This window comes from Parvibaculum sp. (genome assembly GCF_045863935.1).
Classification (GTDB): domain Bacteria; phylum Pseudomonadota; class Alphaproteobacteria; order Parvibaculales; family Parvibaculaceae; genus Parvibaculum.
The window spans coordinates 1-40903 of sequence record NZ_BTVP01000030.1 but is presented as its reverse complement, the minus strand read 5'-3'; the positions used below and the strand labels follow the sequence as shown (position 1 = coordinate 40903).

Annotated in this window: 27 protein-coding genes; 13 read left to right on the top strand and 14 right to left on the bottom strand. The window is 63.7% G+C overall.

The window, feature by feature from the left end:
- The first annotated feature begins 389 nt into the window (after positions 1-389).
- The 8 genes from ACKUUH_RS12855 (at position 390) to ACKUUH_RS12820 (ending at position 8375) form a co-directional block, all read left to right on the top strand.
- Positions 390-680 carry a helix-turn-helix domain-containing protein gene (locus ACKUUH_RS12855; RefSeq protein ID WP_407950320.1) on the top strand — a complete coding sequence of 97 codons (291 nt, stop codon included), beginning with the start codon at positions 390-392 and terminating at the stop codon, positions 678-680.
- Between the two features lie 152 nt (positions 681-832).
- Positions 833-2011, top strand: coding sequence for an alanine racemase (gene alr / locus ACKUUH_RS12850; RefSeq protein WP_407950319.1), 1179 nt, complete (start codon positions 833-835; stop codon positions 2009-2011).
- Positions 2008-2781 (top strand): MlaE family ABC transporter permease, encoded by a 774-nt coding sequence (locus tag ACKUUH_RS12845; protein ID WP_407950318.1) that lies wholly within the window; start codon positions 2008-2010, stop codon positions 2779-2781. Before alr ends, ACKUUH_RS12845 begins: the two co-directional genes overlap by 4 nt.
- Positions 2782-2789: 8 nt before the next feature.
- Positions 2790-3563 (top strand): ABC transporter ATP-binding protein, encoded by a 774-nt coding sequence (locus tag ACKUUH_RS12840; protein WP_407950317.1) that lies wholly within the window; start codon positions 2790-2792, stop codon positions 3561-3563.
- A 160-nt stretch (positions 3564-3723) separates the two neighbouring features.
- Positions 3724-5142, top strand: a complete 1419-nt coding sequence (gene radA / locus ACKUUH_RS12835) for a DNA repair protein RadA (protein ID WP_407950316.1) — start codon at positions 3724-3726, stop codon at positions 5140-5142.
- 132 nt (positions 5143-5274) lie between these two features.
- A complete protein-coding gene (locus ACKUUH_RS12830; RefSeq protein ID WP_407950315.1) occupies positions 5275-5952 on the top strand; it encodes a CvpA family protein in 678 nt (225 codons plus the stop codon).
- A gap of 145 nt (positions 5953-6097) precedes the next feature.
- Complete coding sequence (gene purF, locus ACKUUH_RS12825; RefSeq protein ID WP_407950314.1) at positions 6098-7642, top strand: amidophosphoribosyltransferase; 1545 nt, start codon at positions 6098-6100, stop codon at positions 7640-7642.
- A gap of 13 nt (positions 7643-7655) precedes the next feature.
- Complete coding sequence (locus ACKUUH_RS12820) at positions 7656-8375, top strand: SDR family NAD(P)-dependent oxidoreductase (RefSeq protein WP_407950313.1); 720 nt, start codon at positions 7656-7658, stop codon at positions 8373-8375.
- A gap of 6 nt (positions 8376-8381) precedes the next feature.
- On the opposite strand, the gene der is transcribed toward ACKUUH_RS12820, so the two are convergent.
- The 7 genes from der to ACKUUH_RS12785 all read right to left on the bottom strand — a co-directional run bounded on the left by der (position 8382) and on the right by ACKUUH_RS12785 (position 15416).
- The gene (gene der, locus ACKUUH_RS12815; protein WP_407950312.1) at positions 8382-9800 is read right to left on the bottom strand and encodes a ribosome biogenesis GTPase Der; all 1419 of its coding nucleotides are present in this window, start codon (positions 9798-9800) and stop codon (positions 8382-8384) included.
- Positions 9801-9848: 48 nt separating this feature from the next.
- Complete coding sequence (locus ACKUUH_RS12810; protein WP_407950311.1) at positions 9849-11219, bottom strand: PQQ-binding-like beta-propeller repeat protein; 1371 nt, start codon at positions 11217-11219, stop codon at positions 9849-9851.
- Between the two features lie 5 nt (positions 11220-11224).
- Positions 11225-11986: a tetratricopeptide repeat protein gene (locus ACKUUH_RS12805; RefSeq protein WP_407950310.1), complete on the bottom strand. Its 762-nt coding sequence runs from the start codon at positions 11984-11986 to the stop codon at positions 11225-11227.
- A 139-nt stretch (positions 11987-12125) separates the two neighbouring features.
- The gene (gene panB, locus ACKUUH_RS12800; RefSeq protein WP_407950309.1) at positions 12126-12950 is read right to left on the bottom strand and encodes a 3-methyl-2-oxobutanoate hydroxymethyltransferase; all 825 of its coding nucleotides are present in this window, start codon (positions 12948-12950) and stop codon (positions 12126-12128) included.
- A gap of 184 nt (positions 12951-13134) precedes the next feature.
- Complete coding sequence (locus ACKUUH_RS12795; RefSeq protein ID WP_407950308.1) at positions 13135-14043, bottom strand: hypothetical protein; 909 nt, start codon at positions 14041-14043, stop codon at positions 13135-13137.
- A 93-nt stretch (positions 14044-14136) separates the two neighbouring features.
- On the bottom strand, positions 14137-14889 hold the full coding sequence (locus tag ACKUUH_RS12790; RefSeq protein ID WP_407950307.1) for a hypothetical protein: 753 nt from the start codon (positions 14887-14889) through the stop codon (positions 14137-14139).
- Positions 14886-15416 carry a tetratricopeptide repeat protein gene (locus ACKUUH_RS12785; RefSeq protein WP_407950306.1) on the bottom strand — a complete coding sequence of 177 codons (531 nt, stop codon included), beginning with the start codon at positions 15414-15416 and terminating at the stop codon, positions 14886-14888. Before ACKUUH_RS12785 ends, ACKUUH_RS12790 begins: the two co-directional genes overlap by 4 nt.
- Before the next feature lie 176 nt (positions 15417-15592).
- Between ACKUUH_RS12785 and ACKUUH_RS12780 the strand changes: the two genes are divergently transcribed.
- Positions 15593-16606, top strand: a complete 1014-nt coding sequence (locus tag ACKUUH_RS12780) for an aspartate-semialdehyde dehydrogenase (RefSeq protein WP_407950305.1) — start codon at positions 15593-15595, stop codon at positions 16604-16606.
- A gap of 395 nt (positions 16607-17001) precedes the next feature.
- On the opposite strand, the gene ACKUUH_RS12775 is transcribed toward ACKUUH_RS12780, so the two are convergent.
- The 7 genes from ACKUUH_RS12775 to ACKUUH_RS12745 form a co-directional block, all read right to left on the bottom strand.
- Positions 17002-17757 carry an HNH endonuclease gene (locus ACKUUH_RS12775; RefSeq protein WP_407950304.1) on the bottom strand — a complete coding sequence of 252 codons (756 nt, stop codon included), beginning with the start codon at positions 17755-17757 and terminating at the stop codon, positions 17002-17004.
- A 7-nt stretch (positions 17758-17764) separates the two neighbouring features.
- Complete coding sequence (locus ACKUUH_RS12770) at positions 17765-19747, bottom strand: chromosome segregation protein SMC (RefSeq protein ID WP_407950303.1); 1983 nt, start codon at positions 19745-19747, stop codon at positions 17765-17767.
- Positions 19731-24560 carry an Eco57I restriction-modification methylase domain-containing protein gene (locus tag ACKUUH_RS12765; RefSeq protein WP_407950302.1) on the bottom strand — a complete coding sequence of 1610 codons (4830 nt, stop codon included), beginning with the start codon at positions 24558-24560 and terminating at the stop codon, positions 19731-19733. Before ACKUUH_RS12765 ends, ACKUUH_RS12770 begins: the two co-directional genes overlap by 17 nt.
- Before the next feature lie 3 nt (positions 24561-24563).
- Complete coding sequence (locus tag ACKUUH_RS12760) at positions 24564-27107, bottom strand: helicase-related protein (protein WP_407950301.1); 2544 nt, start codon at positions 27105-27107, stop codon at positions 24564-24566.
- 226 nt (positions 27108-27333) lie between these two features.
- The gene (locus ACKUUH_RS12755) at positions 27334-32502 is read right to left on the bottom strand and encodes a DEAD/DEAH box helicase (RefSeq protein ID WP_407950300.1); all 5169 of its coding nucleotides are present in this window, start codon (positions 32500-32502) and stop codon (positions 27334-27336) included.
- A gap of 125 nt (positions 32503-32627) precedes the next feature.
- Positions 32628-33644 carry a nucleotidyl transferase AbiEii/AbiGii toxin family protein gene (locus ACKUUH_RS12750; RefSeq protein ID WP_407950299.1) on the bottom strand — a complete coding sequence of 339 codons (1017 nt, stop codon included), beginning with the start codon at positions 33642-33644 and terminating at the stop codon, positions 32628-32630.
- A complete protein-coding gene (locus ACKUUH_RS12745) occupies positions 33637-34230 on the bottom strand; it encodes a DUF6088 family protein (protein ID WP_407950298.1) in 594 nt (197 codons plus the stop codon). The genes ACKUUH_RS12750 and ACKUUH_RS12745 overlap by 8 nt, the downstream gene beginning before the upstream one ends.
- 236 nt (positions 34231-34466) lie before the next feature.
- Here ACKUUH_RS12745 and ACKUUH_RS12740 point away from each other — a divergent pair, with 236 nt between their 5' ends.
- The 4 genes from ACKUUH_RS12740 to ACKUUH_RS12725 all read left to right on the top strand — a co-directional run.
- Positions 34467-35420 (top strand): ArdC family protein, encoded by a 954-nt coding sequence (locus ACKUUH_RS12740; RefSeq protein WP_407950297.1) that lies wholly within the window; start codon positions 34467-34469, stop codon positions 35418-35420.
- A gap of 121 nt (positions 35421-35541) precedes the next feature.
- On the top strand, positions 35542-37713 hold the full coding sequence (locus ACKUUH_RS12735; protein WP_407950296.1) for a ParB/RepB/Spo0J family partition protein: 2172 nt from the start codon (positions 35542-35544) through the stop codon (positions 37711-37713).
- A gap of 215 nt (positions 37714-37928) precedes the next feature.
- The gene (locus ACKUUH_RS12730) at positions 37929-38732 is read left to right on the top strand and encodes a hypothetical protein (RefSeq protein WP_407950295.1); all 804 of its coding nucleotides are present in this window, start codon (positions 37929-37931) and stop codon (positions 38730-38732) included.
- Positions 38733-38939: 207 nt separating this feature from the next.
- Positions 38940-40903: strawberry notch-like NTP hydrolase domain-containing protein (locus ACKUUH_RS12725; RefSeq protein WP_407950294.1), on the top strand; the 1964-nt coding region annotated here is incomplete at its 3' end.

The window sequence follows — 40903 nt, the reverse complement described above, 5'->3', positions numbered from 1 at the left end:
GCCATTGTGGTTTGGGGGGGCGCCGTCTTGGGGTGGCGGGCTTTCGCGTGACCCACCAATGACGGGGTTGGGGTGGTGACAGGGTGCGGCCACTGACGCTGTCCCCCTCACCCTTCCCACCTACGCGGCTTGCGCCGCTTCGGCGGGCCCCTTCCCTCTCCCCCTGCGGGGAGAGGGTTGCCAAAGCGAGCCGTTGTGAAGCGAGACGGCGCGCGATCCCCCTACGCTGCTTCGCAGCTTCGGAGGACAGGTGCGCGCCTTCTGGATTGACGGATCAGGTCCGGCAATGACGTGTTGGGGGTGGGGACGCACCGCCCCGTTGACTACGGCAATGCCGTAGTCTAGATTTTGTCCGTGAAGCAGGCGGTTTCGAGTTACAGGAGGCCGATGTGAGCAAGGTTGGACGCGACATCAAGCAGGGCTTGAAGGAAGCCATCGCCTTTTCGCGCGGCAAGGGGGCGGCGGCGCGGGTGCATATTCCGGCCGAGATCGACGTGAAGGCGATGCGGGCGCGGCTCGGCATGACGCAGAAGGAATTTTCGGACACGTTCAAGATTCCCGTCGGCACGCTGCGCGACTGGGAGCAAGGGCGGCGCGCGCCGGACCAGCCGAGCCGGATGCTGCTGCGCGTGATCGAGCGCGAACCGCAGGCGGCGCGGCGCGCGCTCAAGGGCGCTTGAGGCGTGGGCGCGTGGGCGCGCACGCAATTTTGCCCCATTAACCCTTTAATCCGGCAACAACTTTCCCTTCAGCCGCGATCCGCTATGATCCGCGGGAACCGCAATACAATCGGCCCGGAGGGCCTGGCGCCCTGCCCGATACGTCACATCCCATGAACAGCAGCGATAGATCCGGCGAGGCGGCGGCGGGCGCGGTGCTTACCGTCGATCTCGACGCGGTGGCGGCGAATTACGCGATGCTCGGCCGCGAGGCGGCGGGGGCGGAGGTGGCGGCCGTGGTGAAGGCGGACGCCTATGGGCTGGGGCTCGGGCCGGTGGCGCGGCGGCTGGCCGAAGAAGGCTGCCGCAGCTTCTTCGTGGCGGATGCCAATGAGGGCGCGGAACTGAGGACGGTGCTGCCGGGGGCCGCGATTTATGTGCTGAACGGGCTCTTTCCCGGCACGGCGGCGCTTTACGGGCGGCATGGGCTCAGGCCCGTCATCGCCTCGCTCGCCGAACTTGCCGAATGGCGCGCGGCGGGCGTCGGGCTTCCCGTGGCGCTGCATTTCGACACCGGCATGAACCGGCTCGGCATGAGCGCCGCCGATGCGGCCCTGCTGGCGCAAGACGAGGCGCTCACGGCGGGCGTCGAGGTTTCGCTCGTGATGAGCCATCTCGCCTGTTCGGACGACCGGGAGCACCCGCAGAATGCGCGCCAGCTCGCCCGCTTCCGCGAGATATGGGCGCGGCTCGCCCCGCGCTTTCGCGGCGCCACGGCGAGCCTCGCCAATTCGGGCGGCATCTATCTCGGCCCGGACTACCGCTTCGGCATGGTGCGGCCGGGGGTGAGCCTTTATGGCGGCAGCCCCTTCACGGGCCGCGCCAACCCCTTCCGGCCCACGATCCGCGCGGAGGCCCGCGTGATCGCGCTGCGGGACCTCGCGCCCGGCGAGACGGTCGGCTATGGCGCGACATGGGAGGCGGCGGCGCCGGCGCGCATCGCGGTGCTGGCGGCGGGCTATGCGGATGGCTATTTCCGGGCACTGTCCTCGCGCGGGAGCCCCGAATCGGGCGGCATGGTGCATATTGGAGGCCATGCCTGCCCCATCGCGGGGCGGGTCTCGATGGACATGGCGATGGCGGATGTGAGCCACCTGCCCGCGGGCGCTGTGAAGCGCGGCGACATGGCGGAACTCATCGGTCCGCATATCGGCGTGGACGAGGTGGGGCTTCGGGCCGGCACGCTCGGCTACGAGATACTGACGGCACTGGGCAGGCGGTACATGCGGCGATACATTCCCGTGCCCGAAACGGGCAGCGGCACGAACAAGGAAGGCAGGGGGCAGGCGTGAAGGTCTTCGCGATCATCGGGCGGGTGGTGCTGGCCACGCTCGCCGAAATCGGCGCGCTGGCGCGCTTCATCTGGCTCTCTGTGAGCCATATTTTCCGGCCGCCCTTCTTCTGGCGGCTGGTGGCGCAACAGATGCTCCGCATCGGCTATTTCTCGCTGCCGGTGGTGGCGCTGACGGCCTTCTTCACGGGCGGCGCGCTGGCGCTGCAAATTTATTACGGCGGCAACTCCCTCAACTCGGAATCGATCGTCGCGACCATCGTCGCGCTCGGCATCACGCGCGAACTCGGGCCGGTGCTCGGCGGGCTGATGGTGGCGGGGCGCGTGTCGGCGGCGATCGCGGCGGAGCTCGGCACGATGCGCGTCACCGAACAGATCGACGCGCTGACGACGCTGTCGACCAATCCGCATAAATATCTCGTGGTGCCGCGCGTCGTCGCCGCCGTCATCACGCTGCCGCTGCTCGTGTTCATTGCCGACATCATCGGCATCATGGGCGGCTTCGTGGTGTCGACCGGATCGCTCGACTTCAATGCCGGCGTCTACATCAAGAACACGGCGGACTTCCTGAAGCTCGACGACGTGACTTCCGGCCTCATCAAGGCGGCGGTGTTCGGCTTCATCATCGCCACCATGGGCTGCTTCCACGGCTTCAACTCGAAGGGCGGCGCGCAGGGCGTGGGCCGGGCGACGACGAACGCGGTGGTGACGGCCTCCATCCTGATCCTCGCGGCGAACTACGTGATGACGTCGCTGCTGTTTGCGAATTGAGGCGGGCCATGAGCGAAGCAAAGATCGAACTCAGGAACGTCTGCAAGCGCTTCGGCAAGAAGGTGGTGCTGGACGGCATCAACCTGACCGTGCCGAAGGGAGAGTCGCTCGTCGTGATCGGCGGCTCGGGCACCGGCAAGTCGGTGATGATCAAATGCGTGCTCGGCATCATCCGGCCGGACAGCGGCGAGATCTTCGTCGACGGCAAGAACGTGCTGAAGATGGATACAAGCGACCGCGAGAAGGTCTTGCGCAAGTTCGGCATGCTGTTCCAGGGCGCGGCGCTGTTCGACAGCCTGCCCGTCTGGGAGAATGTCGCCTTCGGCCTCATCCAGGGCCGCAAGATGAAGCGCCGCCAGGCCAAGGACATCGCCATCGAGAAGCTCGCGAAGGTGGGGCTCGCGGCGGAAGTGGGCGAGCTTTATCCCGCCGAGCTTTCGGGCGGCATGCAGAAGCGCGTCGGCCTTGCGCGCGCGATCGCGACGGAGCCGGAGATCATCTTCTTCGACGAGCCGACGACGGGCCTCGACCCGATCATGGCGGATGTCATCAACGACCTGATCGTCGACAGCGTGAAGGATCTCGGCGCGACGACGCTGTCGATCACGCATGACATGGCGAGCGTGCGCAAGATCGCCGACAAGGTGGCGATGATCCACAAGGGCAAGATCATCTGGGCGGGCTCGCGCGCGGAAGTGGACGACAGCGGCAACGAATATGTCGACCAGTTCATTCATGGCCGCGCGGAAGGGCCGATCCAGATGGAAGTGCTGAAGCCGTAAGGGGCACGATGCCCGCATAAAATTAAGGTGTCATCCCGGCACTCGTTGCCGGGACCCAATCCACGCTTCCACAAGGTGCGAGGCCAATGGGTCCCGGGAATAAATCCCGGGATGACATCGTTTGTTTGGCAAGTTCAGAGAACAACCGCAAAGAAGCAAGATGGCCCGCCCTTCCCGCACCTTCGTCTGCCAGTCCTGCGGCGCGGTGACACCGCGCTGGGCGGGGCGCTGCGAGAGTTGCGGCGAGTGGAACACCATTGTCGAGGAAGCAGGCGCGGCGGGCGGCGTGGGCGCGGGGCCGGCGGCGAAGGCGCTGCAGGGCAAGGGCCGCCGGATCGAACTCGTGGAGATGAGCGGCGAGAGCGCGGAGCCGCCGCGCTATGTGACGGGCGTGGGCGAGTTCGACCGGGTGACGGGCGGCGGACTGGTGCCCGGCTCGGCCGTTCTCGTGGGCGGCGATCCGGGCATCGGCAAGTCGACGCTGCTGCTGCAGGCGATGGCGGCGCTGGCGCAGAAAGGCCATTCGGTCGTCTATATTTCCGGCGAAGAGGCGATCGCGCAGGTCAGGATGCGGGCGCGCAGGCTCGGCCTCGCGGAGGCGCCGGTGCAGCTCGGCGCGGAGACGAACCTGAAGGACATCATCGGGACGCTGGAAGGGCAAAAGGCGCCGGACGCGGTGGTGATCGACTCGATCCAGACCATGTGGGCGGACAATCTCGACAGCGCGCCCGGCACCGTTTCCCAGGTGCGGGCCTCCGCGCAGGAACTGGTGCGCTTCGCCAAGAAGAACAACACGGCGATCATTCTCGTCGGCCATGTGACAAAGGAAGGCCAGATCGCGGGGCCGCGCGTGGTCGAGCACATGGTGGATGCGGTCATCTATTTCGAGGGCGAACGCGGGCACCAGTTCCGGATCCTGCGCGCGGTGAAAAACCGCTTCGGCCCGGCGAACGAGATCGGCGTCTTCGAGATGGGCGAGCTGGGGCTTGCGGAAGTGCCGAACCCCTCGGCGCTCTTTCTGGGCGAGCGCGACGGAGGCACGAGCGGCTCGGCGGTCTTTGCAGGCATCGAGGGAACGCGGCCCGTGCTCGTCGAAATCCAGGCGCTGACCGCGCAGAGCCCGCTCGGCACGCCGCGACGCGCGGTGGTCGGCTGGGACAGCGGGCGGCTCTCCATGGTGCTGGCGGTGCTGGAAGCGCGCTGCGGGCTCTCGCTCGCGGGACAGGACGTTTACCTGAATGTGGCGGGGGGCCTGCGAATCAACGAGCCGGCTGCCGACCTCGCGGTGGCCGCCGCGCTCATTTCCTCGATCACCGGGGCGCCGCTGCCGAGCGACTGCGTGATCTTCGGCGAAATCAGCCTTTCAGGCGCGGTGCGGCCGGTCAGCCAGATGGATGCGCGGCTGAAAGAAGCCGAAAAACTGGGATTTACACGCGCGATCCTGCCTGCGGGGGGGGCCAAGGGCCGCAGCGGCGCGGGCCTCGCGTTCACGGAAATTTCGGACCTTGCGGGTCTCATTGCCTATCTGGCGACCGAGGGGCAGAAGGCACCCGGCGGACGCCGCGCCCGCGATATGTGATAGAATCCGGCTGGACCGTTTTCTTCGGAAAACGGTCCAGACTATAAGCGACGAGCAGATTTTCACGATGAAACAGGATCGCAATGCAATTCCGTTTCATCGTGATCTGCTCTCGGCTTTCGGGAGAGTGATTTGACGCTTTTCGACCTCATCGTCATTGGCGTATTGCTGGTATCCAGCGTGCTGGCGCTGCTGCGCGGCTTCACCAACGAAATATTGTCGATCGTCGCCTGGGTCGTGGGGGCCGTTGCGGCGCTATGGCTCTTTCCCTATCTGACGCCCGTGCTGCGAGGCGCGATTTCGCCGCCCTGGCTTGCCGCCGTCATCGCGGCTGTCGGCATTTTCATCGTCGCCTATGCGGTCTGCGCGGCGTTTACCTCGCGCTGGTCGGGCGGGCTGATGGACCTGCATGAGCGCGCGGAACTCCTGGACCGGACGCTCGGCTTCATTTTCGGGCTGGCGCGCGGACTGCTGATCGTGACCGTCGCCTATCTCTTCTTCGCCTGGCTGGTGCCGAACCCGGACGACCAGCCGGACTGGATACGCACCGCCAGGACGAAACCGACGATTGAAAGCACGGCGGCCCTGCTCTTCTCGCTGGCACCGCAGCCCGGCAGCGGAACCTCGACGCAGGAGACGGCGGCGCCCCGAGCCAGCGCGCCCGCGCCGCGTCAAGAGGCCGCGCCCGCCCCCGCGCAACAGCGCCAGACGGCCCCGGATTCGGGCGCTGACAGGGAGAATGGGCCGGGGTATAACCCGTCCGAACGGAGGGGGCTCGATCGTCTGTTCGAGAACACGACCGGGGAGTAGATGCCTGATTTCTTAGAACAGTCTCGCTTGTTTTCGGAAAGCTCCACTGTTCTAAGTCGTTGTTTTGTCGCGTTTCCGGACGGCGAACCGCCACCTTCCGTTCAAAGGAGGCACTTCGCCTGGAAACGCTCCAGGAGTCCCAGCGATGTCCGACCAGATGCAGCTCGACCTCTCCCCGTCCCTCCCGGACCGAAAACCGGCGGGCGATCTGTCCTTGAGCGACAATGAGTTGCTGGGGGAATTTCACGACGACAAGCTGCGCGAGGAATGCGGCGTGTTCGGCCTGCTCGGCCATTCGGACGCCGCGGCGCTGACGGCGCTCGGCCTGCACGCCCTCCAGCATCGCGGACAGGAAGCGGCGGGCATCGTCGCCTATGATGGCGAGCACTTCCATTCGGAGCGCAGGCTGGGGCTGGTTGGCGACCACTTCTCGTCGGCCAAGGTGATCGACCGGCTGAAAGGCGAAATGGCGATCGGCCATGTGCGCTATTCGACGACGGGCGAAACGATCCTCCGGAACGTGCAGCCGCTTTTCGCCGATCTCTGGGGCGGCGGCTTCGCCGTTGCCCATAATGGCAATCTCACCAACGCCATCACGCTGCGCAACGAACTCGTGCGCGACGGCGCGATCTTCCAGTCGACCTCGGATACGGAAACGATCCTGCAGCTTGTCGCGCGGAGCCGGAAGCCGCGCGTGATGGAGCGCTTCGTGGATGCGCTGGGGCAGATCCAGGGCGCCTATGCGCTGGTGGCGCTGACCAACAAGAAACTCATCGGCGCGCGCGACCCGCTCGGCATCCGCCCGCTGGTGCTGGGCCAGTTTCAGGGAGCGCCGGTCCTCGCCTCGGAGACGGTCGCCTTCGACATCATCGGCGCGGAGTTCGTGCGCGAGGTCGATCCCGGCGAAGTCGTCATCTGCACGCGCGAGGACGGGAAGATCAAGGTGGAGTCGATGCACCCCTTCCCGCCGCAGAATGTGCGGCCTTGCGTGTTCGAATACATCTACTTCGCGCGGCCGGACAGCGTGGTCGGCGGCAAGAGCGTCTACAATGTCCGCAAGCGGCTGGGCCAGGAACTCGCGCGCGAGTCCGCCGTGGAGGCCGACGTGGTGATCCCGGTGCCGGATTCGGGCGTGCCCGCCGCGATCGGCTATGCCGCGGAGAGCGGCATTCCCTTCGAACTCGGCATCATCCGCAACCATTATGTCGGCCGGACCTTCATCGAGCCGACGCAGCACATCCGCCAACTCGGCGTGAAGCTCAAACACAATGCGAACCGCGCCATCGTGAACGGCAAGCGCATCGTTCTCGTGGACGACAGCGTGGTGCGGGGGACGACCTCCATCAAGATCGTGAAGATGATGTATGAAGCGGGCGCGAAGGAAGTGCATATGCGCGTCGCAAGCCCGCCGATCACGCATCCCGATTTTTACGGCATCGACACGCCGGAGCGCGACCAGCTTCTCGCCTCCAACTACGACCTTGAGGGCATGCGCGCCTATATCGGCGTCGACAGCCTTGCGTTCATTTCCGTGGACGGGCTCTATCGTGCGATGGGCTTCACCCATCGCGACCAGGAGCATCCGCAACTCACGGATCATTGTTTCACCGGCGACTATCCGACGCCGCTTATCGATCTCGATGGCGAGCAGCGGACAAGGCAGCTATCGCTTCTCGCCGAAATCGCCTGACGGGATTTCCTGAATGACCGGACGTTTGCAGGACCGCATTGCGGTCATTACCGGCGCATCGCGCGGCATCGGGCGCGCCGTGGCGCTTGGCATGGCGGCGGAGGGGGCGCATGTGATCCTCGTTGCGCGCACCGTCGGCGGACTTGAAGAAGTCGACGACGAAATCCGGAAGGTGGGCGGCAAGGCGACGCTGGTGCCGTTCGATCTGACCGATCTGCCCGCCATCGACCGGCTGGGCGCGACGATTTTCGAGCGCTGGGGGAAGCTCGATATTCTCGTCGGCAATGCGGGGTCGCTCGGCACGCTGACGCCGCTTTCCCATCTGGAGCCGAAGGACTGGGACAAGACGCTCGCCATCAATGTGACCGCCAATTACCGGATGATCCGCTCCTTCGAGCCGCTGCTGAAGCGCTCCGATGCGGGGCGCGCGATCTTCGTGACCTCCGGCGCGGCGCAGAAGTGCAAGCCCTATTGGGGCTCCTATTCGATCACCAAGGCGGCGCTCGACGCGATGGTCAAGACCTGGGCGGCGGAAGTCGAAAAGTCGCCGATCCGCGTCAATTCCGTGAGCCCCGGCCCGACGCGCACCGCGATGCGCAAGAAGGCCATGCCGGGCGAAGACCCGACGACACTGACGAAGCCGGCCGACCTCGTTCCGCTGTTCATCGAACTCGCGATGCCGGACTGCACGCGACATGGCGAGATCGTCGAATACGCGAAAATGAAGGCCTGAGGTCCGTCAGCGCCTCTTCCTGCCTTCGTAGGGGTTCTTGCCCTTGCGCATGAAAAGGCGGATGGGCACGCCCGGCAGGTTGAACGTTTCGCGCAGCGCGTTCACGAGGTAGCGGCGGTAGGAGGTCGGCACTTCGTCGGCGCGGCTCGAGAAGACCGCGAAGGTCGGCGGGCGCGATTTCACCTGCGACATGTATTTGAGGTTTACCGGGCGGCCCTTGGCGGCGGGCGGCTGGTGGCGCGAGACGGCCTCGCTGAGCCAGCGGTTGAGCCGCGCGGTCGGCACGCGCGCGTTCCAGAGCACATGCACACGCTCGATGGCCGGCATGAGCTTTTCGGTGCCCTTGCCCGTCAAGGCGGAGAAGGTGACGATCGGCACGCCGCGCACCTGCGGCAGGAGCCGCTCCAGCTCCTCCTTCAGCATACGGAGCACTTCCTGCGGCTCATCGACCTTGTCCCATTTGTTGACCGCGATGATGAGGCCGCGCCCTTCTTGCTCCACGAGATCGGCGATGTGCAGGTCCTGGCGTTCGAAGGGTTGCGTGGCGTCGAGCAGGACGACGGCGACCTCGGCGAAGCGGACGGCGCGGAGCGTGTCGGCGACGGAGAGCTTTTCGAGCTTTTCGGTCACGCGGGCGCGGCGGCGCATGCCGGCCGTGTCCCAGAGCTTCACGCGGCGGCCGCGCCAGGCCCATTCGATGCCGATGCTGTCGCGCGTGATGCCGGCCTCGGGGCCGGTGAGCATGCGGTCCTCGCCGAGGAGCTGGTTCACGAGGGTCGACTTGCCGACATTCGGACGGCCGACAATGGCGATGCGGAGCGGCGCTTCGAGGTCCGGCTCGTAGGGCGCATCGGGATCGAAGCCTTCGGCGACTTCCTGCTCTTCGGCGAGCGCGTCGTCGAGCGCCTGCTCGGCTTCGCTCTCCTCGAGACCCTTCACGAATTCGGCGAGCGCGTCGTAGAGATCGGCGAGACCTTCGCCATGTTCGGCGGAAAGCGGAAGCGGCGCGCCGAGGCCGAGTTCGAAGGCTTCCATGCGGCCCGCCTGCCCCGCGCCCCCCTCGCATTTGTTGGCGGCGAGAATGACGGGTGTCGGCGACTTGCGGAGTATCTGGGAAAAGCGCTTGTCGAGCGGCGTCACGCCGGCGCGCGCGTCGATGAGAAAGAGGCAGACATCGGCCTCCTCCACGGCGAGTTCCGTCTGCCGGCGCATGCGCGCTTCGAGACTGTCACCGGTTCCCTCTTCGAGGCCGGCCGTGTCTATGACGGTGAAGGAGAGGTCGCCGAGATGCGCATCGCCCTCGCGCCGGTCGCGCGTGACGCCCGGCGTGTCGTCCACCAATGCGAGCTTTCGTCCCACCAGCCTGTTGAACAGGGTGGACTTGCCGACATTGGGCCGTCCGACAATGGCGACCTTGAATGACACTTTATGCGGCCCTTCTTATGCCGTTCGCGGGGGCGCGGTGGCCGCCCGTCACTTCAGCGCGAGCAGCGCGGCGTCGTCCGTCAGGACATAGAGCGTTTCGTCGGCGACCACAGGAGCGATGAGTGCACCATCCGGCAGATCGATGCGGCCGAGGACCTCGCCCGTGTAAGGCGAGACGGAGGCGGCATCGCCGGTCGACGAGACGAGAACAAGCCGGTCGCTGACGAGCACGGGACCCGACCAGACGATCGGACCATCCTTGTCTTCGGGGTCTTCCCAGCGCGGCATCTGCGTGATCCAGCGGATGCGTCCGTCGCGGCGCGAGAGCGCGAGCAGTTCCTGCGAGTTCGTGATGAGGAAGAGATAGTCGCCCGCGACCCAGGGCGTCTGCACGCCGCCGATGTCGCGCGTCCAGGCACGCTCGCCCGTGCGCAGGTCGATGGAAACCATGCGGCCGGAATGGCTGATGGCGAAGACGCGGTCGCGGTCGATGACCGGGCGGCCCGCGATGTCGTTCAATTCGCTCAGCGAGGTGAGATTGCCGGTGCGGGTGAGCGAGTCCGACCATACCGGCGTGCCGTTGGCCACGCGCAGCGCGACGAGCTCGCCCGAAGAATAGGGAACGACGACGACCGAGCCAGCGACGGCCGGGCTCGTCGAGCTGAGGACACCGGCGCTTTCGACGATGCCGCGATGGCGCCAGAGCACTTCACCCGTTTCCTGTGCGAAGGCGATCGTCTGATTGTCGGAGGTGATGGCGAAGACGCGGCCGCCATTCGCAGTCGGCGAGGCGCGGAAGGGCTCGCCGATGGTCTGGGTCCATGTCACGGCACCGCTGCCCGCGTCGAGCGCATGCGCCGTGCCGAAACCTGTCACCACGAAGACCCGGCCGTTGTCGAAAGCGACGCCGCCGCCGCGGCCTTCATCGTCATCCTCGTCTTCGGGCACGAGCTTCGTACTCCAGAGAGCCTTGCCGCTCTTTTGATCGAAGGCACGCGCCGTCGATTCGGCATCGAGGACGAAAATCTTGCCGCCGGCGATGATGGGCGAAGCGGTGAGCTGCGCGACACGCGCGGAGCCGGCGCCGGCGTTCACGGACCAGAGGCGATCGAGCGCACCAGGGGCGGCGAGATGGTAGTTCGCGTTGTCGGGCGTGCCGCCGGGCTGCGGCCAGCTATCGTTAGCATAAGGTTTCGGCAGGATGACGAGTTCTTCCGCAATGCCGGGATCGGCCTCCAGCGCGGTGCCGAGCTCCATGACGGAGAGGCGCTTGCCGGGCAGCACCGTCTTGTCGTCGGAGGAGAACATGTTGCTCACGGTATCGCAGCCCGCGACCGAGCCAAGGGCAAGAGCGACCGCCGCCACACGAAGAAGAGTTCCGCTTTTCCGCATCGCAGCCGACATGAAATCCGTCGTCATCGCCATTACTCCGTCGCCGCCGGGGATGCCGGAGCGTCCTGTGTTTCCGATTGGGTTTCTTCCGCGGACGCGGGCTCTCCGGACGCGGGAGCCGCCTCGCCCTCCGCCGCCGCGCGCGGCAGATGCGGCGCGATGAGCGCCTGCATGACATGGGCGCGGTCGCGAAGACCGGCGGGCGTCGCCGGATCGGCGATGACTTCCTTGACGCGGATATCGGCTTCCTGCCATTCGCCCGCCCGCATGGCGGTGAGCGCGACAAGCTCCAGCGCATTCTGACGCCAGGGCGATTGGCCGGAGGTGAGCTGTGCCATTCGCGCCTTCATGTCTTCGTAGCTTGCGGTATCGACCACGAGAAGCCCGGCCTTGATCGCGGCGAGGCCGCGCATGATGCCCGGCACGCCGTCATCGTTTGCAACCTTCTCGTAGATCGCGCGGGCCGCATCCGCCTCGCCCGCGGCAAGACGGCGGTCGGCCTCCTGCAGCAAGGCGAGCGTCTCGTAGCCGCCGCCCATTTCCGCCGCGAGGGCGGCAAAGGCCTCGGCGGCTTCCGCCGGCGCGGCATCGGCCGTTTCCTTCACCGCAGCGTCGTAGGCCACCGAATCCGCGACCTGCGCCGAGTGGACCCAGGCGCGCCAACCGACGACCGCCGCCGTGACAAGCACGATGGCGACGGCGAGGCCTATGACCCAGGTGCCGTATTTTTCCCAAAGTTTGGAGAATTGTTCGCGGCGAAGGTCTTCTTCGACTTCGCGAAAGAGATCGGTCACAAGGCTACTCCGCGGAGAAAAGCTGAAGGGCGCAGAGGAAGCGCCCGGCGCCCGCCCCCTGCAGGCCGCGTAAAATAGCCCGGCGAAGGGCCATTGGCAAACAGCGTTACGGGGCCCGAGGGCCCCGCAAGAGATTGAGCTATTTCGCCTTTTTCATGGCATAGGTGTGTTCCACCGCCGGGAAGCTGCGCTCGCGCACGGCACAGGCATAGGCCTCGGCAGCCCCCGCGATCTGGGCGCCAAGCGTGGCGAACTCGCGGACGAATTTCGCCGGCCTGGGCGAGAGGCCCAGCATGTCTTCCAGGACGAGAATCTGACCGTCGCACTCCGCCGAAGCGCCGATGCCGATGGTCGGAATTTCGATCTGGCGGGTGATGCGCGCGGCAAGCGGCTCGGCCACGCCCTCGACGACGACGGCGAAGGCACCGGACTCGGCGACGGCGCGGGCATCGGCCTCGATGGCGGCCCATTCGCTCTCGTCGCGGCCCTGCGCCTTGAAGCCGCCCATGACCTGCACGCTTTGCGGCGTGAGGCCGATATGGGCCATGACGGGGATGCCGCGGTCGACGAGATAGCGGATCGTCGGCGCGAGGCGCGCGCCGCCTTCCATCTTCACCGCCGTGCAGCCCGTTTCCTTGATGACGCGGACGGCATTGCGGAAGGCGACTTCGGGGCTCTCTTCATAGGAGCCGAAGGGCATGTCGACCACGACAAGGGCGCGCTCGGTGCCGCGCACCACGGCGGCGCCATGGGCAATCATCATGTCGAGGGTGACGCCGAGCGTCGTCTCCATGCCGTACATGACCATGCCGAGGCTGTCGCCCACGAGCAGGAAGTCGACATAAGGATCGACATAGCGCGCGGTGTGGGCGTGGTAGGCGGTCAGCGAGACGATGGGCTCGGCCCCCTTGCGGGCGCGGAGCTCGGGCACGGTGATGCGCTTGATCTTGGCGTGTACGGACATTCGGATCATCCCTGTCAGGAACCGCACGAAACTGCCCCATATAGATGGGCATCCGCGCGGGACTTTGCGATGGCGGCCGGATGCCGCGGCGAAAAGGGCAACCAAAACAAGCCCTTAAGGCACGTCCCCGCGCCTTTCCCGATCCTTGTGAGCGGACCCTATCTAAATCGGTCCAAAAGCGCAATCAGAGGCCGGGAGAGGGTTCTGCGACGGTCGCCTCACCCTCGTGTCCGCCCGGAAGACCGACGATCTCGCGGTAGGCGACGGAGAGCATGGTGATCTGGAGCATGAGGAAATAGAAGTAGGCGGCAAGGCCGACGGCACCGAGCAGAAGCACGGCAATGGCGCCCCCGCCGAGTACTGCGCCGAGAAGGCCCATGATCAGCACCAGTCCGAACAGGATCACCGTGTAGATGAGGCCGATCAGAATGCCGTAGCCGGCCATGCGCCAGGTATTGCCCTGCGAGGCCGAGAAAATCCCGATGACCTTGCCGGGCTGGCCGATGGCGGCGTCCGGCAGAGCAAGCATGAGCCGCAGCAGAAAGCCGAGAACCAGCAGATAGCCGACCAGAATGCCAATGCCGAAGATCAGCATGAGGATGCTCGCCACGCCGGTGTTGCCTGCATCGGACGATGAGCCAGCGATGCCTGCAATTCCGACGAAAACGAGTACGAGCGCAACCACTGCGACGAAGTAGAGCAACATGACCTTGATGAAGGTCCAGATGTAGCGTCCGTCCTCGGCGCGGATCAGGCCACCATTGCCCTCGCCCATCAGAACGAAGCGGTGCCAGCGCACGGCGGCGACGGCGCTTGCGAGGAACATGATAAGGAAGCCCGCAAAATAGGCGGGCCCGAGGGCGCCCCGATCGGCGGCCTCCATTGCGGCCGCGATCTCCTCCATGGATTGCCCCTTCTGGATCATCGCGAAGACTTCGAAGGCGCCGGACTCGTAATAGGCCCAACCGTAGAGCCCAAGCCCGATGGCGACGAAGACGAGCGCCGGCCAGGCGGCGCCGACAAGCTGGAAATAATGTCGCGTGACGCCCGAGAATACTTCGCTCACGGAGCGAATGACCGGCAGCTTCCTCATGTGTGATCCCCCCAAAGAACCGGCCGCGCCCCATTCCCGGAACGGTGCTTTTACTTTAACGGGCGAGAGCCCGGGGGCAACCTTGAATAAAGATCAGTAATCGCCGGTATCGGGGGCCTGGGTGCCGGGCGGGCCGATCAATTCGCGGTAGGCCACCGAAAGAACCGCAATATTCACGACGGCAAAGAAGATGAGCACGAGGCTCAGAATGCCGACCGCGACGATGCTCATGACCGGGCCGCCCTCGAGAAGCGTGCCGACGACAACCGCCACCAGCACCATGGGCAGAACCACGGAGGCAAAGACGAACACGAGACGCCAGAAGTTTCCTCTCGTGCGCTCAAGGATGAGGCGCGGGTTCACCGGATCGCCGACCGACACGGCGGGAAGGAGAAGCGACAGCCGCACCATGAAATAGATGGCGACCATGACGAGCAGCGCGCCGAAGAAGCTGAGCAGAGAGGCCGTCATGTTGGCCGGCATGAAGGCGGGCGTCGCGCCGAGAACGAAACCCGGCACGAAAAGCAGCGTGAGGAAGACGGAAACAACGAGATAACGCGCCTCGCGGCGGCCGAAGGCGAAGTGAAACCGGCCGGGCGGCGCGTCGCCCATCAGGATGAAGCGATGCCAGGCGACAGCGATGATCGGCCAGAGAAAGAGCGATGCCAAATTGAGCGCCACCGCGAGCGCGCGCTGCTCCTCGACATCGACGAAGACACCGGCGATGGACAGTGCAAGGTAAAGCGAGCCCGGAAGCCAGATGAGACGCACCATCTCGTTCAAATGGTTCCAGGCGCCGCTATAGGCTTCGCGGATCGTTGCCGCGACATCGAGTTGCGTTGTCATCGGCTGCCGTTCCCCAAAATCTTTTCGCGATAGACCTTGTTCTGCGGATCGAGGCTGAGCGCGGTCATATAGTATTTGCGGGCATTGCCGGCGTTGCTGCGGGCCTCGGCGATGGCGCCGCGCACATACCAGGCGCCGGCGCTTTTCGGATCGAGGTCGATCGATTTCTGGATGTCTTCAAGGGCAGCGTCGTCGTCGCCCATCTCGTGGAGCGCATTGGCGCGGTTCTGGTAGAGAAGCGCGTCGTTCGGCGCGATGCGCAGCGCGCGCGTATAATCCGCGATGGCGCTTTCATAATCGCCGATCGATTTGTGGGCGACCCCGCGATTGATCAGCGCGGCGATGAGGTCCGGGTCCTGCAGCTCGCCGGAATCGATGGCGCTTGTGCAGTAGCGGATCGCGCCCTTGTAGTCGGCGGTGGCGAACTTCTCGTAGCAGATGTTGCCGTCGCCTATCGCGTCGGGGCGTGCCGGCAACGCCACCAGCAGGCTCACGAGAACGACGGCCAATCCCGCTTTCTTCCGCATCTTTCCATCCCGATCATTACGCCGACGGGCAGCGTACCCCGTCCGGCGCATCCGAGAAAGCGGCCAAAAGGGACACAAGGCAGCCCCTTGCCGGAGCCCCGCGCCGCTGTTATAGGCACGGCGCAATAAGCGGGCTCTCCGTTGATGGATCATGAGCCCGGTCCGGAGTACCGAAAATGAATGCCAATCCCGTCGTCGCCATTGCGGGCGCGACCGGCGCCGTGGGCGTCGAGATGATCCGCTGCCTCGAGGAACGCAACTTCCCGGTGAAGGCGCTGAAGCTGCTGGCCAGCGCGCGCTCGGCCGGCAAGACCATGAAATTCCGGGGTAAGGACATTCTTGTCGAAGAACTGACCGGGGACAGCTTCAAGGGCGTCGATATCGCCTTCTTTTCGGCGGGCGGCGGCATTTCGCGGAAATTCGCGGCAGCCGTGAAAGCGGCGGGCGCGGTGATGATCGACAATTCGTCGGCCTTCCGCATGGACCCCGACGTGCCGCTGGTGATCCCCGAAATCAATCCCGAGGCCGCGTTCGGCCACAAGGGCATCATTGCCAATCCGAACTGCTCGACGATCATCGCGATCACGCCGCTATGGCCGATCCACAAGGTGAACCCCGTGAAGCGGCTGGTGGCGGCGACTTATCAGGCGGCGTCGGGCGCGGGCGCGGCGGCGATGGAGGAACTGGAACAGGCGACGCGTGCCTTCCTTTCCGGCGAGCCCTTCGAGCAGAAGATCATTCCGCATCCCTACCCCTTCAACGTGTTCAGCCACAATTCGAATGTGGACCCGGAAACGGGCTACAACGAAGAAGAGCTGAAGATGGTGAACGAGACGAAGAAGATCTTTGCCGATCCGGATATTCGCGTGACGGCGACCTGCGTGCGCGTGCCCGTGTTGCGCGCGCATTCCGAAGCGCTCGACTTCGAATGCGAGCGGCCGATCACGCCGCGCGAAGTGCGCGAGATCTTGTCCGGCGCGCCGGGCATCAAGATCGTCGACGATCGCGCGGAAAACTACTTTCCGATGCCGAAGGACGCGTCGGGGCAGGACGACATTCTCGTCGGCCGCATCCGCCAGGACATTTCCGATCCTTCCGGACGGTCGATCGCGATGTTCGTCGCGGGCGACCAGCTTCTGAAAGGTGCCGCGCTCAACGCCGTTCAGATCGGCGAAGTGCTGGTGAAGTGAGGGAGATTATTCCCACTCAATCATCGGCCGCATGCTCTATCTGATTGAAAAACAAAGCGAAAAAATATTTTTGATAAGCAAGATACCGTCGCGCCTACCGTCAAAAACCTACTGCTTATTAAAACATTGGGTTTTTTCGGCCAATGAGCCGGACGAAGATTTCGCCATCTATCGTCGGTGACGGCGATCGCGCCGTTTGAAGGCTCGGGCAGCGAAAGTGCTCGCAACGTCCATATCATACCGATGCACTGCCTGATTTGCCATCCTTATCGAACGATTCCCTCTGCGATACCGTTATGCTCCCGTAGCAGCTCGGCAGACCGGCACGCCGCGCCGTCGTGGGTGAAGGAGCGCGATCTGGTCGCTTGGAGCGCGGCGTCAAGTTTGGGGCCGCGCTACCATAGAGATCGTGCTCTCTCGCGATGGCGGGCAAGCCGTCCGCGATGCTTGTCCGTCAGCGGAACGCAGGCGCTCCAGCGTAATTCGGCGCGCGCGTGCTCGCTGAGTGATGGGGAGAATTCAGGCTTGCCTTCGCCGTCGAAGGTCACAAGCGCGCGATCGAAGGCGGCATCCCACAACGCTGACAGCAGCAAGCCATTATGCACGTCGAGCCGTTCGGCGTCGCTTTCGCAGTCAGCCCAAGGGATGATGTGCGATGCGCGTAGCAGGGCCGGATCGGAGATCCCAGTCAGAGGGCAACGCCCCTGCCAGTAGTCCATCAGACGATCGCGAAAGATGTCTTGTCCGATCCGCTGCACCACCAAGCGCTCGACCTCGGTGGTTCGAGGCAGGCCCGCTACGCGCCGCTCGAACTCCCGGAGGGGCGCGTCGGGAAGGCTGATCGCCAAGGCATAGACGCGATTCAGCGCCGCGTAGAGTTCGCCCAGTGCATTGAAGGCGTAGCGTCGCGTGCCGGGGCCGGGCATAGCGGCGGCTGGCCAATCCAGCTCCGCGACGACACCGGCATGGTCGGTGGCGAGAAACCACGGCCCATGACTGCTTTCAGCAGCCAGATAGATTGCGCCGTGCGCCGTCGTGGACGCAAAGGCCCGCCATCCGACTTCTTCGCCCAGAACACGGCGAAAGCCGTTTTGCGCGGCGGCTTTCTCACATTCTTCCCGGACGATGAAGGATTGGGGAGCTTCAGGCATTGGCGGCCTACAAATCGCGCGCCACCAGGCGTTCCGAACCTGGCGCCCCTTTCAGGGTCAGCCTTAGCCAAGGATCGCAACGGAGATCATCGGGAGGGCGTGTCGTGGTCGTCACGATATACTGAAAGGCCGCTGCCTCGGTCATTGTCTCCACCTCACGCATCAGGCGGAACAACTCGTCGTAGATGCTGAGGCCAAGATCAGCCTCGCGGGGGCTGTCGTGAACCAGGAACGCCGGGAGGCGTGTTGCGCCTTCGATGCTCAGGCACAGACAGGCAAGATCAAACGCCAACACTTTCAGGGACTCGATAGCGGCTGTGCGGCGATCTCCATCGACATCTACGACGATTTCAAGTCCGTTGCCGCTCAGAGTAACTGCCCCCTTCGCACTGTCGTTGACCAGACGACGAATGATGGCAGAGAATTTCTGCGTTATCTTGCCGAAGGTCAGCCCCTGCTTATCACGGAAGGCGGCGAGCCTTTCGCGCTCTTTGACCAGCTTGTCCTCAAAGCCTCGCAGCCGCTTTCGTAGATCGTCTCGCTCGGCCGATAGTTCGCCAAATCGCTCGACGCCTTCCTTGAGACGGGTCGCCGCCTGCCATGCGGATGTGCGCGCATCACGGACGTCCTCAATGGCTTGGGCGCGTTTCTCTGCCTGCTCAACTTTCTGTTTGGCCAAGGCGATGACGGGTTGGAGAGCTTTCGATCGCGTTTCCAGATCGCCGATTTTCTTCTGCTGCTCGCCGATTTCCTGGCGCTTCGTCTCAAGCCGGGCTCGGCATTCCGCCTCGTTGTGCAGCCTGTGGGAAAGGCCGCACCCCTCCGCCAAGACTCTATCGATCGGCACTTCGCAGATCGGGCATACCTGACTTGCCGCGTTTGCCGCCGCCGCTGAAAGGCCAGGGATTTCGCTGGAAAGCAGAGTGAGAACCTGCTTCTCGGCCGGTAACTGCGCATCTAAGCGAACAAGTTCTTCGTTTGCGTGGTTCAGCTCCGCGTTTGCCTCCTGCAATGCCTTCCGAGCGGCCGCTAACTCAGCGGTGTTGCCGCTCGGAAGCTGAGCTGCGGCGGCAAGTCGGTCGTCGGTCGCCTTCCGAAACACTTCCAGGAGCAGAGGCATTTCCGGCAGCGTCTGTTCACCGAGGCCGAGTTGGTCGATCAACCGGGTGTGGCGGCGACCGAGATCCCAAGCAATGTGAGATATTTCTCGCTCCGCATTGGCGACATCACCGCGCAGCGTTTCCTCGTTGCGCCGGGCCTCCTGCTCCTCTTCCGTGATCGCCATGAGGAACGCGCGAAGCGCCTCGCGCCGAGGCCCGGTTTCGCGCCCACTCGCCGGTATCGGCGCATCGGAACCGGAGGCGGGAGAGCGCCAATCCAGAACATCGTCGAAACGGCACTCCTGATCGCGCGTCAGCCAGGCGAGCGCGATCGGCCACGCCTTCTGCCCAGGCTGAAGACGAGCCAAACTCGCGGTAGAGGGTGTGACGATGGCCTGCTCGATGGCTTCGATCAGCGGGTCGATGCTTGTCGTTGCGCCATCGCCTCCGGCAATCTCGTCGAGGTTGCCATCCGCGATGGCGACATGGCGACGCCGGATGCCCAATGGCCGGACAACAGCCCAGCATACACCGTCGAGCATCACCTCGGCGCCGACAATGCCGTTGGGGAAAGCGATCGCGATCCGTTCCCGCTGGGTCTCGTCGGCGAAGCGCTGTTCTCCGAGACAGTAGCGCAACAGACGGCAGAATAGCGATTTGCCGGCTCCATGACCGATGGTGCGCCCACCACTGGTATTGTCTTCATCGGAGCCGTCGGGCGACCAGATAATGTTGAGTCCAGGCCGAAGTAGGATGTCCTCACGGATTTTCGGACCACCGGGTGCTTCCCAGAGCGCTATGCGACGCACCCAAAGGCGCGGCTCCTTCAGACCCTCCGGAGCGGTCAGGCTGAGTTTTGGAGGGGCGAACATCTCATGCTGCTGCGACATAGGCGATCCAGTCCCGGACCTCATCCGGCAGCGAGGAAACTGTCGAATCGAGATCGAGCGTGCGCAGTGCCTCCAGCGCGAAGCTCGCCCGCCCGTCCGGCCAACCGGCGGTGTCGAACACGTTGAGGCCCGGCCCCCGCGCCCATGTTCCGGCTGCCGAGTCTTCGATCAAGCGACCGTTGCCACGGTGATTGGACACGGAAGTGCCCCAGCCTTGATTGGTGCGAGCCGCGAAGCCGACCACGTTGCCCGTCCGCGGTTCCGCTTCCTGCCCGACCAGCCGCCGCCATTCTTGTGCTTGGGCCGCTGGGAGCAGCGCCGTCAGAAGGTGCGGCTCCAGGACCAGCGCCGCAGCAAAACGAATGGTTTGCCTTGGTGTTGGCCCGTTGATGGCCTTCAGGATCGCGGTCAGGGCAGCGCCTGCGTCATGCGGCTGCTGTGTAGCCCGAGCCCACGCGCCATCTGGAAGATCGGCGGGAGACGGTGGCGTGGTAGAGGCGGGAAGCGAGACAGGCGCCGCGGCGGCTTCCGTCTGTTTCCAGGCGTCGAGTACCAGGCGCTCGGTGCGGTATTCGCCACAGAGGCGGATTTCCTTTTCCTTCAGAACACGGAAGGTCTCGGAAGGATATTCGGTGCCCTTAGCCTTGGTCGGGTCGAGCACGTACCGCAGTTCATCATTGGTGAGGCCGTACTTTCTAGCGAAGAACACATCCAGCTCGGCGCGCAAACGAGCGCGGCGGTCTTCATTCCAACCGAACGGATTACCGGAATAGCCGAGATCCTCCGCCCAAGGCTTCATTGCGCGGCTCGTATAGGTCAACTCGAGCACGTGCGACGCGATGAACGCGAGATCATCGACTGTGAAGGCAGAAGGAGGAAGAACGGGAAGCTGCTGGGCAATAAAGAAATTGAGGTGAGTTCCTCCCACTTTATGGCGTGCTGCAAAGTCAAACGTGAGACTTGAAAGCATGCCGACGAAAGCCGCAGCATATCTTCTCTCCACATTCTGCCCGACATACCAGATCGGTAGGTTGTTACCGACACCAACCTTCGGAAACGCACCGCCAACCACGGTCCGCTCTGCGGAGTTGTTCGTTATATCCCGCCATCCCATGAGATAGCGTGGTTGCTTGGCGGCAATCAGGACTTCTGCGACCGCGAGCGCATCTTTTGGCCCTTCGCCGATGCGCGCAAGGTCGTCTGTTGTTAGCGGTGTTTCGCTCTGCATCTCGGCTCCCGAGGCGAGCGTTTTAGGATCGAGGAGGAAGCGTTCGGGCGACGTCTTCAGGGTGCCACGCCAATCCTGTGCGCGGCCCAGAAGGCGGAAGATGTCGCCTTCTCGGGCAGGGCGCCCTTCCAGCGCGCCGATGGCCCCGGCGATCCAAGTGACAAGCGTTTTGAGTACCGCGGTGCGCGCGCTTTCCTGCGCATCGGCATCTGTCTTGCGCCGCCCTTTGCTGCTCCCGTTCGACGCAAGACGCAGAGCGCTTTTCAATGCAGTTGGTACACGTGCCGCACGTAGGACAACCTCATCCTCGGGTACCCAGTACCAAGGATCAGGCTCGAAGTTTGCATCCAGCTTCTTAAATGGCGGCACCTCTGGTAGCGCCCCATCTGCAGGTCTTTCAGACAAACCGAAGAAAGAGCCAAAGCGATGATCGAAGTGGTGAATCATCTTTGCTTCGTAGAGCGGTACACGGCGCTCGATCCCCGCCGCCGTTTCCCGCGCCCAATCTGCTCCGTCACGCCGCCAACCATCAGGTTCCATTTGAGCCGGCGTACGGAAGAAGCTGGAGTCGTTGGACATATGGAACATCGTCTGGAAGGTGATGCCCCACGGATTGATATTGCCGCCTTCCACCTCCGGCCGCACCTGAATCAGAACAGGCGCACGCGTGTAGAGCTTCGCTGCTAACGTCGCGTCAGCGCGCGATCGAAAGACAGGAGCGGTTTTCGTATTTGGATTAATACGAGCAATTTCTTCCTCGTTTAGCTCGAACCGCCGTTCTTGATGATCAATCTCAGCAATGTCTTTTATGTCAAAACAGAATTGTGCCGCTTTTGAAGCACCTCCCAAGCCAAGGATACAGAACGATTTTCTGTCGTCGGTTCCTTTGAACCATCCTCTGATTTCATAAAAACTAAACAATGATTGAAGCTTGTTTGTTGTGATAAGATATCCAAAGAACTCGGATGTTGATGCGTCGGTCGATATACCGGTCGGTACGATCACGCCTGCCCGGCCGATGGGTTTGGCAAGACGAGCGAACAACTCGGCAAAGAGGGCGTAGGTGTTGACGTCGCCCCGTCCGGTGAGCGGATAGCGGCCCGAAGACCGAACAAATTCGCTCGCTGCCTCCGCGCTACGCTTGGCGAAGACGAAGTCTTGCCAAAGACGTCCGTCCGCGCTTTCCGAGTCGGCCCTCTCCAGATCATCGATCAGCTTCTGGCGCTCCGCCTTGTTCGGTGCGGCAGCGATCACCGGTGAACGCGCAGCGAAAAACTCCTGTTCCGAGAGCTTGATGCGCTCCCATGGTGGGTTGCCAACGACGACATCGAAGCCACCATCGCGTTCCATGATCTCGGGAAATTCGATGAACCAGTGAAAAGCGCTCACCTTTGCGGAGGTGAGTGTCGCCCCCTGACGTAAATGCTCCGCAGGTGCCCAGCCACCTGCCGCCTGCCACACATGTTCCGTGAGCGGCATCGCATCCGTGCCTGCCGCGCCGCCTGCTTTTGCGGTGAAGAACGCCGCCATGTAGAAATTGGCGGAGACGTAAAGGTCGCTGGCTGTCTTCAGGTTTTGCCAAGCGTCAGAAGCGCGTATCGCCCGGAAATCGCTCGCTTTGGCCTCGACGCTTACCAGATCATCCTGGGTCATCGCCTTAAGCTTGTGATCCTGCTCTGCCAGGATTTCGGGTGGCGACCAGTTCTTAAACAATTGCGGGTGCCCCTTGGCCCGCTCGCGCTGTTCCTTGTTGAGACGAGCGTAGCGGCGGGACAGTTCCTTGTCGTCGCCGGTAAGCGGCTTGTAGGCTTCATCTGGCAATCCTTCGCGCAACATGGCGCGGTCGAACACGCCGATCAGGCTGTCGCCGCAACGGATTTGCGCGTCGAAGAACGCGAGCGGGCGCCCCGGTTCCAAGGCTTCAATCCACAGCGCGACCTTGGTCAGTTCGACCGCCATTGGATTGCGGTCCACTCCATAGAGGCAGCGGCAGGCGACGTCGCGCAGCGCATGACGGCGATCCTCCTCCGACGGAAGACCGTCACACCGTGCTCGAGCGACTCGCTCGGCGATTCTGTGCGCGGCTGCGAGGAGAAAGTGTCCCGATCCGCAGGCCGGGTCGATGACAGTAAGTTCAAGAAGCCCTTCGGCCGGATCGGCGGCCTGTGCCTCCCGTTCGTCGAGCACCGGGTTTAGCGTGGTGTCGAGCAGGAGTTTAACCAGGCTATCGGGGGTATAGTAAGAGCCGGTGGTCTTGCGTTGATTACCCTTTTGCTCGGCAGCCTCCGACGCGAAGATCAAGGTCTTGCCGTCATCACCGAGCTGCGGCTGCAATCCGAGCAGCGATTCATAAACTGAACCCAGTTCCTCGGTCTTCATAAGACGCCAGTTTACTGGCGTCATGCCGGCTTTGTCGGAAAGCCACGACAATCGATAAAGCGCTTCCATCAAGGCGCGATTGCGCAGGCGCGCCGTTTCGAGATGTGGCAGCTTGTCGTCGCTGAAAAGGCCACCGAGTGCCGGCAGGCCAAGCGCGTCCTGTCCATGCGCCAGCGCGCGGAAGACGATCTTGATGCCCTCGTAGCGGTCGTGGTGTTTGTCCCATGTGGCCGCGCGGGCGCATGAGGCGCGCAGCGCCGCGAGGCTGTAGCCTTCGCGATAGAGCCTGCGGGCATCCTGTGTCGCCATCTCGGGATGGAGCAGGTTTCGGTCCTCGGCCACCATCAGGAAGATCAGCCGATAGACGAGGCGCAAAAGCTCGTTGAACCACTCGGTTAGGTCGATTTCGCCCGATTTCAGGCGCGTGGCGAGATCGGGATTGGCTTCGAGGAAGCCCGAGCCAAGCACCCGGAGCGCGATTTCCACCTGCGCCGCCAGCCGGTCACGCGCGGCCTCGCCCTCGCGGGAGCCAGCATCACGCCAACGCTCCAACGCGCAATCCGTGGCCAGTGCTCCTACGGCACCAAACCGGGTGCGATGTATCAGAGACCAAAGAACTGCGAACGAGGCGGCATCCTCGTTGGTGAAAATCTGGGCGAGATCGGCTTCGATGTATGCCGGCCGCGTCAGCGAAGCGTTGTCTCGCATGAGGCGTAGGACGGTCCCGTTCGTCACTAGCCCCCAAAGCGCATCGTCATGATCGTTGAGATAATCCTGAAGCGCGAAGGCCGGAGAGCGCGAGCGGTCGGTCGAGAGCGTCGGGCTGCGGCGATCGAGCTTTTCCTCGGATGGCGGCACAACAATAATCGGGACACGGCCGCCGGCGAAGAATGAGAGCGTACCAGCGGCCGGGACGAGATCGTAGAAACCGAAGGTCTCTGCGAGGAAGGCCCGGACGAAGCGGCGGGTCGCCTCAACCGAAGGATTTTGAAGTTTTGCGAAGGCATCGAAATGGGACTGGCCGACGCGGAAGGACGTTGAAATCTCCTCGCGGATCGTCAGCCCCTTGCGGATGTGATAATCCTCTTCCGCCTGATCGGATGCTTGCCGGCGGTCGATGCTGGCGACCATGGCCGGGGCGATGAGGTTGCCTTCCAGCGTGAGGGAAGGCCATGCCGACATATCGGTGATAGGTTTGCGCGCCATGGTTTATGCCTCCCCCGGCATCAGCGTGAACAGGCCGATGACGTCCGGCGGCAATACGGCCTCCACCGTGACGCGGGAAGCAGACCCGGATGCGGCGCGAAGGCGGGCGTGGTCCTGCATCAGCTCCTGCGCGCGCGACCGGACGAAGTCGGCGATCGGCCCTTCGAGCAGGCCTGGCAGTTCCTCCCTGGTCTTGGCGATGAATCTGTCCCGTGCGACGGGCGCAAGATCGGCCGTCGCGGGCGCGTTCAGCAGTTCGCGCGCTTCTTCGCCGATAGCCACGATCCGCGCGCCCTGCACCGCGACGAGCGCCGCTTCCTCTGCCAGCAACAGCCGTTCCTTGCGGGCATGGACAGTCAGCTTGAAGCGGATGCGCAGGAGCGCAAGGCGGGTGACTTGCTGGACGGTGGTGGTCGGCCATGCGCCGACACGACCGATGCCCAGTCCGGACAAGGATTCCGGATCGAGCGAGGCTTCGACCAGCGCCTCGGCGAGTGTCGCCGTCAGCGGATGTGTTCTGGTGAGTAGCGCCGTGCCCGATGGCGCAGGCTCCATTGTCGCCAGGCGCACCGATCCTTTCAGATCGTGCTCGGCCAGACGCTCGCGCAGGCTGGCGTCAAGGGCATCGACATGGGCCAGAAGCACGGCTTTGCGGGTTTCCAACCGCGCGCCAAAGCGCGACATGGCGCGCTCGACGAACAGGCGCGCATCGGCTGGGGAGCCGAGCAGCGCGCGGACCTTTTCCCATTCCGGCGCGACTTCCTGCGGTTTCATGGCGTTCTGCGCGAAGCGCGCCCGCGATTTCCGCTCGCTCTCTAAAGCGTCCCGCCAGCGCGCTTCCACGGCCTTCACGCTGTCCTCAAAGCGAAGGTCGAGCGTGAGCTGAGGACTTCCTCGGCGGCGCAGCATCATCGAGGCCATCAGGGCATCCGTCACCGGCCCGCGTTCCTCGGGGAGCGGCACCGTCACGCCTGTCGCTTTGCGGATTTCCTCGGCCTTCCGAAGGATGACCTCAAGCACGGCGCCGTCGATGGCGCTATCCGGCGAGAACATCATGATCGACCGGACCCGGTCTGCTGGCTGGCCGAAACGATCGACGCGCCCTTCGCGCTGCTGATGCCGGGTCGGATTCCATGACAGGTCGTAGTGGACGACCGTATCGAAGAGTTGCTGGAGGTTGATCCCTTCGGAGAGGCAATCGGTGGCGACAAGGATACGCTGGACCGGCTTTTCCTCGTCCGCCGGTGCCATGTCGGCGACACGATCACGGCGCTCGTCCGGCGTGAGAACGCCCGTTACGGATTCTATGGTGAGCTTCGGAAAGGCTTTGCGCAGACTATCGCGCACATGCTCGGCCGTTGCCAGATAACGGCAGAAGACAACGGGATTTGCGCCCTTCTTGATGAGCGGCGTCAGCGTCTCGATCAAAGCCGCCAGCTTCGGATCGGGTTTCCCGGCCAATTCCTCGGCATGCCTCACCAGCGCGAGAAGCGCCGGATCGACGTCGAATGCTGTGCCCGGTTCGAGATCGACCGCGTCCTCGTCGTCTCCGTCGTCATCGTAGATTTGAGGTTCGAGGCGATCGCTTTCGTTCGACATGCGGTTCCGCAACGCGCTCAGGGCTGCGGCTGGCGAAGAGCCGACGCAGCGCATCAGGGCCAGCGTGCCCCAGAAGGCGAGGCGCTGCTCCCGTTGCCCCGATCCCGCCTGGGAGACGACGCCGAAGCAGTAATCGAGGACCGCCTCCTGAAAGTCGCGATGGGCACCGGACAGGTGATAGGCGAACTCGGTGGTTTCGTGCTGCGGGAAGGCGCGATCCTCATCCCAATCGCCGGTGACAAGATCGATCCTGCGCCGTTGCACGAAATGCCGCGCAAGGCGCTCGCGATACCGCGTGTCCTCGAAATCCATCGCGGCGAATGACGGATCGATCAGGGAAAGGAGCCGAGCGAAAGCTTCCTCGTCCCCGGAATGCGGCGTCGCGGTCAGAAGGATCATCCGGCGATCTGGATTCCGCGCCAGACCCTGCAAGAGATCGAAGCGCTGCTGCCGACCCTTGTGCGTTCCGACGCAAGCGTGGGCCTCATCGACGATGACGAAATCCGGGCAGGCGCGCGCGAAGCCTTCGCGGCGTTTTTCTGCCTTGATGTAGTCGAGGCTGACGACCGTGAACGGATAAGCCTCGAACAGGGTCTGGGCGAGCGGCAGCCCGCGTTCTAGCCGGCTTGCGGTGCTGGACGTGACCGGAACGGCATCGATGCCGAAGCGAGCCTTCAGTTCTCCAAGCCATTGTTCAACGAGGTGCGGTGGGCACAGTACCGAGAACGCATCCACCTCGCCTCGGTCCATCAGCTCGCGCAGAATGAGACCAGCTTCGATCGTTTTGCCGATGCCGACATCATCCGCAATCAGCAGGCGTGGCGCCGCCATGCGAAGCGCCATCAACAGGGGGACAAGCTGATAGGTCCGCGGCTCAAAGGCGAGTTGGGCAGCCGACCTGAAAGGGCCTGCGCCACGGCGAAGCGTCAGGCGCATCGCGTCCGCCAACAATGCCGCCTTAGCCTGAACGGTCGTGGCCGCATCAGCGGGAAGATCGAAACGGGCCGGCTCGACCGGCAGAAGTTCGAGAGCCGGGTCGAGGACAACTGCATCGCTGCCGCCCCCTGAAAGGGGGCGGAGCGTGAGGACGCCGTGCTGCGATGACGGAAGTGCAACCCACTCACGGCCACGCGCTCGAACCAAGTCTCCCGGAGCAAAATTCACTGTCATCACTTTATTCCCCGAACATCGAACGCATCGCGTCGGGCACGCCCGCAGTGACGGCTTCCGGCAACTCGAACAGCGTCCAGCCCTTGGTTTCCGCGTCCTGCTGTGCTGCCGCCGTTAAGGGAGAGATACAAGCGGCGACGAAATGGCTGCGCCATGCGAAACTCATTTCCTGATCGGAAAACTTTATGGCGGAGCCATCCGGGGCAGGAAGCCCTGCCTCCTTGAAGGCGGTCGCCCATTCCCCGCCTCCCATCGGTCGATCCGCCATTGCAAGTACGACCTGGCCACGCGCGAGATCGACCAGCATCTGTTTGGCTTCCTCGTGCGTCCGGTTGATCAACTCGTGATCGGGTTGGTTGAAATAGGAAAGCAGGCATCGATAGCAGCCTCGGACGCACGACTCTTTATCGTGATCGACGAGCAGCTTGGCATCGCCTGCGGCGATGGCCTCATCGACCCTATCAAAGTGCATCAGGATCAATGCTTCCCGAGCGACTTTCCCCAGCGCATGGGAGTCTTCGATCAGACGGCTTAACACGCCTGCACCGCCTTCCGTGGCTTCGTAGGCAAGGACAGCGCGGCGATTGTCGCGGGCGGGGAGCGGCTCACCGAGAATCTCGCCCTCCTCCAACTGGAAGACGATCTCGATGCCTCTCATGAGAGCATGTTGGACCGTCGCAATGGTCTCGGGCGCATAGTTGGCGGGATTGTTGAAACGGAAAAGCAGCGCGTTCTTACGGTCGCGCACGATGGGGACGATGCGAACCGGCCTCACCACATCGGGCGGTACATCGACATCGGGATCTTCGCCATCCGCCTTTGCCCAATAGCCGTTGCGCGGATCGATATAAAACCCAAAGGCGGTTTGCTTGGCGCGTCGTTTCAACCCCTTGTTGATACGACTGATCTCGGCGCTGTTCGCATATTGCAGATTGAGGATCGAGACATCCTCACAACGAAAGTCGGCTTCGGTAATTTGCGCGCGGCCGTCCCGTTTCGGCCAGGAAAAAACAGTCTGAATGTCAAAGCCCTGCCGGACCCGCTCTTCATCGTTTGCCGTGATACGCTCGGCGGGCGCGGCTTCAACATTGTCAATCCGCAGCGTTTTCTGCACAGCGTCCTTGTCCGTTATCGGGGTATTGCAGGCGTGGCACCGTTCAACCTCGCCGTCATGGCAAGCACCGCAGTTCGAGCAGATGAAGATGTCTTTCGTGGCCAATTCAGCCCCATCTCCTGTCCGGACTTCCGGCGGCAGCTTCGCCTTCATGACGCGGTAGGCGCGTCCTTCGTGGTAAATCAGGCTGCGCGGCCCAAATTCCGAAATGGCCAGGAAACGGGCACGCTGGAGGAATGAACCCGCTTTGCCTTCGCCAGGGATAAAGGCATAGAGAGGCAGGCGCGGGAAATTGTAGCCCGGCAAGAAGCCTTCGGTCGCAAGATAGCGATAGGAATAGAAGTCCGATCCGTTCGAGGCCTTGCCTTGTTCCAGGATGGTGATCTGGTCGCTTGCCTGCATCTGCGCCGCTTTGATGCGGCGGCGATCCGCGCCGGAAAGCCCGGTGATCTCGGAACGGGCATTGGCTTCCATCAATTGCGTTCGGGCGGAATTGTAGAGTTCGCGCCAGCGGTCGAAGGCACGATCCAAATCCTCGGGCGCACGGTGAGCGACGGCAGACACGAAATCGTCGGGATCATTCATCCAAGCTGGCTTTCGGCCATCCACGGATGCAAGAATCTGATCGAGCACGCGCTTCATCGGGGCGTGTGCCGCCACAGCGAGTGCGGGCTGATCGATGATGTCCTGAACTTCCTGCTTCAACGGATAGCCGGTCCCCTTCAGATCGAGGATTTCGGGGATGTCCGGCGAGAGGGCGAGTTTCGCTTCAGCGAGCCAGATTGCGTGTAAGTGTGAACGCACAAGCTCTTCATTTGTGATGTCGAGTGCAGGCGGACGAACGACCCCGGCCACCATCTCATCGCGTCGTTCGAAGAAATACTGGTCGTGCGGCGATTGAGCAGCGCAATAGCTCACGATGACGGCGGCCTGTCCGGAACGGCCGGCCCGACCAGCACGCTGCGCATAGTTCGCCGGCGTCGGCGGCACGTTGCGCAGATAGACGGCATTCAGCGCCGAAATATCGACGCCAAGCTCCATGGTCGGAGAACAGAAGAGAGCCGGCAGGAATTGGTCGGACTCCCCCACCGCGTTGAGTTCGGCGGCGTTCTGGACGAGGTTTTCCCGGTCTTCCTTCTCATACCTGAAGCGCCATTCGCGCCATTCGCGCTGCCTTTGGGAGACCTGCGCCGTATGCTCACGACCCTCAAGCCCCCAAAAGCTGCTTCCGCCGGCTTTCAGATCAGCAGCAATCTGATGATAGAGATCGTGGAAGTAGCGATTTCCCTTGGCCGTGCCAGACCGGACGGCTTCACCAGGAACGATCCGAACGGTCGATGGTGACAGGCGCCATCCTTGCAGGTCCGCCTCTATGTCAACCCGCGACACCAGACCCTCGCGGGCCAACAGTTCCATCAGGCCCGTCAAGACGGTCAGGTAGTCGTCTCTACCAAGCTTTGTTCCGAAAAAGTCCCTGCGATTAATCAGGCGGCCGATACGGGAATTATGCCCGGCGCGAACGATCGTTTGCTCTTCCCGGAGTCCCACCCGGTCCTTGCCCGGAGCCTGAAGAAACAAGGTCGTGCGGCTCCTTGGAGTTTCCTTCGCGTCGATGGACCAGGGTGTGCGCAAGAGATTTCGGGATTTCTGGGCAACGGTGTCGAGGACGGTCAGATCAAGCGCCTCGGTTCCGACTGCCAGGCCATCGAGCATGGCGCCGAGAAGGACTTTCAGCATTTCTTTGCGCTGCGAAACGCTCAGCATGGCAAGCGCGGGCGAGATGGTCCTGAGGCGCTCGGAATCCTCCGCAACCTCATCGAGGCCGATGAACGCAACATCGATGAGCTTGAGGACAGAGAGGCTCGGGTTCGTGTAACGCCATCCCCGCCGCAAGTCCGTCCAGAGTCTGTGAGCAAGGACTTTTGCAAGGGATCGCTGCGCGTCTTCGCGAACCACGGCTCCGGCTTCGGCATCCAACATCCAATGGATCCGGGCTTCCCGATTACCTGCGGTAAAGCCGAGCGCCTTGACCACTCTCAGGCCGAATTCGTCTTCCGTTATCCCATCGTCACCAGCGTCTAAGACGGCGCGTAGTATTGCGCCGCGCAACAGGCTGACGAACAGGAAGTCGTTGAAATGGCCTGCCTGGAGCGCGGCGTCCTGCCGGTTATCTGTAAAACCAAGGAGCTTTCGCTTCTCCTTGGGAACGCCGCTATTGTGGCTGTTCATCCATTCCAGAGCTGTCGAAACCAGCAGAGTCGTGGCAGAGCTACGTCCCTCGCCCGACAGGCCAGCAAGCTTGCTGCGTTCTCTCATGCTAGGATGCGGCTGGTCGAGGCAGCACGGGCAGAAGCCGAACTTGCCGGGGATGAACCAGAAGGCTTTGCCCGTTGACGCGGGGCGGCCATCGGGGGCGACCGAGATTGACTGCGGTATTCGCCCCTTCCTGTTCGCCCTCAGTCGTTCAACACCCTGTCGCTCTTCGCGCCACTCTTCGGGATAGGTCTCGACATCCCCGGTGAAGATGTAGTCGGGGTCGCCGTCCCCTGTAGGGATAAGATAGCCGGCGGTGTCAGCTTCCTGATCGTCTAGGGGGGCGTCATCGATGTTTCTGGGAATGAATAGAACACCCGAGACGTCGTCGGTTCTGGTGACGACGTGAGCCTCATGTCCACATGTTCGGCAGAAGCGCGTAGGATACAGGCGATGTCCCGGCGCGTCAGGGTCTTCAAGTTGCCCCTCGAAGAGTACCCTTCTGGGCTTATTGGTCAGGGTGGTGAAGACCTCCCCAGCGCCCGAAATGAACTGATGAAGCTTGAATGCCAGGAATGCGCCGGTTCCCTGACCACCACGATCAGTTTCCGGCAGGCTGATACGGGTCAGGAATGCTTCAAAGTAGCTCCGGCAGGTCTCGGCCTCCTTGCCGCTTTCCTTCGACAGGAGCGCCACCGCTTCCTCAAACGGGATTGGCTTCTTGCGTTTCAGCTCCTGTCCATCATCCAAGCCGATCGCCAATTCGGTCCAAACCGCCAGAGGGTGCTCCTTCAGCACCTCGTCGTTCAGCGCATCCGGCAGAGGAGATGCGAGCACGGAAGCCAATTTTGAACGCACATCATCCAGCTTCAGCCGGTCATCCGTCGCCCGCTCCAAAGACTCGTCGATGACAGAATCCAGCCCGATGGGGACTCCGAAAAGGCGGGATGCAACATCGGCCACGGCCTGTGCTCGATTGGCGTCTGAGCCCTCGCTGGCCATGGTAGCTGATGTACCGATGCAGATCGGCGCCTTGTCTGGCGTGCAACGATTGCGAAGGCGACGGACGAGAATGGCCACGTCGGCGCCCTGACGGCCCCGATAGGTGTGGAGTTCATCGAGAACGATGAACTCCAGGCCACTCGCGTTCTCAATGACCTTCGTGTCGAGACTATCCTGTCGCGTCAGGAGCAGCTCAGCCATCATAAAGTTGGTGAGCAGAATATCCGGCGGATTGTCGGCAATCTGCTGCCGTTCCTCTTGGCTTTCTTGCCCGGTGTAGCGCCGCACCACCGGCTTGAATTCGTTCGGTAGCCCCGATTGGGAGATGAACTTCTCGATCTCGTTCATCTGACTGTTGGCCAGCGCGTTCATCGGATAAACAATGATCGCACTGGTTTTGCGAGCCTTCCCTGCTTTGCGCGCGCGAATGATCGCGTCGACCACCGGTACAAAGAAGCAGAGCGACTTTCCCGATCCCGTTCCGGTGGTAACTACATAGCTTTGACCTGCCCGAGCTTTTGCGATTGCTTGGGCCTGGTGGCGGTGAAAACGCAGCGGCGTTGGTCCAAACCTGAATATTCTGCCCGTCGCTTCGTCGAGATCGCCAGAGGCGACCAGCTCTTCGGCGGTCGGCCCCTGAAGAAACCGAGGGTTGATGGACAACAAGGCGTCCGGCCAGAATCGGCCTTCATCATATTGTTGGTTGATTTGGAACCTTAGATCGTCAGCCCGAACGGCGCTGAATGACCGCGAAAAGCGGGCATAAGACTCGATAAGACGATGATCGAATTCAAATGCTTTCATTGCCGCCCCCCGCCGCCGTTATTTTTGTTCTTGAAAATGATAATGCTGCCCCAGACGCAGCGTAGTCTTGAGAAATTGAAGAAATATTTCTTTGATAAATTCGCACAATGCCCCCAGATATTATTCTATCTGCCTGCCTGGTTCACACGCTCGGCAATCTGCGCGCACCGCTCAATGAGGCTGTCGAACGGTTCGGCATCGTCGAATAGCAGCCCGTCCTCGATCATGCGGGCATAGTCGTCCCCCAACGCCTTCACGCCATCGCCGATGGGCACGAGTAGCAAGCCGCCGTTGACGGCCGCCCCGTAGTCGATCGGAGTGCGGTCGGCGGCCTTTTCTGCGAAGAACATCGACTTGTGGCGCGCGACTGCGTTCGCAAGTTTGCGATCTGCAAACGCCGCCTCCGCCAAGCCGGCTTCATCCAGCCGCGCGACATCGTGCCAATGTCGCGCGAAGCGGTCTCCACGCAACCGCCCCTGTAAGCAGAAGACATGGATGGCTGTCGCTTTCTCCCAGAATGTCCGCTCGGCGTGCATGACGCGCGGACGTGCTGTTGGAAATATCAGTCCGTCGATTAGGCCGGACGCATCGCAGGCGACTTCGCGCAGGCTGGCCGGTTCGCCCGTCGAGCGAGCGCCGAACTCCAGCATGACGCTTGGCGCGACATAGCCGGAGCCGGTTGTGGTCGGCTCATAGTCGATAAAGAGCTTGTGGCCCTCGACACGGATTGCTGCCGCCAAACCATCGGCGGCCAAGGCGTTCGCGATTACGGGCTGCACGGTATTGCCCACCCATTCCGGCAATCGCTTGCGAACCTCGCTGGACCAGCGTTTTTCCTCGCTGCGCGTCGTCGGCAAGGCTTCGCCGTTTTCGCCGACCAGATCAGGCGCGATTGCCCGAATGTCATAGGTCAGATCGACATCCTCGGAAAACCGGCGGATGACCTGATAGACTTTCGACAGCGATGTGCCACCCTTGAACACAAGATGCTCGCCAAGCGGCGCCGCGTAGAGGGTCGCCAACGCCCAAACCACCCACACATCCTTTTCGAGAAGATGCGTGGGGCGGCCAGAACGGTCGGCCGCGACGCCCAGCGCCTCGCGGCGGTCCTGAGCCGAAAGCTGGAGAAAAGCGTCAGCCATAAGCGGCCTTTCCGACGCTCTGCGCAAGCCATGTCGGAAGCTGCGGCGCGGCGGCGACCAGCTCACCGAACGCGACAGGTGGCATCTTCCGTTTCAGCGTCCTGAGCGCGGTTTCCGCCTTCTCCGGGCCAAGCCAGGCCAGCGCCCGGACAGCTTCTCCCGCTGGTCGGTTCGCTAATGCCAATTGCCAGCGTGGCGCGTGCCGCAATTCCACGACCTGCTTGCCGAGGTGCACCTTTCGGCTGCGTCCCGACGTCAGATAGACCGACCGCACGGGCACCTGCGTCGTTAGGCCAAGAGCGTTTGCCGCAGCAGCCCCGTTCGAGACGATAATCTCTCCCTTTTGGGTTGCCAGCGCCTCCACGGCCTGCTCGACCGAAGGCGCTCGGGTGCCAAATCGACCCGTGACGGGACGAAGATAGACGCCGCGACCGGCACGAATGAGCTGGCCGCGCTCGGCCAAACGCGACAAAGCCTGATCCACAGCGGCGCGATTTCCGAGGTGGAGCAAGCCCTTGGCAGATATGGGAGCGCCTTCGGGCAATCCCGTCGCATACGCCTGAATCTGTTCGGTCAGCCGAGTCATCATCGTTCTCCTGTCAGAAATATACGCAGTTTTCTGACAGCTTTCAAGGAACCCTCTTGCAGAAGGCGGTTCGATGAAGGGGAAAGCCTTCCCCTGCGGCCGAGCCACGGTCTCGGCCGACCCCTTCTGCGGGGAGACCCCGCAACGCCCCCTGAGAGTTAGAGTGCGGATCGGGTTTGCCGTGACGGGTAGATAGCCGGAGGAGAGGCTTCCGGCGCCCGTCGCGGAGAACCGCGATGTCCAGATATGATCGCCGCGCGCGCACCGGCTCCGACCGGGCGAACCTCTATGACGAAATCACCGACAAGATCATCGCCGAGCTGGAAGCCGGCCGCGTGCCATGGGTCCAGCCCTGGGGCACCTCGGCCGCCAAGGCCCCGCTCGGCCTGCCCAGGAACGCCGCGACCTCGCGAAGCTACAGCGGCATCAATGTCCTCATCCTCTGGGGCGCCGTCATCGAGCACGGCTTTCCGGGGCAAGGCTGGCTCACCTTCCGGCAGGCCCTCTCGCTCGGCGGCAATGTCCGCAAGGGCGAGCGGGGCACCACCGTCGTCTATGCCGATCGCTTCACGCCGGAGGACGAGAAGCGCCGTGCCTTCGAGGCCGGCGAGGAAGCGCAGGCGATCCCCTTCCTGAAACGCTTCACGGTGTTCAACACGGCGCAATGCGACGGCCTGCCCGACGACATCGAGGCGGCCGTGCCTCCGCCGCCGCCCGGCATGATCGAGCCCCAGGTCGAAGCGCTCATCAAGGCGACCGGCATCGACTTCCGCATCGGCGGCGACAGGGCGTTCTACGTTCCGGCCCTCGACTATGTGCAGGTGCCCCCGCCCGCTGCCTATTTCGAGCCGATTAACTGGCACCGGACGGCGCTGCACGAACTCGGTCACGCCAGTGGCCATCACAGCCGTCTCGCACGCGACCTGTCCGGATCGTTCGGATCACGCAAATATTTCGTCGAGGAATGCTTGGCGGAGCTGGCGAGCGCCTTCTGCTGCGCGGCGCTTGGGATCACGCCCACCGTCCGGCACAGCGATTATATCGGCGCGTGGATCGAGACGATGCGCGAGGACAATCGCGCCATCGTCCGCGCAGCCTCGCAGGCCAGCAAGGCGGCCGACTGGCTCCTGTCCTTCCTGCCGGACGCGGGCGGGCTCGACGTGGATGGCGACATGCGGGAGGCGGCGTGATCGACCGTCTGCCGGCCTGGTGCGTGGCGCTGCCCCTTCAGAGGAAGAGGGCGGCGCTTCGCTTCGTGACGGATTGAGATCCGAGAGAGAGCCTCCCGGAGTCCGTTATGGAGTGAAGACCATGGCCAAGGCCGCACGCAAGAAGACCCCCGTCGCCCCGATGATCGAATTTTCCCGGTCGCGCGACATTCCCTTCAACCGGATCAGGCTGTCCGACAGCAACGTCCGCGAAATCGACGTCGAAGACGGGCTCGACGAGCTGACCCATGACATCGACCGCCGTGAGGACATCGTGCAGGGCCTCAATGTCCGCGCGGTGCTGGACGCCGACGGCGCCGAGACTGGCGATTTCGAGACCCCGGCCGGTGGTCGGCGCTACCGCGCCATCGCGCGCCTGGTCGCGGCAGGCCGCTTCCCCGCCGACGGCCTCGTTCCCTGCCTCGTCAAGAAGGCCAATGCGAAGACCTCGGCGGTCGACGACTCCTACGCCGAGAACGTCATCCGCATGGCGCTGCATCCGCTCGACCAGTTCAAGGCGTTCAAGCGCATGGTCGACGATGGCATGTCGAAGGAGGAAGTCGCCGATGCCTATCGCACCACGCCGCGCTACATCGCCCAGCGGCTGCGTCTCGCCCGTGTCGCTCCGTCTCTGCTGGACGCCTATGCGCGCAGCGAGATGACGCTTGCCATGCTGGAAGCGTTCACCGTCAATCCCCACCACGCCCGCCAGGAGCAGGTCTGGGAGGCGATCCAGCGTTCGCACAATCGCCAGGCCTGGCACATCCGCGACCTCCTCACCGAGACGACGGTTCCGACCGACGACAAGCGCGCGCTGTTCGTCGGCGTCGATGCCTATGAGCAGGCTGGCGGCGTCATGCTGCGCGACCTCTTCTCCGACGAGGAAGAGGGCTGGCTGGAAAACCTCGAGCTGCTCGACCGGCTGGTCTCCGACAAGCTGAAGGCCATCGCCGACGAGGTGGCGGCCGAAGGCTGGAAGTGGGTCTCGGTCGATACCGATCTGCCCTACGGCCACGATCGCGGCCTGCGCGTTCTCGCCGGCACCTTCCTCGACCTCACCGACGCCGAGCGCGCGACCCGCGAGGCGCTGCGCGAGGAATATGAGCGTCTGGAAGCCGAGAACGCCGATTGCGACGAGTTGCCCGATGATGTCGATGCGCGTCTCGGCGAGATCGAGGCGGCGCTGGCCGCCTTCGAGAAGCGCCCGACGATCTACGACGAGGCCGAGATCGCCCGCGCCGGCGTCTTCATCAGCATCGGCCGGGCCGGCGAACTCGTCGTCGCGCGCGGCTATGTCCGCCCGGAGGACGAGGCGCCCGTCGAAGTCGAGGACCAGGACAACGCCACCGATGGCGAACCGGGCGCCCAGACCGGCGCGGTTGCCGCTCATGCCGGCGTGCAGCGCGCCGTCATCACCATCGGCGGCGAGCCGGTCGATGCGGAGGACGAAGAGGATGACACCATCAAGCCGCTCCCCGAACGGCTGGTGATCGAACTCACCGCCCATCGCACGCTCGCACTCCACGACGCGCTGGCGAACAATCCGCATGTCGCGATGACGGCGCTCCTGCACCGCATGGTGATGGAGCGTTATCACTACTCGGCCCCGACCGGCTGCCTGGAGATCACCGTGCGTCAGCAGCGTTTCGGAGTGCAGGGCGCCGATCTTAGCGACACGCCCTCGGCCAAGGCCATCGACGAACGCTTCGCCGCCTGGAAGGCCGACGTTCCTTCCGACGAAGGCGCGCTCTGGGACTGGATCGCCGCGCTCGACGAGGCGAGCCGGATGGCGCTGCTGGCCCATTGCGTCAGCTATGGCGTCAATGCGCTTTACGAGCGGCCGAACCCCCACAGCGGTTCCGGCGTCTCGCAATTCGGCCTTGATCGCCGCCTGTCGGGTGCCGATCGCATCGCCCGCGCCACCGGCTTCGACATGGTGGCCGATGGCGGCTGGAGGCCCACGGTCGATAACTATCTCGGCCGCGTGACCAAGCCCCGCATCCTCGAAGCGGTTCGCGAAGGCGCGGGCGAGCGTGCCGCCCAGCTCATCGGCCATCTCAAGAAGGGCGACATGGCGAAGGAAGCCGAGCGCCTGCTGGCCGAGACCGGCTGGCTCCCCGAGCCGCTGCGCCTTGCCGATCTCGACGACGATGGTGCCGGGGCCAGCGACGACGGTGACGGCGAGGCCCTGCCGGACTTCCTGGCAGGCGGCGGTGAGGATGACGAATCCGTCGACGCCGAAGACGAGCAAGTCGTTCTCGTCGCGGCCGAATGACCGGAACGGCGGGAAGTGGCAACGGCCGCTTCCCGCCTCATTCGAAGCCTTACTGGCTCTTGAAGCGTTACCGTCGGCTTCCTACATTCCGTGGAAGGCCGTCTCGCCTGACCTGCCGCCGGGTCAAAGCTGACAATATCTCCTTGTGATCGACCATTCGTATTCGGTCGGTGTGTAATCGGCGGACATCGGCCCAGATACGAAGGATCGATCCATTGACTTCCATCTCTCTGACTGACTCCGGCCTTCGCGCCGTAAAGCGTGCGCTCGTAGCCCGCTTCCCTAACGAAAAGTCTTCTCATCTCAGCGAAGCGCTGGCCGCCGCGTGCGGTTTTCGCACTCATGCTTCGCTGATTGCGGCTGTTCGCGAGGGCGACGCGAGCGACCCCGACTTTGTGCTGCTCGACGAATCCTCTTTTCTGTCGCGTCGGGAGGAACTGACTGGAAATCAAACGTCAGCCGGTGATCGGCACATGATGTTTGACCACCTGCCTATCGAACCCAGCGCCGATGTGCTCAAGACCATCTCTGCTCGGTTCCATTCGGTCGATTACTCAAAATCGCCCCGGCGTCGCGCTTGGCGTAACGCTATGGTCGCCGGCATCAACGCCGCGCTTTCTCGCCGCTTGTTCTCCCTGCGCCCAGGAGACAATCGCTGGCCTGGCTCCCCTCGCGAACTCCATGAGCAGCAGTCCGCGCATGTATTCCACTTCGAGATTGAAGGTATTCCCGCCATCGCATCCCTTTGGGATGCAGGCTGGGATGAAATCTCCGTTCACGTCGCCTTTTGGCCGACTAAGGATGGGGAGCGCTGGGTTCCTGCGGCTAATGCTGGCTTCCTCGCGGGAGACCTGTTTGCCTCGGGATGGCTGGAGCGTCGCAATGGCGCTTGGCTCCAAGTGGGATCGGATAGCGGGAAGAACTGGAGCTTCCGCTGCCGCAAATCCCGCTTGGCGGAAGTTGCTGCGCTGCAAGTCCGGTCTGCTGGATATGCGGATCGCGGAAGCTTCGCGCTCTAAACATCAAAGTTCACAGGCCGTTCTCCTTTGAGAGAGGTCGGCTAGCGCAGGAAAACAAGCGCTCCGCTACACAGCCGGGCGCTTTTTTCATGTCGGCTATCGCCACGACTTCAGAGGGAGAGAGTGGCCGGGACGGGTTCGAGCCCGTCCGGTCCGAGAGAGAGCGCCGGGGGCTTTCCCGTTTTTCGCTCTCCCGAGGACAGTCCCGTGAACGCACCTTTCCCCGCCACCGATGCGCTGTCGGCAACGCCCCTTGCTGCCCCCGTCGATCCTGCCGTCGCCGTCCATGCGGCCGCATTGCTGATCTTGCCTCATCTCGAACGCGGCGCGCGCGTCGATGCCGCCACGCTGCGCGGCGCCATGGAAACCGCGTTCGGCGCGTCCGACGCCACCGGCCTCTGGGACTGGAAAACCGCCTATGAGGCTTGCGAGGCGGCGACCGTCCTCTTCCTGCGCAAATATGGCAGGGCGCTGCTGCGCAAGTCCGGCTCCGCGGCCTCGGCGCTGCCCCTGCTCGGCAAGATCGCGCAGCTCTTCCCGACCCATACGCGCCGCTCCGAAGAGAGTCAGACCCTCCAGCAATTCTCGACGCCGATCCCGCTCGGCCTCGTCGCCGTCGCCGCTGCCGCGATCACGCCTTCGGATCGCGTGCTCGAACCATCGGCCGGCACCGGCCTGCTCGCCATCCTAGCCGAGATCGCCGGCGGCACGCTCGTTCTCAACGAGCTGGCCGAAATGCGCGCCGCGCTGCTCTCCGCCCTTTTTCCGGCCATCGCCGTCACCCGCTTCGACGCGTCGCAGATCGACGATCATCTCGACGCCGCCATCGTCCCATCCGTCGTGCTGATGAACCCGCCATTTTCGGCCCTGGCGCATGTCGATGGCCGCGTGGCCGATGCGGCGTTCCGCCATGTCGCCTCGGCGCTCGCGCGCCTGGCGCCCGGCGGGCGGCTCGTCGCTATTACCGGCGCGAACTTCGGCCCCGAGGCGTCGGCCTGGACCTCGGCCTTCGCCCGTCTGCAGGAACGCGGCCGCGTCGTCTTCTCGGCCGCGATCGACGGTTCGGTCTATGCCAAGCATGGCACCACCGTCGCCACGCGCCTGACCGTCATCGACAAGTTGCCGGCCGAGGATACCACCGTCTTCCCGGCCTCTCCCGGCATCGCGCCCGACACGGCGACGCTCATGGGCTGGATCGAGACGCTGGTGCCCGCGCGCGCTCCCGTCGATCCGGCCATGGTGGTTCTGGCCGCAGCGCCTTCAGCCCCGCGCAGCGTGCGCGGCTATCTGAACCGCACCGCCAGGACTGCTCCCGCCGCCGCGTCGGCCGACCCGGATGGCGTCCCGCTCGACTATGAAATCATCGACGCGCAGGCCGAGGACGGCGGCCGCCTCTCCGACGCTATCTATGAAGAATATGGATTGCAGGCGATCCGCATCCCCGGCGCCCAGCCCCATCCGACCAAGCTGGTCCAGTCGGCCGCCATGTCGAGCGTCGCGCCGCCGAAGCCGAGCTATCGCCCGCAGCTCCCCGCCAACATCCGCGATCTCCTGTCCGACGCCCAGCTCGAAACCCTGATCTACGCGGGCGAGGCTCACTCCGACTATCTCGCCGGCTCGTGGATGGTCGATGAGACTTTCGATCTCGTCACCGCCGCGCGCGACGGTGCGGAAAACGCCGTGCGCTTCCGGCGCGGCTTCATGATCGGCGACGGCACCGGCGTCGGCAAGGGCCGCCAGTCGGCCGCGATCATCCTCGACAACTGGCTGCAAGGTCGCCGCAAGGCGGTGTGGATCTCGAAGTCCGACAAGCTCCTCGAGGACGCGCAACGCGACTGGTCCGCGCTCGGCATGGAGCGCCTGCTGGTCACGCCTCTGTCACGCTTCCCGCAAGGGCGCCCGATCACGCTCAGCGAAGGCGTCCTATTCACCACCTATTCCACGCTACGCTCCGATGATCGCGGCGAGAAGGTTTCCCGCGTCAAGCAGATCGTCGAATGGGTGGGCTCCGATTTCGAGGGAGCGATCATCTTCGACGAGGCGCACGCCATGCAGAATGCCGCGGGCGGCAAGGGTGAACGGGGCGACGTCGCCGCGTCCCAACAGGGACGCGCGGGGCTGCGCCTCCAGCACGCGCTCCCTAACGCGCGCATCACCTATGTCTCGGCGAC

Excerpts from the sequence above, each read along its gene's own strand:
- alr (WP_407950319.1), top strand. The coding sequence starts at position 833 with ATGAACAGCAGCGATAGATCCGGCGAGGCGGCGGCGGGCGCGGTGCTT.
- ACKUUH_RS12840 (WP_407950317.1), top strand. The coding sequence starts at position 2,790 with ATGAGCGAAGCAAAGATCGAACTCAGGAACGTCTGCAAGCGCTTCGGC.
- radA (WP_407950316.1), top strand. The coding sequence starts at position 3,724 with ATGGCCCGCCCTTCCCGCACCTTCGTCTGCCAGTCCTGCGGCGCGGTG.
- purF (WP_407950314.1), top strand. The coding sequence starts at position 6,098 with ATGTCCGACCAGATGCAGCTCGACCTCTCCCCGTCCCTCCCGGACCGA.
- ACKUUH_RS12820 (WP_407950313.1), top strand. The coding sequence starts at position 7,656 with ATGACCGGACGTTTGCAGGACCGCATTGCGGTCATTACCGGCGCATCG.
- ACKUUH_RS12810 (WP_407950311.1), bottom strand. The coding sequence starts at position 11,219 with ATGACGACGGATTTCATGTCGGCTGCGATGCGGAAAAGCGGAACTCTT.
- panB (WP_407950309.1), bottom strand. The coding sequence starts at position 12,950 with ATGTCCGTACACGCCAAGATCAAGCGCATCACCGTGCCCGAGCTCCGC.
- ACKUUH_RS12795 (WP_407950308.1), bottom strand. The coding sequence starts at position 14,043 with ATGAGGAAGCTGCCGGTCATTCGCTCCGTGAGCGAAGTATTCTCGGGC.
- ACKUUH_RS12790 (WP_407950307.1), bottom strand. The coding sequence starts at position 14,889 with ATGACAACGCAACTCGATGTCGCGGCAACGATCCGCGAAGCCTATAGC.
- ACKUUH_RS12785 (WP_407950306.1), bottom strand. The coding sequence starts at position 15,416 with ATGCGGAAGAAAGCGGGATTGGCCGTCGTTCTCGTGAGCCTGCTGGTG.
- ACKUUH_RS12780 (WP_407950305.1), top strand. The coding sequence starts at position 15,593 with ATGAATGCCAATCCCGTCGTCGCCATTGCGGGCGCGACCGGCGCCGTG.
- ACKUUH_RS12775 (WP_407950304.1), bottom strand. The coding sequence starts at position 17,757 with ATGCCTGAAGCTCCCCAATCCTTCATCGTCCGGGAAGAATGTGAGAAA.
- ACKUUH_RS12770 (WP_407950303.1), bottom strand. The coding sequence starts at position 19,747 with ATGTCGCAGCAGCATGAGATGTTCGCCCCTCCAAAACTCAGCCTGACC.
- ACKUUH_RS12765 (WP_407950302.1), bottom strand. The coding sequence starts at position 24,560 with ATGGCGCGCAAACCTATCACCGATATGTCGGCATGGCCTTCCCTCACG.
- ACKUUH_RS12755 (WP_407950300.1), bottom strand. The coding sequence starts at position 32,502 with ATGAAAGCATTTGAATTCGATCATCGTCTTATCGAGTCTTATGCCCGC.
- ACKUUH_RS12750 (WP_407950299.1), bottom strand. The coding sequence starts at position 33,644 with ATGGCTGACGCTTTTCTCCAGCTTTCGGCTCAGGACCGCCGCGAGGCG.
- ACKUUH_RS12745 (WP_407950298.1), bottom strand. The coding sequence starts at position 34,230 with ATGACTCGGCTGACCGAACAGATTCAGGCGTATGCGACGGGATTGCCC.
- ACKUUH_RS12740 (WP_407950297.1), top strand. The coding sequence starts at position 34,467 with ATGTCCAGATATGATCGCCGCGCGCGCACCGGCTCCGACCGGGCGAAC.
- ACKUUH_RS12735 (WP_407950296.1), top strand. The coding sequence starts at position 35,542 with ATGGCCAAGGCCGCACGCAAGAAGACCCCCGTCGCCCCGATGATCGAA.